The sequence below is a fragment of the Candidatus Nitrotoga fabula genome, from assembly GCF_905221025.1.
Taxonomy (GTDB): Bacteria; Pseudomonadota; Gammaproteobacteria; order Burkholderiales; family Gallionellaceae; genus Nitrotoga; species Nitrotoga fabula.
The window spans coordinates 57,672-111,876 of the sequence record NZ_CAJNBL010000007.1 but is presented as its reverse complement, the minus strand read 5'-3'; the positions used below and the strand labels follow the sequence as shown (position 1 = coordinate 111,876).

The 54,205-nt window shown below is 56.5% G+C and carries 48 protein-coding genes (1 of these 48 running past the window's edge); 28 read left to right on the top strand and 20 right to left on the bottom strand.

All coding sequences use genetic code 11. The features are described 5' to 3' along the window. The 7 genes from KJA68_RS03080 to KJA68_RS03050 form a co-directional block, all read left to right on the top strand. A partial coding sequence (locus KJA68_RS03080) for a hypothetical protein (RefSeq protein ID WP_213035463.1) occupies positions 1-286 on the top strand: 286 nt, incomplete at its 5' end. Between the two features lie 396 nt (positions 287-682). Then, entirely contained in the window at positions 683-2,377 is a 1,695-nt protein-coding gene (locus KJA68_RS03075; RefSeq protein ID WP_213035462.1) for a hypothetical protein, read from the top strand. A 369-nt stretch (positions 2,378-2,746) separates the two neighbouring features. After that, positions 2,747-3,697, top strand: coding sequence for a peptidylprolyl isomerase (locus KJA68_RS03070; protein ID WP_213035461.1), 951 nt, complete (start codon positions 2,747-2,749; stop codon positions 3,695-3,697). 18 nt (positions 3,698-3,715) lie between these two features. Then, positions 3,716-4,504, top strand: a complete 789-nt coding sequence (locus KJA68_RS03065) for an ABC transporter permease (protein WP_213035460.1) — start codon at positions 3,716-3,718, stop codon at positions 4,502-4,504. 78 nt (positions 4,505-4,582) lie between these two features. After that, the gene (locus KJA68_RS03060) at positions 4,583-5,809 is read left to right on the top strand and encodes an ABC transporter ATP-binding protein (protein ID WP_213035459.1); all 1,227 of its coding nucleotides are present in this window, start codon (positions 4,583-4,585) and stop codon (positions 5,807-5,809) included. Positions 5,810-6,017: 208 nt separating this feature from the next. Further along, positions 6,018-6,974 (top strand): radical SAM/SPASM domain-containing protein, encoded by a 957-nt coding sequence (locus KJA68_RS03055; RefSeq protein ID WP_213035458.1) that lies wholly within the window; start codon positions 6,018-6,020, stop codon positions 6,972-6,974. Positions 6,975-7,164: 190 nt separating this feature from the next. After that, the gene (locus tag KJA68_RS03050) at positions 7,165-7,764 is read left to right on the top strand and encodes a TIGR02466 family protein (RefSeq protein WP_213035457.1); all 600 of its coding nucleotides are present in this window, start codon (positions 7,165-7,167) and stop codon (positions 7,762-7,764) included. 40 nt (positions 7,765-7,804) lie between these two features. Here the strand turns inward: KJA68_RS03050 and KJA68_RS03045 are convergent, their stop codons facing one another. Next, the gene (locus tag KJA68_RS03045) at positions 7,805-8,704 is read right to left on the bottom strand and encodes an SDR family oxidoreductase (protein WP_213035456.1); all 900 of its coding nucleotides are present in this window, start codon (positions 8,702-8,704) and stop codon (positions 7,805-7,807) included. A 55-nt stretch (positions 8,705-8,759) separates the two neighbouring features. Here KJA68_RS03045 and KJA68_RS03040 point away from each other — a divergent pair, with 55 nt between their 5' ends. Then, entirely contained in the window at positions 8,760-9,770 is a 1,011-nt protein-coding gene (locus KJA68_RS03040) for a CDP-6-deoxy-delta-3,4-glucoseen reductase (protein WP_213035455.1), read from the top strand. Positions 9,771-9,782: 12 nt separating this feature from the next. Here the strand turns inward: KJA68_RS03040 and msbA are convergent, their stop codons facing one another. From msbA to KJA68_RS03000, 8 genes are all read right to left on the bottom strand, one after another. Then, a complete protein-coding gene (gene msbA, locus KJA68_RS03035; protein ID WP_213035454.1) occupies positions 9,783-11,537 on the bottom strand; it encodes a lipid A export permease/ATP-binding protein MsbA in 1,755 nt (584 codons plus the stop codon). Between the two features lie 55 nt (positions 11,538-11,592). Next, positions 11,593-11,910 carry a hypothetical protein gene (locus KJA68_RS03030; protein WP_213035453.1) on the bottom strand — a complete coding sequence of 106 codons (318 nt, stop codon included), beginning with the start codon at positions 11,908-11,910 and terminating at the stop codon, positions 11,593-11,595. Between the two features lie 335 nt (positions 11,911-12,245). Next, a complete protein-coding gene (locus KJA68_RS03025) occupies positions 12,246-13,295 on the bottom strand; it encodes a ribonucleotide-diphosphate reductase subunit beta (protein WP_246487044.1) in 1,050 nt (349 codons plus the stop codon). After that, entirely contained in the window at positions 13,292-16,045 is a 2,754-nt protein-coding gene (locus tag KJA68_RS03020; protein WP_213035451.1) for a ribonucleoside-diphosphate reductase subunit alpha, read from the bottom strand. Before KJA68_RS03020 ends, KJA68_RS03025 begins: the two co-directional genes overlap by 4 nt. Positions 16,046-16,242: 197 nt before the next feature. Beyond that, entirely contained in the window at positions 16,243-16,755 is a 513-nt protein-coding gene (gene ampD / locus KJA68_RS03015) for a 1,6-anhydro-N-acetylmuramyl-L-alanine amidase AmpD (protein ID WP_320412100.1), read from the bottom strand. Positions 16,756-16,845: 90 nt separating this feature from the next. Then, positions 16,846-17,079 (bottom strand): PP0621 family protein, encoded by a 234-nt coding sequence (locus tag KJA68_RS03010; RefSeq protein ID WP_213035449.1) that lies wholly within the window; start codon positions 17,077-17,079, stop codon positions 16,846-16,848. Beyond that, entirely contained in the window at positions 17,076-17,300 is a 225-nt protein-coding gene (locus KJA68_RS03005; RefSeq protein ID WP_213035448.1) for a hypothetical protein, read from the bottom strand. The genes KJA68_RS03010 and KJA68_RS03005 overlap by 4 nt, the downstream gene beginning before the upstream one ends. Positions 17,301-17,544: 244 nt before the next feature. Further along, complete coding sequence (locus KJA68_RS03000; RefSeq protein ID WP_213035447.1) at positions 17,545-17,979, bottom strand: DciA family protein; 435 nt, start codon at positions 17,977-17,979, stop codon at positions 17,545-17,547. A gap of 203 nt (positions 17,980-18,182) precedes the next feature. On the opposite strand from KJA68_RS03000, the gene KJA68_RS02995 reads away from it, so the two are divergent. From KJA68_RS02995 to argJ, 4 genes are all read left to right on the top strand, one after another. After that, positions 18,183-18,368 carry a hypothetical protein gene (locus KJA68_RS02995; protein WP_213035446.1) on the top strand — a complete coding sequence of 62 codons (186 nt, stop codon included), beginning with the start codon at positions 18,183-18,185 and terminating at the stop codon, positions 18,366-18,368. 56 nt (positions 18,369-18,424) lie between these two features. Continuing rightward, positions 18,425-21,142: a preprotein translocase subunit SecA gene (gene secA, locus KJA68_RS02990; RefSeq protein ID WP_213035445.1), complete on the top strand. Its 2,718-nt coding sequence runs from the start codon at positions 18,425-18,427 to the stop codon at positions 21,140-21,142. A gap of 26 nt (positions 21,143-21,168) precedes the next feature. Continuing rightward, positions 21,169-21,666, top strand: a complete 498-nt coding sequence (locus tag KJA68_RS02985) for a Crp/Fnr family transcriptional regulator (protein WP_213035444.1) — start codon at positions 21,169-21,171, stop codon at positions 21,664-21,666. 112 nt (positions 21,667-21,778) lie between these two features. Next, complete coding sequence (gene argJ / locus KJA68_RS02980; RefSeq protein ID WP_213035443.1) at positions 21,779-23,008, top strand: bifunctional glutamate N-acetyltransferase/amino-acid acetyltransferase ArgJ; 1,230 nt, start codon at positions 21,779-21,781, stop codon at positions 23,006-23,008. 51 nt (positions 23,009-23,059) lie between these two features. On the opposite strand, the gene KJA68_RS02975 is transcribed toward argJ, so the two are convergent. The 4 genes from KJA68_RS02975 to KJA68_RS02960 form a co-directional block, all read right to left on the bottom strand. Beyond that, the gene (locus KJA68_RS02975; RefSeq protein ID WP_213035442.1) at positions 23,060-23,821 is read right to left on the bottom strand and encodes a BPSS1780 family membrane protein; all 762 of its coding nucleotides are present in this window, start codon (positions 23,819-23,821) and stop codon (positions 23,060-23,062) included. Positions 23,822-23,832: 11 nt separating this feature from the next. Next, positions 23,833-24,780: a homoserine kinase gene (locus KJA68_RS02970; RefSeq protein ID WP_213035441.1), complete on the bottom strand. Its 948-nt coding sequence runs from the start codon at positions 24,778-24,780 to the stop codon at positions 23,833-23,835. Positions 24,781-24,795: 15 nt separating this feature from the next. Next, on the bottom strand, positions 24,796-25,221 hold the full coding sequence (locus KJA68_RS02965) for a DUF2782 domain-containing protein (protein WP_246487043.1): 426 nt from the start codon (positions 25,219-25,221) through the stop codon (positions 24,796-24,798). Between the two features lie 80 nt (positions 25,222-25,301). Further along, positions 25,302-26,018: an LOG family protein gene (locus tag KJA68_RS02960; RefSeq protein ID WP_213035440.1), complete on the bottom strand. Its 717-nt coding sequence runs from the start codon at positions 26,016-26,018 to the stop codon at positions 25,302-25,304. Positions 26,019-26,043: 25 nt separating this feature from the next. On the opposite strand from KJA68_RS02960, the gene polA reads away from it, so the two are divergent. Beyond that, positions 26,044-28,761 carry a DNA polymerase I gene (polA, locus tag KJA68_RS02955; RefSeq protein WP_213035439.1) on the top strand — a complete coding sequence of 906 codons (2,718 nt, stop codon included), beginning with the start codon at positions 26,044-26,046 and terminating at the stop codon, positions 28,759-28,761. Positions 28,762-28,810: 49 nt separating this feature from the next. Here polA and KJA68_RS02950 read toward each other — a convergent pair whose 3' ends face one another. Continuing rightward, positions 28,811-29,548 carry a hypothetical protein gene (locus KJA68_RS02950; RefSeq protein ID WP_213035438.1) on the bottom strand — a complete coding sequence of 246 codons (738 nt, stop codon included), beginning with the start codon at positions 29,546-29,548 and terminating at the stop codon, positions 28,811-28,813. 232 nt (positions 29,549-29,780) lie between these two features. On the opposite strand from KJA68_RS02950, the gene ilvA reads away from it, so the two are divergent. The 9 genes from ilvA (at position 29,781) to rng (ending at position 39,810) form a co-directional block, all read left to right on the top strand. Next, positions 29,781-31,298 carry a threonine ammonia-lyase, biosynthetic gene (ilvA, locus tag KJA68_RS02945; protein ID WP_420887622.1) on the top strand — a complete coding sequence of 506 codons (1,518 nt, stop codon included), beginning with the start codon at positions 29,781-29,783 and terminating at the stop codon, positions 31,296-31,298. Positions 31,299-31,539: 241 nt separating this feature from the next. Next, the gene (locus KJA68_RS02940; protein ID WP_213035436.1) at positions 31,540-32,148 is read left to right on the top strand and encodes a 5-formyltetrahydrofolate cyclo-ligase; all 609 of its coding nucleotides are present in this window, start codon (positions 31,540-31,542) and stop codon (positions 32,146-32,148) included. Positions 32,149-32,240: 92 nt separating this feature from the next. After that, positions 32,241-34,904 carry a pyruvate dehydrogenase (acetyl-transferring), homodimeric type gene (gene aceE, locus KJA68_RS02935; protein ID WP_213035435.1) on the top strand — a complete coding sequence of 888 codons (2,664 nt, stop codon included), beginning with the start codon at positions 32,241-32,243 and terminating at the stop codon, positions 34,902-34,904. A 17-nt stretch (positions 34,905-34,921) separates the two neighbouring features. Continuing rightward, positions 34,922-36,220 (top strand): dihydrolipoyllysine-residue acetyltransferase, encoded by a 1,299-nt coding sequence (aceF, locus tag KJA68_RS02930; protein WP_213035434.1) that lies wholly within the window; start codon positions 34,922-34,924, stop codon positions 36,218-36,220. A gap of 3 nt (positions 36,221-36,223) precedes the next feature. Then, positions 36,224-36,880 (top strand): nicotinate-nucleotide adenylyltransferase, encoded by a 657-nt coding sequence (gene nadD, locus KJA68_RS02925; protein WP_213035433.1) that lies wholly within the window; start codon positions 36,224-36,226, stop codon positions 36,878-36,880. 1 nt (position 36,881) lies between these two features. Further along, positions 36,882-37,241, top strand: coding sequence for a ribosome silencing factor (gene rsfS, locus KJA68_RS02920; protein ID WP_213035432.1), 360 nt, complete (start codon positions 36,882-36,884; stop codon positions 37,239-37,241). After that, the gene (gene rlmH, locus KJA68_RS02915) at positions 37,238-37,708 is read left to right on the top strand and encodes a 23S rRNA (pseudouridine(1915)-N(3))-methyltransferase RlmH (protein WP_213035431.1); all 471 of its coding nucleotides are present in this window, start codon (positions 37,238-37,240) and stop codon (positions 37,706-37,708) included. Before rsfS ends, rlmH begins: the two co-directional genes overlap by 4 nt. Before the next feature lie 33 nt (positions 37,709-37,741). Then, positions 37,742-38,359, top strand: a complete 618-nt coding sequence (locus KJA68_RS02910; RefSeq protein ID WP_213035430.1) for a Maf family protein — start codon at positions 37,742-37,744, stop codon at positions 38,357-38,359. Continuing rightward, positions 38,356-39,810 (top strand): ribonuclease G, encoded by a 1,455-nt coding sequence (gene rng / locus KJA68_RS02905; RefSeq protein ID WP_213035429.1) that lies wholly within the window; start codon positions 38,356-38,358, stop codon positions 39,808-39,810. Before KJA68_RS02910 ends, rng begins: the two co-directional genes overlap by 4 nt. Positions 39,811-39,963: 153 nt before the next feature. Here rng and KJA68_RS02900 read toward each other — a convergent pair whose 3' ends face one another. Beyond that, positions 39,964-40,542: a HupE/UreJ family protein gene (locus KJA68_RS02900; protein ID WP_213035428.1), complete on the bottom strand. Its 579-nt coding sequence runs from the start codon at positions 40,540-40,542 to the stop codon at positions 39,964-39,966. Between the two features lie 287 nt (positions 40,543-40,829). Between KJA68_RS02900 and acsA the strand changes: the two genes are divergently transcribed. Genes acsA through KJA68_RS02875 form a run of 5 tightly spaced genes read left to right on the top strand, consistent with a single transcriptional unit; the run spans position 40,830 to position 46,029 of the window. Next, the gene (acsA, locus tag KJA68_RS02895; protein WP_213035427.1) at positions 40,830-42,596 is read left to right on the top strand and encodes an acetate--CoA ligase; all 1,767 of its coding nucleotides are present in this window, start codon (positions 40,830-40,832) and stop codon (positions 42,594-42,596) included. After that, on the top strand, positions 42,593-43,582 hold the full coding sequence (pdhA, locus tag KJA68_RS02890) for a pyruvate dehydrogenase (acetyl-transferring) E1 component subunit alpha (protein ID WP_246487042.1): 990 nt from the start codon (positions 42,593-42,595) through the stop codon (positions 43,580-43,582). Before acsA ends, pdhA begins: the two co-directional genes overlap by 4 nt. Next, a complete protein-coding gene (locus KJA68_RS02885) occupies positions 43,579-44,574 on the top strand; it encodes an alpha-ketoacid dehydrogenase subunit beta (protein ID WP_213035426.1) in 996 nt (331 codons plus the stop codon). Before pdhA ends, KJA68_RS02885 begins: the two co-directional genes overlap by 4 nt. Positions 44,575-44,581: 7 nt before the next feature. Further along, on the top strand, positions 44,582-45,769 hold the full coding sequence (locus tag KJA68_RS02880) for a dihydrolipoamide acetyltransferase family protein (protein ID WP_246487041.1): 1,188 nt from the start codon (positions 44,582-44,584) through the stop codon (positions 45,767-45,769). Further along, on the top strand, positions 45,766-46,029 hold the full coding sequence (locus KJA68_RS02875; protein WP_213035424.1) for an acyl carrier protein: 264 nt from the start codon (positions 45,766-45,768) through the stop codon (positions 46,027-46,029). The genes KJA68_RS02880 and KJA68_RS02875 overlap by 4 nt, the downstream gene beginning before the upstream one ends. A 131-nt stretch (positions 46,030-46,160) precedes the next feature. On the opposite strand, the gene KJA68_RS02870 is transcribed toward KJA68_RS02875, so the two are convergent. Continuing rightward, a complete protein-coding gene (locus KJA68_RS02870; RefSeq protein ID WP_213035423.1) occupies positions 46,161-47,666 on the bottom strand; it encodes a cryptochrome/photolyase family protein in 1,506 nt (501 codons plus the stop codon). 290 nt (positions 47,667-47,956) lie between these two features. Between KJA68_RS02870 and KJA68_RS02865 the strand changes: the two genes are divergently transcribed. After that, positions 47,957-49,186, top strand: coding sequence for an NnrS family protein (locus KJA68_RS02865; protein ID WP_213035422.1), 1,230 nt, complete (start codon positions 47,957-47,959; stop codon positions 49,184-49,186). Between the two features lie 209 nt (positions 49,187-49,395). On the opposite strand, the gene KJA68_RS02860 is transcribed toward KJA68_RS02865, so the two are convergent. The 4 genes from KJA68_RS02860 to KJA68_RS02845 form a co-directional block, all read right to left on the bottom strand. Beyond that, complete coding sequence (locus KJA68_RS02860) at positions 49,396-50,361, bottom strand: glycoside hydrolase family 26 protein (protein WP_213035421.1); 966 nt, start codon at positions 50,359-50,361, stop codon at positions 49,396-49,398. Beyond that, positions 50,362-51,972, bottom strand: coding sequence for a glycosyltransferase family 2 protein (locus tag KJA68_RS02855; protein WP_213035420.1), 1,611 nt, complete (start codon positions 51,970-51,972; stop codon positions 50,362-50,364). 84 nt (positions 51,973-52,056) lie between these two features. Continuing rightward, positions 52,057-53,025, bottom strand: coding sequence for a UDP-glucose 4-epimerase GalE (gene galE / locus KJA68_RS02850; protein ID WP_213035419.1), 969 nt, complete (start codon positions 53,023-53,025; stop codon positions 52,057-52,059). 125 nt (positions 53,026-53,150) lie between these two features. Beyond that, on the bottom strand, positions 53,151-54,205 hold the 3' portion of the coding sequence (locus KJA68_RS02845) for a nucleotide sugar dehydrogenase (RefSeq protein ID WP_213035418.1). It continues 115 nt past the right edge of the window; the window shows 1,055 of its 1,170 coding nt (coding positions 116-1,170); its start codon lies off the right edge, out of view; it ends in the stop codon at positions 53,151-53,153.

The window sequence follows — 54,205 nt, the reverse complement described above, 5'->3', positions numbered from 1 at the left end:
GAAGGATTCGGTGAATGCGGTGAATGCGCTGCTGATGCACCGCGCCGTGATCAACGAGTTCGTGCTGGACAACGTAACCCTGTCCGGAACCGACTGGGTGGTAACGATGCCGACCAAGCGCTACTCTGTGCCGATCCAGGATCCGAACAACAGCAACCACGACGGCCACCATGCACTGCCTCCGTTCACATCCACCTTCTGGGAAAACGGTGCGAAGCACAAGTATGAGACCTGCATTTCTGGTGAGGTGAATCAGAAATATGAGTCCTGCCATTACGCATATTAAGGCGTAGGCAAGCTCGCCGGAACCGCAGATTGCATGCGGTTTTGCTGGATTGGCGGAAGCGAAGCCGGAAACCGGGGTGCGGAGAAATCTGCACCCCGGTTTGTTTTGTATCATTTATGCAACTGGATGAAAAATGATTGACAAGCCGTTGCAACCGGCGTAAATACTGAGAACTGCTTTGCAGCAGCCGTGAAAAAGCAATGAAAAGCAATCACATTGACACGATGCACGGCGGCGGGGAGGCAGGTTGGCGGGACGTACGCTGCGTGCGCAGGAAGTACGTGGGCGAGTAAGGAGGGCAGAAGCGGCATGTTCCGCCCGGTCTGTCTTGAGAAGAGCAGGGGTTTGAGGCAGAATCCTGATGCAGGAAAAAAATCAATTACAAGGAAACCGAAAATGAACAACTTCAAGAGAAAGTCAATGTGCCTGGCGCTGGCAGCAGGCATCAGCGCTTCCGGCATGGCGCTGGCGGATTATGATAATTCCCTGGGCGGTGTGTATGTGAACAGTGACGGTACCGGCCAGGTGCTGCTGTATCCGTACTACACCACGCGCGCAGGCATGGACACCTATTTGTCCGTGATCAACACTACCCCTGATGTCAAGGCGGTGAAGGTTCGCTTCCTGGAATCGAGGAACAGCCGCGAAGTGCTGGACTTCAACCTGTATCTGTCCCCGTATGACATGTGGACCGCGGCCGTGGTCGATACCGGCAGCGGCGCCAAGGTGGTGACTGCCGACAAGTCCTGCACCACGCCAGCCATTCCGGCGGGCGGCCAGGCATTCGTGAACTATGCCTACACCGGCACGGTGGATAACGAAGACAAGATCCCCGGTGCGCCCGGCATCAACATCGGCGGCCGCGATGGTGAGACCCAGTCCCTGGACCGCACGCGCGAAGGGTACTTTGAAATCATCGAAATGGGCGTGATCGATGACGCAGACTACCGGGAATATATCACCCACGTCGATGGTGTGCCGGATGACTGCTCCAAGCTGCAGGGGCTGAAAAACGGGGATGAATATGAGAAGCTTCACATTGACCGGCCGAGGGGCGGTCTGTCCGGAAGCGCGTCTTTGATCAGCCCGGCGTTCGGCACCGATTTCAGTTATGATCCGGTGGCGCTGGACAACTTTGCCAACCACGAAATCTGGCACGAGGCCGGCTCGATCGAGCCTGACCTGCGCCACGGGATCGACCAGAGCGTGGTGTTCTACGATCAGCGTGTAGTGCGCAGCACGTGGAAGAACACCGGCGGATACGGTGATTCTGATGCGGACAAGGATTCGGTGAACGCCGTGAACGCAGTGCTGATGCACAACAGCGTGATCAACGAGTTCGTGCTGGATAACGTAACCCTGTCCGGGACCGACTGGGTGGTGACGATGCCAACCAAGCGCTACTCGGTGCCGATCCAGGATCCGAACAATGATTCCCACGACAGCAATGTAGCGTTCCCACCGTTCTCCTCCACTTTCTGGGAAAACGGCGCGTGCGAACCGGTGGATATTGCATACTGGGATCGCGAGGAACGGCAGCACGTAGTTGGCGGCTTCTCGCCTCCCCCGCCCGGCGTGAACAATGCGCTGTGCTGGGAAGCCAACGTGGTCACCTTCAACAACAGCAACATCCTGAGCTCGGCGCATTCGGTGAACATCGCGGTGCAGGACTTCCAGAACGGCTGGGTGCGCATGACCTTTGACGAGGATCTGCACAACCAGACTTCCAGCGAGGGGCATTTCTATCACGGTCTGCCGTTGATCGGCTTCATGGTGCAGGATTTCGTGAACAACAATGCCGCGCCGAACGTGATGGCCACCTACGGCGGCAGCTTCCAGCACAAGTTCACCACCTTGATTGATGGTGAGATTCCTCCTCCCTGCGGCAATCCTGAGGGCTGCGAACCACCCCCACCGCCTCCCCCAGGTGAATTACAATGTCTGTGGCCGCAGGTTCGGTTGGATATGCCTGGGGATACTCCAGACGTTTGCGTGCACATGAACGTTTGCGTCCAGGATGAAAATCCAGGTGGATACAAGGGTGATGCCGTGAAAGATGGTAAATATGGTGTTTGCGAAGTGGTCAAATAACGGGCTATCTTCCAGTTGATCTCCGGTCGCACGCAGAACGGTGCGGCCAAACCAAAGTGGTGCGAGAAGTTTTCGCACCACTTTTTTTTCGCCATGCGCGTGGCCACAGGCGCCAGTATTCGTGTTATGCGCAGGACGCAGGTATAATCCGCCCGGCAGGGGGCGCATCCGGCTGCCTGAACCCATCAGGATTTTTCGCTTTGTGGAACCATTCCGGCGGGCAGGTTGTCTATTGCCACGTGGCCGGATGTCCATGCGGCAGAACCGGGTGGGGCAACCCGGTCGCACAGGTGGTTTCTTCGTTGCCTTTCCTATGTCGGGGAAGGGAAATAATTTGATTCAGTTCCATAAATATAGAGGTGAAAAATAATGAGTCTGTTCGTATGGAAGAAGTATGCGGCGCTGGCAGCGATGGCCTGCTGCGCCGCTCCGGTTCTTGCTGCCGGAAGCGCCGGGGTGGACCCCGCGCAGGTGATTGCGGAATCCAGCCAGATGAAAATCACGGCGCAGGATCTCGAGACCGATCTGCAGCGCATCCCGGCGCAGTATCGCGCTGAGGTGCTGGCCAACCGGCAGCGGTTGTCCAAGATCCTGGAAAACCTGGTGATCAACAAGACGCTGGCTGCCCAGGCGCGCAGCGCCGGGATTGACAAGGAAGCAGACATGACGCGGCAGATCCAGAATGCAGCCGAGAAAATGCTGGCGCAGGAGCAGCTGAACCGCGTGGTCAACGCGGTACCGCTGCCGGATTTCACCCAGACCGCTCGCGAGCAGTATCAGCTGAATACGGACAAATACACCGAGCAACCAACAGTGCACGCTTCGCATATCCTGATCGACACCAAATCGCGCAGCGCGGAAGAAGCGCTGGAGCTGGCGCGCAAGGTGCGCGAACAGGCGGTGGCCGGAAGCAAAAAATTCGACGAGCTGGCGCTGGAATATTCGGATGACCCGAGCGCAAAATCGAACAAGGGCGATCTCGGCTTCTTTGAGGCGAAGAGAATGGTCAAGCCGTTTGCGGATACCGCTTTTGCCATGAACACGCCGGGCGAAATCAGCGAGCCGGTGAAGACCCAGTTTGGCTATCACCTGATCCAGTTCCATGAAAGCAAGCCGCGGACGGTGCGCACGTTCGATGAGGTCAAGGACAAAATCATCCAGGGAGAGCGCGAGAAATTCCAGAACGAGCAACGCAAAAAACTGCTCAGCGACATCCTGAGTGATCCTTCGCTCAAGCTGAACGAAGAGGCAGCCGACCGCTTTCTGAGCCGGATGCCCATTGCGGCCGACCCGAAAGCGTCATCTGCAGGCAAGCACTGAGGCGCCAGGCCGTAATTCATGGCGATCCGGAAACTGTGGCCCTACCGCTGGCTGCTGCTGAACTTCCTGTCGCGCGAGATCAAGGGCCGTTACATCGGCAGCGTCAGCGGCGCGTTCTGGGCGCTGCTGCACCCGCTGGCGCTGCTGGCGGTGTATGCGCTGGTGTTCACGGTGATTTTCCGCGTGAAGTTCCCGGAGCTGGCAGGGCACAGTTTCATCCTGTTCGTGGCGGTGGCCCTGTGGCCGTGGCTGTCGTTCCAGGAAGGGGCGCAGCGCGGCGCACTGGCGGTGCAGAACGGAAGCGGGCTGGTCAAGAAGGTGGCGTTTCCGCACGAGCTGCTGGTGCATGCATCGGTGCTTTCGACGTATGTCGTCCATGTCGGCGGCTTCCTGCTGGTGCTGGCGGTGCTGGCGCTCAGCGGCAGCGATCTGCATCTGCTGTCGCTGCCGCTGGTGCTGCTGCTGTTGTGCATGCAGTTTCTGTTCACCAGCGGCCTGTCGCTGATACTGGCAGCGCTGCAGGTGCTGCTCAAGGACGTGGAGCATCTGCTGGCTCCGCTGTTCATGATCTGGTTTTACGCCACGCCGGTGCTGTATCCGGCCAGCCTGGTGCCGCCGCAGATCCAGCAGGTCATGGCGTGGAACCCGTTTTCCTATTTCATCAGTCGCATCCGCGATTTGCTGATGACCGGCAACAGCCAGATCGGCTGGCAGGATGCCGTGATGCTGGCGGCCTGCCTGGCTGTTTTTACGGCCGGCCGCTGGTTTTTCAACCGGCTGTCGCCGTATTTCGAGGATTTTCTGTAATGCGTCCCTGGCGCGGGCCGGCAGCAGGGTGCATCGCCCCCGGACCGGTTTTCCGATGAAACCATTTTCAACACCAATATGCAGCCTGCCCCGCTGATCCGCCTGTGCCAGATCGGCAAGGACTACCCCAGCGTTTCCACCAGCGGGAACCGTCTGCGCATGATTGCCTCGCTGCTGTTCCGGCGTGGCGAGATTCCGCATTTTTGCGCGCTGCAGGGGGTGAGCCTGGAGCTGAAGGCCGGGGAGTCGCTGGGGCTGATCGGGGAAAACGGCGCCGGGAAATCGACGCTGCTGAAGATCATCGCAGGGGTGGTCAAGCCCTCCACCGGCCAGATCGAGGTGAACGGCCGCATCGGGGCGTTGCTGGAGCTGGGCAGCGGGTTCCATCCCGAATACAGCGGCCTCGAGAACATTCATCTGGCTGCCGCGCTGATGGGGATGAGCCATTCCGAAATCGACCGCAAGCTGGAGGATATCGTGCAGTTTGCCGACATCGGCTCGCATATCCACGAGCCGATCAAGCATTATTCGTCCGGTATGGTGGTGCGGCTGGGATTTGCGGTGGCAACCGCGATGCGCCCGGATATCCTGATTACCGACGAGGTGCTGGCGGTGGGGGACGAGTCGTTCCAGAAAAAATGCATCCGCTGGATCGAAGGCTACCTGGCGCAGGGGGGAACGCTGCTGCTGTGCTCGCACAGCATGTACCACATCCAGACGCTGTGCCAGAAGGCGGTGTGGATCCATGGCGGGCGGATGCACATGTACGGCAACAGTTTTGATGTGACGCGGGAATACCTGACCTATCACGAGGAAAAGAACTGCAAGGCCGAGCATCAGGAACACCGGGTGCACCCCGAGGGAATCTACCAGATCCGCAGCTTGTGGCTGGAGGATGATGCCGGCACGGAAATCGCCGAGCTGGAAATGGGCGGGGTGTTGCGCATCTGCGGGGTGGCCCACTCCCCCGACGAGCGACCGCCGGTGATCCTGTTCGGTGTTGCACGGGTGGACGGAACCTCCATCTACGGGACGCACTCCAATGAAACGGCGTATGTCCCCGGCCGCATCGCCCCGGCAACCTATGGTTTCTGCGTGCGCCTGCCCAGGCTGCCGCTGCTGCCGGGGAAATATACGATCCGCGCGCATGCCATGGACCCGGAAGGGCTGCGGTTGTTTGACACGGTGAACACGACGCTGCGGGTGACCGGGCAGACCCGCGATTACAGCCTGTGCCGCCTGGAGCACGAGTGGCTGCCTGCGCGCCCCGATTTTGCCGAACGGGAACGCGGGGTGCAGGAATGAAGGAATCGGGAGGACGGGGGTAGGGCTGAGCGGGGATATTGGTACGTGTCCCTGCCCATGTTAAAATTATTTTTTGCCTTTTCCCTGCGGAGGGGCAGCCTTTCCCGGCATTTCCGGTGGACTTGGCGGCAGGGGTGGCTCCATCCCGTTCACAACGCGTATTCCAGCCACGGCATGGAAACCCGCCGGAATTTTTACAAGGAACACTATGCAACCGAAGCACCTGTACTCCGTCCATTTCGATATCGTCCACGGCTGCCAGCTGAAATGCGTGGGCTGCCCGAACTCGACGCTGGAGCCCGACATCTACCGCATTACGGTGGAGGATTTCGCGCGCTGCCTGGGCAACATGGACGTGGAACGCATCCATTCGCTGCGCCTGTTCAATTATGGCGAGCCGCTGCTGCACAAGCAGCTTTCCGCCATCGTGGCGCAGATTCCCCGCCAGCGCTGGAAGGTTTCGGCGGTGGAGCTCAGTACCAATGCGCAGAAGGTGTACTGGGATGATTTCGAGGAAATGGTCAAGCTTGAGGTGGTCAACAAGCTGTTTGTCAGCTGCGACGGGGACGGCACGCCGGAAAGCTACGAGCGCCTGCGGCCGCCATCGAAGTGGGAGCGGTTGATCGAGTTTCTGGAACGTGCCGCCCGGTTGCGCGACCGCTGGGCGCCGGCGATGCAGCTGCTGACGCGGACGGTGATCCAGTCCGAGGAAGACGCACGCCGCTGGGAATCGGTGCTGCGTCCGCGCGGCTGGAACCCGGAGTTCCGCCGCTGGATGGCGCTGCCGCAGGCGCAGGAGAACCGTACCGGGCGTGCGCTCAGCGTTCCGCAGGGGTCCTGCACTTTCGTGGCGGATGCCAGTGAATTCGACTCGCATCCGTGGTTTGGCGAAATCAACCAGCTGTATGTCGATGCCGACGGCACGGTGGTGCCCTGCTGCATGCACCCGCAGGCAGGGGTGCTGGGCAACCTGATGACGCAGAAATACAGCGAAATCCTGAATGGCGAGGCGCGTCGCAATTTCAGGCGGCAGCAGGCGGAAAACCGTGCGGCGATGGCGGTTTGCGGCAAGTGCGATGTAGGGCCGGTTGGCAGCGAGGGACCGTCGTTCTGGAGCCCGATCACCTACTGGAGCGCCAACAAGAGCGAGCTTCCGCAAAAATGATCGCGCCTGCCGGCGCGGGTGGCCGGTTTTTCCGGGGCCGCCGTTCCGCCGCGCGATCCTGAAAAAATCTGCGGGATGGAGTGTCCGCTGCGCAGCAGGCCAAGTATAATGCGGCTGGCACGATCCGGCCGGACCGATGCTGGTCATGCCCGTTTTTTCATGATTTTTTGCGCTGCGGAGAGGGATCACGATGAACCTGGACACTTACTTTTCCACGCCTGTGTGGTGGGACAAGCTGAATATCGATGTGGATGCCATGGTTGCCTTCTGCCACCGGCTCCGGCAGTCCGACCCGCAGGGCAATCAGCTGAGCAATGCCGGCGGGTGGCAATCCAGGGAGTTTTATTACGGCGATCATCCGGAAACCCTGCCCCTGCTGAACGAAATTCTGCGCCGCTCCAGGCAGTGCCTGAAGGATTTTGGCTATGATGGCACAAAATTTGAAACCTATTTTGACAACATCTGGGTGAACATCAACCAGATGAGCCACTATAACCGGATCCACATCCACTGCGCATCGTTCCTGTCCGGGGCCTATTATCTGACCGATTCCGATGCGCAAATCGAGTTTTACCGGAATTTTCAGGAGCAGTATACGATCGAGTCGCTGGCGCCGGTGCTGGAGCTGAATGCGATTAATGCGCCGAAGATTTCCTATCCGGCGCAGAAAAATCATCTGGTGATGTTTCCGTCCTGGGTGCCGCATTCGGTCGAGCCGAATCCGGAAGACCGGGAAAGAATCTCGATCTCGTTCAATATCCGCATCCGGAAAAAGGGAACGCCCCTGTAACGCAGCGGCTGCGCGCTGTGCAACGCGACATGGACCGGAATTATCCAGGTTGTAAATGCCTTTCCGCAGCCCGGTCGCGCAGGGTTTGCAGCGCATCTGCCACGGTCGGGTAGCGCAGCAGGACTTTCAGCTCGCGCTTCATGCGCTGGTTGGACAGGCGTCGTGATTCGTTCATGAAGGAAAGCAGGCCATTCGGCAGGATTTGTTGCGCCTGCCAGCGCGATACACGCGGCACATGCGGCAGGTTCAGGGCATCGGCCACGCAGTCGAAATAGTCGGTCATTTTCAGTCTGCTGTCATCGCTGGTGTGATACACCCGGTTTGGCTTGCCGTGGCGCAGGGCGGCAGCCACGACGCGTGCCAGATCGTCCGCGTGGATGTGGTTGGTATGGCTGTCTTCCGCCGCCATGATTCCCGGGGTGCGCTGCTGCAGGCGCTGCAGGGGCAGCCTTTCTTCCGCGTCGTAGATGCCCGGCACGCGCAGGATGACGGCCTGTACGCCGCAGCGCTTTGCCCAGGCGCGGATTTGTTTTTCGGCATCCACGCGGCGCTGCGCGCGCGGGGTCTGCGCATGCAGGGGTCGGGTTTCTGCAACCCAGTCTCCGCCGCAATCGCCATAGACCCCGCTGGTGCTGATGTACACGATGGTTTCCGGCAGGGTGCCCCGCGACAGGGCGGCCAGCAGGTTGCGGGTGCGGGGGTCGTTTGTTCCGGAATTCGGCGGGGGCGCAAAATGCAGCACGGTATGCGCCACTCCGGTGATGCGGGCCAGGCTGGGAGGGTGATCCAGATCCGCTTGCAGCGGCGTGATACCGGCCCTGCGCAGCTCGGGAAACCGTTCCGGGTTGCGCGCCAGTCCAAGCAGGCGATACCGCCCCCGCAACAATGGAGCCACCCGCAAGGCGATATCGCCGCAGCCGACAATCAAGATTCGTTTCATAACAGAATTATGCGTTAAAATTACTTTTTTTGCTCATGGTGCAGACGATATTTTCATGGCATTCAACGTTATTATCCAGCCCAGCGGCCACAGCTTCTCCATGGAGGCGGACGAAACCATCCTCGAAGCGGGGTTGAGGCACGGTTTTGTTTTGCCCTACAGCTGCCGTGAAGGGGTATGCGGAACCTGCAAGGGCAGGCTGCTGCAAGGTACTGTGGATTATGGCAAGTATGATGAAACGTATCTTACCGGGGCCGAGAAGGCAGAGGGGCTGGCGCTGTTCTGCACGGCCAGGCCGACTTCCGACCTGATCATCGAGTGCCGGGAAGTGAGCGCCGTCAAGGACATTCCGGTGCGTACCATGCCCTGCCGTGTGCAGAAGCTGGAACGCTTCGACGATGTGATGGTGCTGTACCTCAAGCTGCCTGCGAACGAGCGCCTGATGTTCCTGGCCGGGCAGTATATCGATATTCTGATCAAGGGCGGCAAGCCGCGCAGCTTTTCGCTTGCGAACGCCCCGCATGATGACGAGTTCCTGCAGCTGCACGTGCGCAATATTGCCGGCGGGGAGTTCACCAACCTGGTTTTCACGAAAATGAAGGAGCGTGACATTCTGCGCTTCAAGGGGCCGCTGGGTTCGTTCTTCCTGCGCGAGGACAGCACCAAGCCGGTGGTGTTTGTTGCCAGCGGAACCGGTTTCGCCCCGATCAAGTCGATCATCGAGCATGCGCTGCACACCGGGATTCAGCGTCCGATGCACTTTTACTGGGGCGCGAACACCCTGAGTGGCCTGTACATGCTGGAGAAGGCGCGGGATTGGGAAACGCACGGCATACGCTTTACCCCGGTGCTGTCGGAAGCGCTGGCAACAGATGAATGGCAGGGCAGGACGGGCTATGTGCATGAGGCGGTGCTTGCGGACTATCCCGATCTTTCGGGTCATCAGGTCTATGTGTGCGGTGCGCCGGTAGTCGTGGAGGCGGCGCACCGTGATTTTACTTCCCTGCGCGGGTTGCCGCAGGAGGAATTTTTCTCCGACGCCTTTACACCGGCCAGCAAAACCTGATTTCTGCGGTTTTCAGCGGGGCGGTTCGGGCGACTGGCCGCGCATGAACTGATTGTGCTGCAATTGTGCGTACATTCCGCCTGCGGCCAGCAGTTCCTGGTGTGTTCCGCTTTCCGCGATTTCGCCCTTGTGCAGTACGATGATACGGTCGGCTTTTTCGATGGTGGACAGGCGGTGGGCGATGATCAGCGTGGTCCGCCCCTGCATCAGGGTTTCCAGGGCGGCCTGCACGTGGCGCTCGGATTCGCTGTCCAGCGCGGAGGTGGCTTCATCCAGGATCAGGATCGGGGCGTTTTTGAGGATGGCGCGTGCAATGGCAATGCGCTGGCGCTGGCCGCCGGACAGGCGTACCCCTTTTTCTCCGACCAGGGTTTGCATGCCCTGCGGCATTTCGCGGATAAACTCCAGGGCATGTGCGGCCTGCGCCGCAGCAAGGATTTCCTGTTCCGGTATTGCGCGCTCCTGCCCGTAGGCGATGTTTGCGGCAACGGTGTCATTGAATAGCACCACTTCCTGGCTGACCAGGGCGATATTGGTGCGCAGGCTGGACAGGGAGAGCGTTTCCAGGTCATGCCCGTCGAGGGTGACGCGCCCGCTGCAGGGAGAATAAAAACGCGGCACGAGGTTGATCAGGGTGGTTTTCCCGCCGCCGGAAGCGCCGACCAGTGCGAGCGTCTGCCCGGCCGGGATATCCAGGCTGAGGTTGCGCAGGGTCAGCTTTCCATCGTCCCGGTAGGAAAAGCTGACCTGTTCGAATTTCAGGTGGCCGGACGCGCGGGCGATGGACAGCCGACCGGCATCCTTTTCCCCCGGGGTGTCCAGCAGCGCGAATACGCTTTCCGCAGCGGCCAGGCCGCGCTGCAAGTGCTCGCTTACGCTGGCGAGCCGTTTCAGCGGTGACGTCAGCATCAGCATGGCGGCGATGAAGGACAGAAACCCGCCTACCGTGGTGGCATCGCTGCGCGCCTGTTCGGTGGCGAGATAAACGATGCCCGCGAGTGCAATGCCCGCGATCATCTGCACGATGGGCATGTTGGCCGCAGCGGCTGCGGTCTGTTTCATGGCATGACGGCGCACCCAGTTGGCCTGGCCGGCGAAGCGCCGGCTTTCATACGTTTGCCCGCCGAACAGCTTGACCACCTTGTGCGCGGTTATGCTTTCTTCAATGACCTGGGTGATGTCGCCCATCGCCTGTTGCGAGTTGCGGCTGGTGGCCCGCAACCGGCGGCTGATGATCCGCATGAAATAGACAATGACGGGTGCCATGATCAGGCTGAGCAGGGTCAGTTTCCAGTTCAGGTAGAACAGCCATCCGAGCAGGCCGACGATCATCAGTGAATCACGGATGCCGATGGTGACGACCGTGGTTGCGGCAGCGGTAACCTGGGTTACGTCAAAGGTCAGTTTCGAAATCAGGCCGCCTGTCGGATGGTCGTCATAAAAGCGGGTGGGCAGGGTCAGCAGCCGTTCGAACATTGCATTGCGCAGATCCATGACGACCTTGTTGCCAACCCAGCTGATGGTGTAGGTGGCAATAAAAGTCGTCATTCCGCGGAAAAAGAAGATCAGCAGGATGTAAGCTGGAATCAGGCGGATGACGGCCTCATCCTTGTGGATGAAGGTGCCGTCCAGCACGGTTTTGAACAGGACGGGCAACAGTGCCTCGGTGACCGCAGCTCCCATCATGCCCAGAATGGAAATGGCAAAGACGCGCCAGTAGGGCCGGACATGGCGAAGCAGTCGTAAATAAAGCTGTGAACTGGTCATAATGGGGGTCAAGGTTGTACGCGCGGGGGCGGAGCTGGGTTCGTGATGGCCGGTTCTACACGGCTTTGCCGCCTGTCAGGGGTGGGGCAGTCAGGGTCGCACCGGTCCCGGAATGGATCGGAGAACCCCGGAAACCGGCCGGAAAATCCCTGGAGTTTACCCGGTTCCCGTTCTCCGGGTGGCAGATGTCATCGGCACAGGTCAGAATCTGCCGCCGAACTGTGGGTAAACAAGAGAAGAGCAGCCAGTTTCGCCTGCGCCCGGGGCAAAGGTTCATGGATGGTAAATGGCCGGCCCGGTAGGGGCGGGCGGGGCAGGATTCCGACCCTGCACGGGTAATTACTTGTTCCAGTCCGGGGAGGAAAAAGGCCATTTTTTTCCAGGGCTGAGCGGCGAAAAAGGGGGCGGCACCGAGCCGGAAGACGTGGCCGGTTTCTTTTCCCGGGGGGCTTTTTTGATTGCTGTTGGTGCCGATACGGATTGCGGTTGGGTTGCAGCTGCGTTCTTTTGTGTTGCCGGAGCGGCTTTTACGGCTGCGGGTTTTTTCGTTGCGCGGGTTTTCCTGGTTGCGGGCGCTGTGGCTGTCGCCGGTTTCGCATTCTGGACTGCGGTCATTCCAACTCTCCTTCAGGTGCCAAGTTCAAACAAATACATCCCGGCCTCTATGCCGTTCCCCGGCGTGTGCCAAGGCGGCCTGCCGGAACCCGGTCAATCCCAGCTGAGAGCGCCCCCGGTCTGGTATTCCGTCACCCGGGTTTCAAAGAAGTTTTTCTCTTTCTTCAGGTCGATGAGTTCTGCCATCCACGGGAACGGATTGACCGCTCCGGGGAACAGGATGTCCAGCCCGATCTGCTGGCAGCGGCGATTTGCGACAAACCGCAGGTATTCCTTGAACATCGGGGCATTCATGCCCAGGATTCCGCGCGGCATGGTGTCTTCGGCATAGCGGTATTCCAGGTCCACGCCTTTCTGGATCAGGCCGCGAATTTCCGCGCGAAAGTCCGCCGTCCACAGGTGCGGGTTTTCCAGCTTGATCTGGTTGATCACATCCACGCCGAAATTCAGGTGCATCGATTCATCGCGCATGATGTACTGGTACTGCTCCGCCGCCCCGGTCATTTTGTTCTGCCTGCCCAGCGCGAGGATCTGCGTAAAGCCGACATAGAAGAACAGCCCTTCCATGATGCAGGCAAACACGATCAGGCTGCGCAGCAGCTGCCGGTCTGCCTCCGGCGTTCCGGTCTTGAATTCCGGATTGGTCAGGGTGTCGATGAACGGAATCAGAAATTCATCCTTGTCGCGGATGCTCGGCACCTCGTGGTACATGTTGAAGATCTCGCCGTCTTCCAGGCCAAGGCTTTCCACGATGTACTGATACGCATGCGTATGGATCGCCTCCTCGAATGCCTGGCGCAGCAGGTACTGGCGGCATTCCGGATTGGTGATATGCCGGTAGGTGCCAAGCACGATATTGTTCGCTGCCAGGCTGTCTGCAGTGACGAAGAAGCCCAGGTTGCGTTTGACCATGCGCCGCTCGTCTTCGGTCAGTCCGTTGGGGTTTTTCCACAATGCGACATCGGCCGACATGTTGATTTCCTGCGGCATCCAGTGGTTCGCGCAGGCGGCAAGGTATTTTTCCCATGCCCATTTGTACTTGAACGGCACCAGCTGGTTTACGTCCGCCTGGCAGTTGATGATGCGCTTGTCTTCCACGCGTATGCGTCCGGAAGAACTGGAAGCAATGGTGTAATCGCTCATTGGCAGGACTCGCATTCAGGATTGTCGATGGCGCACATCGGTACGGCATTCAGTTCACCCGCGCGCGAGGTGGATTTTTCCGTCGAGGTGGCACCCATGGTGCGCAGGTAATAGGTGGTCTTCAGGCCGCGCAGCCAGGCCAGCTTGTAGGTTTCGTCCAGTTTGCGCCCGGATGCGCCGGCCATGTAGATGTTCAGGGACTGTGACTGGTCGATCCATTTCTGGCGGCGGGATGCGGCTTCAATGATCCAGTGCGGCTCGATCTCGAATGCCGTCGCATACAGGTTGCGCAGTTCGTCCGGGATGCGGTCGATTTTGGCGAGGCTGCCGTTAAAGTACTTCAGGTCGGCGATCATGACTTCGTCCCACAGTCCCATGCGCTTGAGGTCGTTCACCAGGTATTCGTTGATGATGGTGAATTCACCAGACAGATTCGATTTGACGAACAGGTTCTGGTAGGTAGGCTCGATGCAGGCCGATACGTTGATGATATTGGATATGGTTGCGGTGGGTGCGATGGCGATGCAGTTGGAGTTGCGCATGCCATGCTGGCGGATGCGCCCGCGCAGATGATCCCAGTCCAGGGTGGAGGACAGGTCCACCTCGACGTGCCCCCCGCGTGCCTGGCGCAGCAGTTCCAGCGTATCCTGCGGCAGGATGCCGCGATCCCACAGGCTGCCGGAATAACTCTCATAGCGGCCGCGTTCCTCGGCCAGCTCGGTGGACGCCAGATAGGCGTAGTAGCATACGGCTTCCATGGAGCGGTCGGCAAACTCGATGGCCCGGTCCGAGGCATAGGGAATCCGCAACTGGTGCAGGCAGTCCTGGAAACCCATGATGCCGAGCCCGACCGGACGGTGCCGCAGGTTGGAGTTGCGCGCCTTGTCCACGGCGTAATAGTTGATGTCAATCACGTTGTCCAGCATGCGCATGGCCGTGGTGATGGTGTGTTTGAGCTTGTCGTGGTCGATTCCTCCGTCGGCTTTCATGTGCGCGCGGAGGTTGACCGACCCCAGATTGCACACCGCGATTTCCGAATCCGATGTGTTCAGCGTGATTTCGGTGCACAGGTTGGAGCTGTGCACCACGCCGACATGCTGCTGGGGCGAGCGGATGTTGCACGGGTCCTTGAAGGTGATCCACGGGTGGCCGGTCTCGAACAGCATGGACAGCATCTTGCGCCACAGGCTGGTCGCCGGAATTTTTTTGTACAGGGAGATTTCACCGCTTGCCGCCTTGGCTTCGCAGGCAAGGTAGGCGGCTTCGAACTCCGCGCCGAATTTTTCGTGCAGTTCGGGGCAGCTGGATGGCGAGAACAGCGTCCATTCGCCGTTTTCCAGAACGCGCTTCATGAACAGATCGGGAATCCAGTTTGCGGTGTTCATGTCATGGGTGCGCCGTCGGTCATCGCCGGTGTTTTTGCGCAGCTCGAGGAATTCCTCGATGTCGAGGTGCCAGGTTTCCAGGTAGGCGCAAACCGCTCCCTTGCGCTTGCCGCCCTGGTTGACCGCCACGGCGGTGTCATTGGCTACCTTCAGGAACGGCACCACGCCCTGCGATTTGCCGTTGGTGCCCTTGATGTGCGCACCCATGGAACGCACGGGAGTCCAGTCATTGCCGAGGCCGCCGGAGAATTTGGCGAGCAGGGCGTTTTCCTTGATGGCTTCAAAAATGCCGGCAAGGTCATCCGGGACAGTGGTCAGATAGCAGGAAGAGAGCTGCGAGCGGATCGCTCCTGAGTTGAACAGGGTGGGGGTGGAGCTCATGAAGTCGAAGCTGGACAGCAGATGATAGAACTCGACAGCACGGCGGTTGCGGTCTTTTTCGCGGAGCGCCAGTCCCATCGCCACGCGCATGAAAAATGCCTGCGGCAGTTCGATCCGCTTTTCGTTTACATGCAGGAAGTAGCGGTCATACAGGGTTTGCAGGCCAAGGTAGCTGAACTGCAGGTCACGGCTCGCCTGAAGCTCCTGCGCCAGGCGGGGCAGGTCAAAATTCGCCAGATCCGGGTCCAGCAGCTCTGCATCGATGCCGCGCCGGATGAAAGAGGGGAAATAGCCGGCATAGCGCTGTTCGAGGTTGGCATCCTCGCCGAGGACTTCGCAGCAGATGTTGTTCAGCAGCAGGCGCGCGGTTACAAAACTGTAGGCAGGGTCGTGCTCGATCATTGCCCGGGCGGCAAGGATCAGGCACTTGCGCACTTCTTCCACGGCCACGCCGTCATACAGGTCGCGCAGCGTCAGTTTGAGGATGGCGCCGGGGTTGACGGCATCGCCCAGCCCGGTGCAGGCGGCAGTGATGCGTTCCATCAGCCATGCTTCGTCCAGGGGGCGCAACACGCCCTGGTGGTTGACATGCAGCGCCGGGGCAGGCTCTGCTTTTTCCTTGGCCTTGGCGCGCTCGCGGGCGCGTTCTTCGCGGTACAGCACGTAGGCGCGGGCCACGTCATGCTCGCCGGAGCGCATCAGGGCCAGCTCGACCTGATCCTGGATGTCTTCGATGTGCAGCGTGCCGCCATGCGGGTGATGGCGCAGCAGTGCCCGGACCACGGTTTCGGTCAGGCGGTTGACCAGTTCGCGCACGCTGGCGGAAGCTTCTCCCTTGACCGCGATAAAGGCCTTGGTAATGGCAACGGCGATTTTGTGCGCTTCAAAGCCGACCACCGAGCCGTTGCGGCGGATGACTTTGTGATGGTCGAGCGGCATCCCGGAAGACACTTTGAATTTCATATCGTCGCTCGCGGTATCCATTCTCTCCCCCAATCTTTATATATTGTTTTTATAAACAACAACCCAGCACGTTGAATTTAAAGGCAAAAATGCTTGTGCGCAACCTGTTGTTTCTATTGAAAAATCTTTGAAAACTCAAATGCAGCACATAAATGCTGAAGACTAATATATTTGCTGGGTATTTTACCCCATGCCGGGGCAAGTGGGAAGCCCTATGGCTACGGCATGGATTCCATACCCCGCAGGAAGCGTGGCCAGTCGAAAGCCGGTCCGGGATCGGTTTTGCGTCCCGGTGCAATGTCGGAGTGTCCCACGAGGTCGCGAAGCGGGTAGGCGCGCCGCAGCACGCGCGTCAGGCGGATGAGCACGGCGTACTGGCGGTCGCTGAACGGCAGGGAATCGGTGCCTTCGAGCTCGATGCCGATGGAAAAATCGTTGCAGGCAGCGCGTCCTTGCCAGGCGGATACTCCGGCATGCCAGGCGCGCCTGGAGCAGGGTACGAACTGGATGGTCTCGCCGCTGCGCCGTATCAGGAAATGAGCGGAGACCCGCAGCCCCTTGAGTCCGGAAAAATACGGATGCGTGCGGGTATCCAGGGTGTTGGTGAACAGTTGTGTGATCGCCTGTCCACCGAATTGTCCGGGTGGTAGGCTGATGTTGTGGATCACCAGCAGGCTGACGGAGGTGCCGGGGGGGCGGCGATCACAGTTGGGTGACGGAATGCGGCGCATGCCGCTGACCCATCCGGTGTTCCGTACTTTCATGGCAGGGGCGCTCCTGCCGGAAATGGCAGAGACGGGCGTGCGTTTTTCATCCGGGGGTCAGGAGGGTTCCGTCTTGTCCATGTGGGCAAGACGGTGCGCATCGCTGCAGAAGTGCTGCTGGCCTGCGGTAATGCTCTCGCCCTTGGGCAGGTGCACGCCGCAATGGGCGCAGCGCACCATGTTTTCGCTGGGCGCTGGAGGGGGTTCCGGTTCCGGAGGTTTTTTGCGGAAGCGCGTGATCAGCAGGAAGATGGCCAGAAACAGCAGGACGAGGGTGATTACGCGATTCATTCCGACAGGCTCCACCGAAACCATTCATGATAGGTAATTGCCAGGTAGGCAATCACCAGTGTGAACAAAAGCAGTCCGCCCGCCTTGGTTCTCCGGGATATTTTGCGGGCGGCCTCGGGGGTTTCCCGGGTCATGCGCGGGGTACGCCGGCGGTACTTGAACATCAGGTAGAGGACTACCATGAGAACAATGACAATCAATATGCGCAATATGCGACTCATTCCGCCTTACTCCACCGCAACCGCTCATGAATAGAAATTAAAAAGGGCAACCTCCGCCCGGGAAAGCGAAAGGATTCTTCGTCCGCTGGGAAGCGGCCAGGAGTGTTCTGGGGGTTTCCAGCATTTTTCCGGCATTTCCAGGTGCAGGAAGGATGTACCCGCAGGCGGTATTGTGCCATAGCTTGCCGTTCCGAGTCAGGTGTGGTGATCGGCATCCGGCGGAACCCGGAGTCGGGCTGGAATTTCATTTGCGCTTGCCTCCTGCCGGATTGTCCGCCACCAGCCGCAGCAGCGCGGTTTTCAGGGGGGAATCCTGCAGTTTCAGGGTGAAATCGGACAGCTCCTGCCGTCCGGCGGCGCTGAGCGCGCCGGCCCGGTGCCGGGGCGGGGAGGGCGCCACGGTAATCTGCACTTTGACGCGGATGCCGGAAATCCTGTAGCCCATGTGCTGGAACTGTTCGGTCAGGCCGGGGGCCATTTGCCGCAACTTGGCCGCCACCGATGCGTTGTCTGATGCGATGACCAGCGTTTGCTGGTCTATTTTTAGCACATGGCTGGCGTGCGCCAGGGGGGTGATGCTGCGGAAATCCCGTTGCATTGACTGGAGCTGTTCCGCCAGATGCGACAGCTGGCGCAGTTCCCCGGTATTGTGGAAATAGGAATTGAGTCGGTTTGGCACGGTATCCGGTGAATTCAGGTAGAGCAGAAACAGGATGCAGAAATGAAACCCGGAATGGTATGCGGAAGCGCACGGTTTGCAAAGTGCCGGTTCGGTGTATCTCCGGGAGCATGGCATCCCATGCTCTTCCCCGCGCTGGTGGGTGTATTCGGATTAACCGGAGCAGTGTGGTAAGATGGCAATATATTGAGCATATGCAATTCATGATTGACGCTGGGTTTATGGTGCGCGTTTTGCCCTGTGTTGTCCAGTCATGCCTTGTGGATGGCATGGTGGCGGTGCGCATGCCGGGGAAAGCTTGTCCGGACGCAGGAACCGTGGTTCCTGCCCGCCCTGTGCAAAACAGGGGGAAGCGTTCGACAGGATACCCGGGTGAGGTACAGGGGTAAGGCGTTGCGCTCTTTTTTGCTTGCAGACCGGAATTGAAACCTGAAAAAATTACAAGATGATTTCTAAATTATTAAAAAATATTTTTGGCAGTCGCAACGATCGTCTCCTCAAGCAATACCGCCAGATGGTGGCAAAAATCAACTCCCTTGAATCCGGGGTGGAAAAACTTACGGACGAGGAGTTGCGTGCCAGAACGGAAAGCTTCAGGCAGCGTTATGCCGCGGGTGAGACCCTGAACGATTTGTTGCCCGAGGCTTTTGCCGTGGTGCGTGAAGGTGGGAAGCGCGTTCTGCAAATGCGTCACTTTGATGAGCAGCTGATCGGCGGCATGACCCTGCACTACGGCAAGATTGCGGAAATGCGCACGGGCGAGGGAAAAACCCTGATGGCAACCCTGCCGGCCTACCTGAATGCAATTTCCGGCCAGGGCGTGCATGTGGTGACGGTAAACGATTATCTGGCGTCTCGCGATGCAGAGTGGATGGGGCGGCTGTACCGTTTTCTCGGCTTGTCGGTCGGGGTGATCCTGTCGCAGATGGATCATGCCGAAAAGCAGGCGGCGTATGCTGCGGATATCACCTACGGCACCAATAATGAATTCGGTTTCGATTACCTGCGCGACAATATGGCTACCCACGCAGGCGAGCGGTTCCAGCGCAAGCTGAACTTTGCCATCGTGGACGAGGTGGATTCTATCCTGATCGATGAAGCGCGCACCCCTCTGATTATTTCCGGCCAGGCGGAAGACAATGTGGACATCTATGTCCATATGGACCGGCTGGTGCCGCATCTGATCCGTCAGCAGGAGGAGAATGGCCCGGGTGACTATTCGGTGGACGAGAAGAGCCGCCAGGTTTTGCTGACGGAAAGCGGGCACGAGCATGCCGAACAACTGCTGGCACAGGCCGGGCTGCTGCCTGCAGGCGGCAGCCTGTACGATCCTGCCAACATCATGCTGATCCACCATCTGTATGCCGCGCTGCGCGCGCATACGCTGTTCATCCGTGACCAGCACTATGTGGTGCAGGGCGCAGAGGTGGTCATCGTGGATGAGTTCACCGGCCGAATGATGTCCGGAAGGCGCTGGTCTGATGGTCTGCACCAGGCGGTGGAGGCCAAGGAAGGGGTGGCGATCCAGAAAGAGAATCAGACGCTTGCTTCCATCACGTTCCAGAATTATTTCCGCCTGTACGGCAAGCTGGCCGGCATGACCGGTACTGCAGACACCGAAGCGTTCGAGTTTCAGCATATCTACAATCTGGAAACCGTGATTATCCCGCCGCACCGGCCTACGGTACGCAAGGATATGATGGACAAGGTCTATCTCACCGCAAATGAGAAATACCGGGCCGCCATTCAGGATATCAAGGATTGTTACAGCCGCAGCCAGCCAGTACTGGTCGGCACGACTTCGATTGAAACGTCGGAATTGCTGTCCAGCCTGCTGGATAAGGAAAAGTTGCCGCACCAGGTATTAAATGCCAAGCAGCATGCACGTGAGGCTGAAATCATTGCGCAGGCCGGAAGTCCGAAAATGATCACGATTGCAACGAATATGGCCGGTCGTGGAACGGATATTGTGCTGGGCGGAAACATAGAAAAGCAAATCGATGCGATTCGTATGGATGCCAGCCTGGATCAGGCCGTGCGCGAGCAGCGCATCGCCCAGTTGCGCGCGGAATGGCAGGGGATACATGATCAGGTGGTCAAAAGCGGCGGACTGCATATCATTGGAACGGAACGCCACGAATCGCGACGGGTCGATAATCAGTTGCGCGGCCGCGCGGGACGCCAGGGTGACCCGGGTTCCAGCCGTTTTTACCTGTCGCTGGAAGACCCGCTGCTGCGGATTTTTGCTTCCGAACGGGTAGCGGCGATCATGAACCGTTTCAAGCTGCCGGAAGGTGAGGCGATTGAGCATGTCTGGGTTACTCGTGCGATCGAGAATGCGCAACGCAAGGTCGAAGCACGGAATTTCGATATGCGTAAGCAGATTCTGGAATATGACGATGTGGCGAATGAGCAGCGCAAGGTAATTTACCAGCAGCGCAATGATCTGCTGGAGACCACGGATATTACCGATACCATTGATGCCATGCGCGATGGGGTCATCGAGGAGATGATCCATTCGTTCATCCCGCCGCAGAGCATGGAAGAGCAGTGGGATGTACCGGGTCTGGAAGCGGCACTGGCTTCCGAATTCCAGTTGCCCTTGCCGCTCGGGGAATGGCTGGAGCAGGACAAGCAGCTGGATGAAACCGCCTTGCGCGAGCGCGTGCTGCAGGCTGCACGGCAGCTGTATCGGGAAAAGGTGGAGCAGGTCGATGCGGAAATGATGCACGGGTATGAGCGGGTGATCATGCTGCATAGTGTGGACGTGCACTGGCGCGAACACCTTTCGGCCCTGGATCACTTGCGCCAGGGGATTCACCTGCGGGGCTATGCGCAGAAAAACCCCAAGCAGGAGTATAAGCGCGAGGCGTTCGAGCTGTTTTCCAGCATGCTGGATGCGATCAAGCTGGATGTTACGCGGACATTGATGAACGTACGCATCCGCACCGAGGAGGATATCGAGGCGGTAGAAGAACCTCATGCACCGGAAAATGTGCAGTATCATCATGCCGGTTATGATGAGGCTCTGGCTGCCGGGGAGGGTGATGCAGATGCAGAGCAGAAGCCGTTCGTACGCGTGGAGCGGAAAGCGGGGCGGAATGACCCATGCCCGTGCGGTTCGGGAAAAAAATACAAACAATGCCACGGCAAGTTAACTTGACTGATTTTTGAATAGGGGAGACCGCGATGATGACCGAGGACCTGATATTGGAGACCCTGCGCAATTCCACGTTGACCGAAGAATTGCGCGACGCCGAGATCGAACTGCTGGCGGGGGTGGTGAAAGTGCAGGAATACAAGGCGGGCGAATTCCTGCTCCAGCCGGGCAACAGCAGCCTCAGGAATACCCTGATGATCCTGGCGGCCGGTAAAGTGGAGGCAACGGCTTCCCTGGAGGGGGAAAAAGCCACGCTGCATTTGCTGCAGCCAGGGGATCTGGCGGGCATCATCACTTTTGTCGGCGGGACTGCGGCGCAGATCAGCGCTACTGTAGTTGCCAAGTCGGACAGCAAAATGCTGTTGCTGGAACGTTCCAGCCTCGAATCTTTTCTCAGCACGAACCCGGCCATTGTGTACTATGTGATGCGCGGCATCGTGCGTCACGTGCACGGTATCGTGCGGCGCATGAACATGCAGTCGCTGGAAATGAGCAACTATATACACCAGCAGGGCGGGCGTTACTAGCAGCCCGGCTTGCCGGGTTCCGTGCGGCCCTGCCTGCCGGACAACCATGCACATCTTTCCGGCTGGGTACGAACCGGTCCGGTTGTTTAATTGTTAACCTGTAAAAACAGAAATGCCAGTTCATCTCCTTCCTCCCGCTGCAGCCGATCTTAAACCTGTCAAGGGTCTGTTACTGGGGACGGCGGAAGCTGGTATCAAGAAGCCTGGGCGCCAGGATCTGCTGCTGATGCATCTGTCCAGGCAGGCGACGGTGGCGGGGGTGTTTACGCAAAACCGTTTTTGCGCTGCACCGGTACTGGTTGCGCGCGAGCATCTGGCTGCGGGCAAGGGGGTGCGTGCGCTGGTGGTGAATACCGGCAATGCAAATGCCGGTACCGGGGAGCAGGGGCTGGCGGACGCGCGGGCAACTTGCGCGGAAGTGGCAAAACTGCTGGATTGCGAGACAGAGCAGGTGCTGCCGTTCTCTACGGGCGTGATCATGGAGGCGTTGCCGGTATCGAAGCTGGTTGCAGGCCTGCCAGACTGTGTGGCCGCCCTGCGCGAGGATAACTGGCTCAACGCAGCGCAGGCCATCATGACTACGGATATCGTTGCCAAGGGGGTATCCAGGCAGATTACCCTGGACGGGACAGTGGTTACCGTTACCGGGATTGCCAAGGGTTCCGGCATGATCCATCCCAATATGGCAACCATGCTGGGTTATATTGCCACGGATGCGGTGATCCCGCAGCCCCTGCTGCAACAGCTGGTAACGCATGCCTGTGATGCTTCTTTCAATTGTATCAGCGTGGACGGGGATACCTCCACCAATGATGCACTGATGCTGATTGCGACCGGAACGAGCAAGGCGCAGCCTATCCTGGATGAGAAAAGCCAGGCATTCCTGCAATTGCAGGCTGCCATCAGGGAAGTGGCCATCTTGCTGGCGCAGGCGATCGTGCGGGACGGTGAGGGGGCGACCAAATTCATCACGGTGCAGGTGGAAGGTGGAAGGAATGTGGCGGAATGCAAGCAGATCGCCTATGCCGTAGCGCGCTCGCCACTGGTCAAGACTGCATTTTTTGCATCGGATCCCAATCTTGGGCGTATCCTCGCAGCCATTGGTTATGCCGGCGTACAGGACCTGGATGTGCAGCGCGTACGGTTATATCTGGATGAGGTACTGGTGGCGGAACAGGGTGGACGCGCGGCCAGTTATCTGGAGGAAGAAGGACAGCGCGTGATGCAGCACAGCGATATTGTCATTCGGGTCGTGCTGGATCGCGGGGAGGCCTCTGCCCAGGTATGGACTTGCGATTTTTCATACGATTATGTGAAGATCAATGCCAGCTACCGCAGCTAGGCGCGGGAGGCCGACCGTGGAGATCCGGGGCAATCCGCCAGCTTGATCGGGTTACGGGTCCTGCGGGGCCCGTCCGGACTGGTTCGCGCGGGCCAGTTCGTCCGGGGTTGGAAACAGGTTGCGGTACATGGCATACATGGAGCTGATCATGACCGGCAGGAGTATCAGCCAGCCCAGCATCATGGGCATGGATGCGATCATCATGAACAGTGCCATCATTATGCTGTAGCTGAGCAGCGGGAGAAAGTTGCGCAGACAGGCACGCAGGCTGGTTTTCAGTGCCTCGACCGGAGGTATCCTGTCGAAAACGACCAGCATCGGGGCAAGCTGCATCGCCAGCAGCAGCAGGCTGAACAGGGTCATGCCCAGTACCATTGCTATGCCGGCTCCCTCTGCGGCCTCCATCAGTATGTTCGGGTTGTTTACAGGACTTTGATTGATCAGGACGTTTACCAGGGAGTCGCCGCCGGTAAGCATGATGACTCCCAGGATCAGCATCTGGCCTATGAGGTTGATGCCGCCCAGCGTGACCAGTTGCGCCGTGCTGTGATGAAACCCGGCAAATAAATGTGAAAGCTCCAGTTCTTCGTCGTTTTCAAGTGCGCGGCAGCCACGCATATAGCCAGCAAGCAGGATCGGGAACAGCAGGGTGGCGAGCGGATCGCCGACTACCGGGAGGGTGGAGAGGGCGATCAGCCCGGTTACACCGATTAGGGACAGCACGACCCACAATACCGGACTTTTTTTGAATAACCAGAACCCTTGCTTGATCCATAGCCAGCCGTTTGCAATTCCTACTTTTCGTGATTCCATGGAATGTCTCGCTATAGCCAGAATGGGTTGCGGTTTGCAGGATCGATGTGCTGCTGCAATATGGATTTGAACTGATTCGGGTTGTGTGCGTTTACCAGTTCGTTATCGCGCGGCAGGTGCAGGTCATAGAGGCGCGAGAGCCAGAAGCGCAGCGCAGCCGCGCGCAGGGCGAGTGGCCATGCCTGGCGCTCTTCTTCCTGGAATGGTCGCACCGCATGGTAGGTTCGCAGCAAGGCATGGGTTTTGGTCTCATCCAGAAGATAGTCTGCGCCCAGACACCAGTCATTGACGGTGATGGCGACATCGTACAGGAGGCTGTCGTTGCAGGCGAAGTAGAAATCGATCAGGCCGCCGATGTGGCTGTTGTCAAATAGTACATTGTCCCGGAACAGATCGGCGTGGATGATGCCCTGGGGTAGCGCTGCGAGGGTATGCTGCTGGTGGAACGCAATTTCGCTTTGCAGCAGGTCTGCATCCTGCGGTGACAGGAATGGAATTACCTGTTGCATTGCATCGGTCCGCCAGGTGGCAGCATGGGAGTTCGCCATGGCTGCGGGAAAGCTTTGTGCAGCGATGTGCAGTCTTCCGAGCATGTCGCCGATGGCTGCGCAGTGGGCCGGTTCGGGGTGTTGAAGCGATTTCCCTGGAAGGCAGTTGACAATGCAGGCAGGTTTGCCGTTCAGTCTGCTGAGGATCTGGTTGTGCCGGTTTGCTACCGGGCAGGGGCAGGGAATGCCGTGGCTGGCCAGATGAGCCATCAGGCCGAGATAGAATGGCAGCTCGCTGGCGGTCAGCTTTTCGAACAGTGTCAGAACAAAACGGCCGTTGCTGGTTGTAACAAAGTAGTTGGTGTTTTCAATGCCGGATGCAACTCCCTGCATTGCCAGCAGCTGGCCTAGCGGGTAATCCTCCAGCCATGAGCTCAGCTCCGATTCGGTGATGCGGGTAAAAACTGCCATGTTTGGGAACTCGTGTCAGAATCTATGGATGACCCAACGCGGGGGGCGAAAATTCGGATCCAGGTGTTCATAATGAGTGAATTTGCCATCACCGAGGTCATCGATCAGGTAATAGGCAGGTCCAACCTTGGGAGTGATCTTGATCATGTAGAGTTTCCCGCCCGCACGGTATTCTTCCACGCTCGGCGTAACCGCTTTCCGGGTGATGGCGGGAGCTTCTGTCCCCAGAGCCGGGCCATCATGATCTCCCGGGAGAAGGGCGGCCGGCTGGGTCGAGGGTGGCTGCTGCCATTTCTCTTCTCTGGGATCGAATGCAGGGGGCGGCGGCAGTGGCTGCAGGCCGGGCAGCTGCTGCTGGGCAGCCGAGGCGGAGCAGAGGAGCAGGCTGCCCAGGGACAGGGAGACCAGCAGTCGCATCAAACTTTTCGGGTGATTTTCCATGATTGCATTTTAGCCGATAAGAAAGAAAAAGGCTTGACCAAACGCACAATTTCCTGAATCTGCTCCTGCGTCCGGACGGATCAAAGGTTGAGCTGCATTTCACGTTCCGCGTCGGAAAGTTCAAAGCCGCGCGTTTCGTAGTGGCTGAAGATTGCGCTGACGATCGCTTCCGGTTGGTCGATCAGCTGGATCATGTCCATGTCTTCCGGATTGATCATGCCTTCCGCGAGCAGGGTATTCCGGAGCCAGTCGAGCATGCCTCCCCAAAATTCAGCGCCTACAAGAATAATGGGAATGCGCCGCGATTTGCCCGTTTGTACCAGGGTGAGCGCTTCCATCAGTTCATCCAGCGTGCCGAAGCCTCCGGGCATCACGACATAGGCACTGGCAAATTTTACAAACATGACCTTGCGCACGAAAAAATGCTGGAAGGTCTGGGTGATGTTCTGGTAGGGGTTGTTGTGCTGCTCGTGCGGCAATTGGATGTTCAGGCCGACACTGGGCGATTTGCCGTAGAATGCGCCCTTGTTGGCGGCTTCCATGATTCCCGGTCCCCCGCCGGAGATGACGGAAAAACCAGCATCGGAGAGCAGCCGGGCAATTTCTTCGGTTTTTTTGTAATATGGCTGGTTGGGCCTGGTGCGGGCACTGCCGAAGATGCTGACGGCGGGCTGGATGATGCCCAGCCTGTCCGTGGCCGACACGAATTCGGACATATAACCAAATATTCGCCAAGCCTCTTTTGAGTTCCACATGTCCGGTACATTGGAGGGAGGCAGTTTGGGCTTATAGCTCATGATTTAAAAGAGTCCTTTTACAAAAATGAACACATTGCTGCTGGTTGATGGCTCGTCTTATCTTTATCGCGCATTCCATGCAATGCCTGATCTGCGTAGTCCGCATGGTGACCCGACGGGTGCGATCTACGGCGTGCTGAACATGTTGCGCAGCCTGCGTGCGGGATATCCGGCGGATTATAGCGCCTGTATATTTGATGCCAAAGGAAAAACCTTCCGTGACGACTGGTATGCCGATTACAAGGCGCACCGTCCGGAAATGCCGGAGAACCTGGCGGTGCAGATTGCTCCGTTGCACCAGCTGATTGCTGCTTCTGGCTGGAATATCCTGATGATGGAAGGGGTGGAGGCGGATGATGTGATTGGTACGCTGGCCTGCCAGGCGGCATCGGCCGGCGCGCGATGCATTATCTCCACGGGGGATAAGGACCTGACCCAGCTGGTCAACAGCCGGATCCAGCTGGTCAATACCATGAGCAGTGAAACGCTGGACGAGGCAGGTGTGCTGGCAAAATTTGGCTTGCCGCCGGCAAGCATGGTGGATTATCTGACCCTGGTTGGAGATGCGGTGGATAATGTTCCGGGTGTGCCCAAGGTGGGTCCCAAGACCGCGCTCAAGTGGCTCAAACAATACGGAACCCTGGATAACTTGATGTCGCATGCACATGAAATTTCCGGTGTGGTCGGCAACAACCTGCGCGATGCGCTGGAATGGCTGCCGCAGGCGCGCAGGCTGCTTACCGTAAAGTGTGATGTTGCATTGCCGATGCGGTATGACGAACTGGTGCCGCCCCCGCAGGATGCCGCGCAACTCCGCACCCTGTTCGAACGTTTTGGCTTTAAAACCTGGCTGCGCGAATTGTCTGCTCCGTCCACGGCGCTTCCGGAACCAGGGGACGGGGCGGGTGAAGGCATGATGGGAGAGAATGCGCCAGCATCAGTGGAATATGAAACGATCCTGACGGAAGCCCGGTTTGAGATCTGGCTGGATAAAATCCAGCGGGCAGAATGGGTGAGCCTGCATACCGTGGCTGCAGGGTCGAGCATGATGAATGCGCAAATCGTGGGTATCTCGTTTGCCGTCGGGCCTCAGGATGCAGCCTACCTGCCGCTGGCACACCGCTATCCCGGGGCGGCAGACCAGATCGGACGTGAATATGCGCTTGCAAGGCTCAAGCCGTGGCTGGAAAGCGCGCAGTATAAAAAGGTGGGACACGATCTCAAATATGATCAGCATGTCTATGCAAACCATGCCATTCACCTCGCAGGCATTGCCGGGGATACGCTGCTGCAATCGTATGTGCTGGAAAGCCACAGGTCACATGAGTTTGACAATCTTGCGCTCCGCCATCTCGGGGCAAAGATTGTCAGTCATGCCGAAATCGTGGGCAAGGGAGCCAGGCAGATTGGCTTTGATCAGGTGGATCTGGCAGCCACTGCGCGTTATGCGGCGATCCATGCGGACACGGCGCTGCAATTGCACCAGATGCTGATTGCTGAGATCAGGACCCAGGGCAGGCTGGAAGAAGTATATTTTAATATTGAGCTGCCGGCGCGTCAGGTGTTGTATGTCATGGAGCGCAACGGGGTGCTGATGGACAGCGCAAGGCTGGCGCGACAGAGCCGTGAGCTGGGCGAAAAGCTGATGAATCTTGAGGCGCAGGCTCATGGCGCGGCAGGCCAGCCTTTCAATCTCAACTCCCCAAAGCAGATTCAGGAAATCCTGTTTGATAAACTTGGCCTGCCCGTCAGGAAAAAGACGCCAGGCGGGACCCCTTCCACGGATGAAGAGGTCCTGCAGGAGCTGGCGCTGGATTATCCTCTGCCCAAACTGCTGCTGGAATACCGTGGCCTGGCAAAACTGAAATCCACCTATACCGACAAACTGCCGCTCATGGTGAATCGGGAAACCGGGCGGGTGCACACCAGCTATTCGCAGGCCGTGGCCGTGACCGGACGGCTGGCTTCCAGCGATCCCAACCTGCAGAACATACCGGTGCGTACAGCAGAAGGGCGCCGTATCCGGGAAGCGTTTATTGCGCCTCCGGGGAGTCGCATTGTTTCCGCAGATTATTCGCAAATCGAGCTGCGGATCATGGCGCACTTGTCCGAAGACCAGAATCTGCTCAGGGCATTCGCGAACGGCGAGGATATTCACCGGGCTACCGCAGCAGAAGTATTCTGCACGCCTGCGGATGCGGTGAGCAACGAGCAGCGGCGCTATGCCAAGGTGATCAACTTTGGCCTGATTTATGGCATGTCCGCGTTCGGTCTGGCTTCCCAGTTGAATCTCGATCGCAGCGCCGCGCAGCAGTATATTGACGTTTATTTCATGCGTCACCCAGGGGTGGCGGGTTACATGCAGCGGACGCGACAGCAGGCCAGGCAGCAGGGTTATGTCGAAACCGTGTTCGGACGCAGGCTCTGGCTGCCGGAAATCAATGGTGGCAATGCCATGCGCCGGCAGGCTGCCGAGCGTGCCGCGATCAATGCGCCGATGCAGGGTTCGGCAGCAGACTTGATCAAGCTGGCAATGATCGCGGTGCAAAACTGGCTGGAGAATAACGGAATGAATTCCCGCCTGATCATGCAAGTCCATGACGAGCTGGTGCTGGAGGTGCCGGACAGTGAGGTGGCGCTGGTAAAGGAGAAGCTGCCCGGGCTGATGTGCAATGTGGCCAGCCTCAAGATTCCGCTTGAGGTGGGGCTGGGCGAGGGAGAAAACTGGGAAGCGGCCCATTGATCCGCTTCGCATGGAAGAATATTCAGGAGATCGGACGAACCCGGTCTGGTTAGAAGGGTAGCAGGACAGCCGTAGGGATAGATTGCACAACGCGGGTAATATGCCTCTGCATTTTTTCCGACAGCAGGATTGCGTACAGATCCAGGCTGCCGATCATTTTTCCGAATTCACGTTCAAAGCTGAGGTTGCGCTCGTGATCATTGATTTCATTGGTTAGCAGGGTAAGCTGGCCGTTGCTGTCGCGTTTGTTGGAGAGCTGCCAGACGACGATCTCGATGTTGCGCGCGGCGTTAAAGATGTTTTGCGGATCTATGGAGTCGGTGATATAGAAATCGGTTTTTCCTCCGTGCGCCTTGATCAACATGGTTTGCAGGCCTACGATCAGAGAGAGTACCCGGTCACCCTGAAAGTCGGGATGGAATGCCTGCTGGATTGCATGGGAGCCCTGCGCTTCGTTGATTTCCGGGAAACGCCAGCCATGCTGATTTGCAAATACCGCTGCCGCGGTTTCTTCCGGACCTGCCATGGCGCTTTTCTTCAGTTCGTTCGGGTTACGCTTGTAGAGTTTGACCATCAGTGCCTGCAGAATCTGGGTATTCTCGCGCACCTCCAAGTCGGTCAGACGGTCCAGGTCGGTTTTGCCAAGCTGACTGATGAAATTGCGGTCGGTATGCTCCGGAATGTGCTTGCCGTTTATTGCAGGTCTGTCAGTGGAGCACGCTGCAAGCAGGAAAATTGCGCTGCTTGCGGCGAGTTTCATGCAGCATGGATGGAATGGTAAGGGCATGCTGTTTTGCAGTTACTGTTTGTATAATATTGCCCGGACGGAGCGTCGCATCATGATCGCATTTACAGTGTTCGCATACAGAGTAAACAGAAGAAGTATAAATGAATCCCTGCATGGAAGCATTTTGTATTGCGATGTCCTACCGAAAAGTCCGGTAATTCCGAATTTTTTTCGAATTAGATGCAATTCCTGCTAATCTTGCACCTTAATCGGCATTATTTATTTTTAACTCATGTCAGTCATGCAAAGTTATTTAAACCGGATTCTCACTGCCCGCGTATATGACGTGGCGATTGAAAGCCCTCTGGATCCTGCCCCAAATCTATCCTTGCGCACCGGCAATCATGTGCTGCTGAAGCGCGAAGACATGCAGCCGGTATTTTCCTTTAAGCTGCGCGGTGCGTATAACAAGATGTCACATTTGACCGCTGCACAGCTCGAGCGCGGTGTGATTGCCGCCTCGGCGGGTAATCATGCCCAGGGAGTGGCTTTGTCCGCGCAGAAGATGGGCTGCAAGGCAACTATTGTCATGCCGGTAACCACCCCCCAGATCAAAGTGGATGCGGTTACCAGCCGCGGGGCAGAGGCGATATTGCATGGCGATTCCTATTCTGACGCCTACACTTATGCGCTGGAGTTAAAGCAGCAACAAAAGCTTACTTTTGTCCACCCTTATGATGATCCAGATGTTATTGCCGGGCAGGGGACGATCGGCATGGAAATTTTGCGTCAGCATAGTCATCCTATCCATGCGATTTTTGCCCCGATCGGGGGAGGCGGGTTGATTTCGGGTGTAGCCGCTTATGTCAAGGCAGTGCGTCCGGAGATCCGGGTGATCGGGGTGCAGCCCGTGGAATCGGATGCCATGAGCCGCTCAGTCCAGGCAGGCCGGCGCGTCAGGCTTGAGCATGTCGGTCTGTTTGCCGATGGGGTGGCGGTAAAACAGGTTGGCCAGGAAACTTTCCGCCTGTGTTGCGACCTGGTGGATGAAATCGTGCTGGTTGATACAGATGCCATTTGCGCGGCAATCAAGGATGTGTTCGAGGATACGCGCACCAGTCTCGAGCCCGCCGGGGCGCTTGCAATTGCCGGTGCCAAGTTGTATGCCGATCGCGAAAAAATAAAAGGCCAGACGCTGGTAGCCATTGCCAGTGGCGCCAATATGAACTTTGACCGCTTGCGTTTTATTGCGGAGCGTGCCGAACTTGGCGAGAAACGCGAGGCGATTCTGGCAGTGAGCATCCCGGAAACGCCCGGGAGTTTCCGCAAATTCTGTACTTTGCTGGGGCAGCGCAATATTACCGAATTCAATTATCGTTATGCGAACCCCATGGAGGCGCATGTCTTTGTCGGGGTCCAGGTAAAAAATCAGCAGGAAACCGGCAAGTTGCTGGCGACGCTGGCCAGGCATACTCTGTCTGCGGTGGATTTCACCGATAACGAGATAGCCAAGCTGCATGTGCGCCACCTGGTAGGGGGCCGTGCCCCCGGCTTGCAGGACGAAATCCTGTTTCGTTTCGAATTTCCGGAACGTCCCGGCGCTCTGATGAATTTCCTGAACAGCATGAACCATAGCTGGAATATCAGTTTGTTCCATTACCGCAACCATGGTGCGGATTACGGCCGGGTGCTGATTGGCATGCAGGTGCCGCATCAGGACAAGAAGCCGCTGCGGATTTTTCTTGACAATCTGGGCTATCGTTACTGGGATGAAAGCGATAATCCCGCGTATAGATTATTTTTGAATTAATTCCCTGTCCATACAAAATATCCAGTCGCTTCAGGATTGATCCTGCTCCGGGCGATCTGCTGTTTTTTCCGCATATCAGGATATTTTTGCGTACCCGTCCGGTGCAGGAAAAAGGATCCGGCTGTCAGCAGTGGCGGAATTTGCAGTCATCTGCTGACAATATTTTCATCCATGAAGCGGGTTCCGGGCGGGATGCGGACAATATGGAACACGGGAATATCAGGGCACGGGAATGCTGCAAATGACAACTCAGGTTAGGAAGCAGGCGATCAGACAACGTATAATTATAGACCGCGAGCGATTGGGCGCGGATGAAAGGGCAATCAAAAGTCATCAGATATCGAAGCGGATCGCCAGCCTGGAAGCTTATCGCAAGGCCGGGACAGTGCTGGCATACATGAGTTTTGGAGCGGAGTATTCCACCAGGGAACTGGTGCGGCAGGCGTTGCGGGAGGATAAGCGGGTGCTGCTTCCACGAGTGAATGTGGCCACGAAAGAGCTGGATCTATACCAGGTGAGCAACTTGCAGCATGATCTGGCTCCTGGCCAGTGGAATATACCGGAGCCCCTGGTAGAACGCTGCCCCAGAATAGATTTATTGCGGGATCTGGATTTTATTTTGTTGCCGGGAGTGGCATTCGGGCGGGACGGTGTGCGGCTGGGGTATGGTGGTGGCTTTTATGACAAGCTGCTGGCACGGATTGCGGTTACTTGGCAGGATCATTTTCCTGCGCTGGTTGCAGGGGCTTTTTCCATGCAGCTGATCGAGGGAATCCCGCAGGAACAAACGGATTATAAGGTGGAATGGATTGTTACGGAGAATGAGGTCATTCCATGTGCAGCCCATTAAAGATGGATAAGATGTGCCCGGGAATGTCCGCAAAATAAAATTCCTGGTACGTAAAGTTGCCGATCAACAATGTGTAATTAGAGAGTGTAGATATGTCAGAAGATTTGCCTGATTACGATTCACAGGAAACACAGGAGTGGCTGGATGCACTGGATTCGGTACTGGAGAATGCAGGCGCAGAGCGGGCCCATTTTCTGATCAGCCAGCTGGTTCGCAAAGCGCACCTGGCGGGTGTGAATCTGCCGCAAAGCACAATTACCCCTTATCTGAATACCATACCGTTTGATAAGGAGCAGCGTTCCGCCGGCAATCATGAGCTGGAGCACCGCATTCGCGCCCTGACGCGATGGAATGCCATGGTGATCGTGCTGAATGCGAACCGGGAGTCTTCTGAACTGGGGGGGCATATTGCCACCTTTGCGTCGGCAGCCACGCTGTATGACGTGGGTTTTAATCATTTTTTTCACGGAAAGACCGAAAATCACGGTGGCGATCTGGTTTATTTTCAGGGGCATGCATCGCCAGGGATTTATGCGCGGGCGTTTCTTGAGGGACGTCTCAGCGAGGAGCAGTTATACCGTTTTCGCCAGGAAGTAAATGGAGGTGGGCTTTCTTCGTATCCTCACCCGTGGCTGATGCCGGATTTCTGGCAGTTTCCCACGGTGTCGATGGGGTTAGGGCCGCTCATGGCCATTTATCAGGCGCGTTTTATGCGTTATCTGGAATACCGTGGGATTGTCAGGACCGAGGGGCGCAAGGTGTGGGCTTTTCTCGGGGATGGTGAGACGGACGAACCTGAATCGCTAGGTGCCATTTCAATGGCTGCGCGCGAGAAACTTGATAATCTGATTTTTGTTGTGAACTGCAATCTGCAGCGGCTGGACGGCCCGGTCCGCGGGAACGGAAAGATTATCCAGGAGCTGGAAGGGGTATTCAGCGGTGCAGGCTGGAACGTCATCAAGGTTGTGTGGGGCGGAAAATGGGACCGGCTGTTTGCGAAGGACAAGAGCGGAATTCTATTGAAGCGCATGGAAGAGGTGGTGGACGGCGAATATCAGACCTATAAGTCGAAGAATGGTGCCTATGTGCGCCAGCATTTTTTCGGCAAATATCCGGAATTGCTGGAGCTGGTCGCAGATATGTCGGATGACGAAATCTGGCATCTGGATCGCGGGGGCCATGATCCGCATAAAGTTTTTGCTGCCTATGCTGCCGCTGCAAGCCACAGTGGACAGCCTACCGTTATTCTGGCCAAGACCGTTAAGGGTTACGGCATGGGTGAGGCTGGTGAAGCGCAGAATATTACACATCAGCAAAAAAAGGTCGGGGAAGAGGCATTGCGCAAATTTCGCGACCGCTTCAATATCCCCGTGACCAATGAGCAGATCGGCAAGTTGCCATTCTGCCGCCCTCCTGCGGATAGCCTGGAAATGATCTACCTGCGTGAGCGCAGCCAGGCCATGGGTACGTTACCCGTGCGTAGAATAGAGGCGGAACCATTATCTGTACCTGGGCTGGAGACTTTTGATGTTTTGCTCAAGGGCACGGAAGGACGCGAGATTTCCACCACTATGGCTTTTGTGCGTATGCTGGGCATCCTGGTGAAGGATAAAAATATCGGCAAGCGGATCGTGCCTATTGTGCCGGATGAATCGCGTACTTTTGGTATGGAGGGGTTGTTTCGCCAATTCAGCATTTTTTCCCAGGTGGGGCAGCTGTATACCCCCCAGGATGCCGATCAGCTCATGTTCTACAAGGAAGACAAGGCCGGGCAGATTTTGCAGGAAGGGATCAATGAAGCTGGCGCGATGTCGTCGTGGATTGCTGCTGCCACTGCTTATGCCAATCATGGCGTAGCGATGGTCCCGTTCTATATCTATTATTCCATGTTCGGTTTTCAGCGTGTGGGTGATCTGATCTGGGCGGCAGGAGACCAGCGGGCACGAGGATTCTTGCTGGGGGGTACGGCAGGGCGCACTACTCTAAACGGAGAGGGTCTCCAGCATCAGGATGGACACAGCCATCTGACGGCTGCAACCATTCCGAACTGTGTGTCCTATGATCCTGCTTTTGCCTACGAGCTGGCGGTGATTGTTCATGACGGCATGCGCCGTATGTATCAGAAGCAGGAGGACGTTTTTTATTATCTTACTGTGATGAACGAGAATTACGCGCACCCGGCCATGCCGGAAGGAGCAGAGACTGGAATCATCAGGGGTATGTATCTGTTTCAGGAGGGCAAGGACCAGTCTGCCGCAGCGCCTAAGGTGCAGCTTCTGGGTAGCGGAACGATTCTGCGCGAGGTGATAGCTGCCGCTGCATTGCTGGCGCAAGATTTTGGTGTGGATTCCGATGTGTGGAGTGTAACCAGTTTCAATGAGCTGCGTCGTGAAGGACTGGATTGCGAGCGCTGGAACATGCTGCACCCCGAGGCTACGCCGCGTGTAAGTTACGTGGAGCAGTGCCTGGGCAGGCGCAAGGGACCTGTAATCGCCGCTACAGATTATCTCAAGAGCTATGCCGACCAGATCCGTGCTTTCCTCCCCGGCCATTACAGGGTACTGGGGACGGATGGTTTCGGGCGTTCCGATACGCGTATCAATCTGCGCTGTTTTTTCGAGGTAGATCGCTATCATGTGGTGCTTGCCGCACTGAAAGCGCTGGCTGACGAAGGCCAGATTGCCTTGAGCGAGGTCAGCAAAGCGATTCAACGGTACAATATCAATCCCGACAAACCGAATCCGACTACGGTCTGAGTGGGCAGGAGACAGGCGTGGCAGAAATCAGACAGGTATTGATGCCGGACATTGGGGATTACAAGAATGTTCCGGTAATAGAAATCATGGTAAAGGCCGGTGATGTGGTCGAGGCGGAGCAACCCCTGCTGGCCCTGGAAACGGACAAGGCAACAATGGATGTCCCCGCACCATTTGCAGGGGTAGTCCATAAGGTTTATGTCAGTGCAGGGGATAAGATATCGGAGGGATCCCTGATCCTGTCGATCGAAACCGATGTGGCAGCAACGCCTCCCGTGTCAGCCCCGCCCGCCGCGGCGGCTCTGGAAAATGCGCAGCAGGCGGGCAGCCCGGTGGCTGCGGCACCCGCCGAAACACCTGCAGCAGATCCTCTACCTGTTGTGCCAGCCGATATCCAGGTCATTCAGACAGGGAAGGTGCATGCCAGTCCATCCGTGAGGCGTTTTGCGCGGGAACTGGGGGTCGATCTTGCGCGGGTGAAGGGGAGCGGAGAAAAAGGCCGCATTACTAAAAATGACGTGCAGGGTTTTGTGAAGGCAACGCTTGTACAATCGCAGCGTGGAACAGGTTCGGCAGGGTTGCCGATCGCCGCAATGCCGGAAATCGATTTTTCCAGATTTGGAGCGATCGAGAGCAGGCCGCTATCACGCATCAAGAAGCTTTCGGGAGCCAACCTGCATCGCAACTGGGTCACTATTCCGCATATTACCCAGCATGATGAAGCCGATATCACCGAGATGGAGGTATTTCGTAAGGAGCTGGGTGAGGAGTATTCGAAACAGGGAGTAAAAATTACTCCGCTAGCCTTTATTCTCAAGGCGGTAGTGACGGCTCTGCAGCAATATCCCGACTTCAATTCATCACTGGATAGCAGCGGTGAGAACCTGATATTAAAAAAATATTATCATATCGGCGTGGCTGTGGATACGCCGGATGGTTTGGTGGTTCCTGTGTTGCGAGACGTCGATCAGAAGGGGGTGGTGCAGCTGGCGCGGGATTTGGCTGAAATCAGCGGCAGGGCCCGGGAGAAGAAACTGCCTGCAACAGCCATGCAAGGAGGCTGCTTTTCAGTATCCAGCCTCGGCGGCATCGGGGGGACCGCGTTCACCCCGATCATCAATGCTCCGGAGGTTGCCATTCTTGGGGTATCCAGAGCCAGTATAAAACCGATCTACAAGGAAGGCGAGTTTGTGCCGCGCCTCATGCTGCCGTTATCGCTCTCATATGACCATCGCGTTATTGATGGTGCAGCGGCGGCGCATTTCATGAGCTACCTTGGCAAGGTGCTGTCGGATGTCCGCCGGCTGGTACTGTAACCTGTGAGCCCGGTTCCGATCGGAATTCTGGGGGGTACGTTTGATCCGATTCATAATGGACATCTGCGCCTCGCACAAGAAGCATTGGAGCAATGCAGCCTGGGAGTGATCCGCTTTGTTCCGGGCGGGACTCCTCCGCACCGTAATACCCCGCGCGCCAGCGCTGAACAGCGTCTTGACATGGTTCGCCTCGCATTGCATGGTAATCAGTCATTCGAACTGGATGATCGTGAGATTTTTCGCATCGATCCATGCTATACCGTTGATACGCTTTCCGCGCTGCGGGCCGAGTTGGGCGCTATGCAGCCATTGTGTCTGCTGATGGGGGGGGATGCTTTTCTGACGCTGGATTCATGGCATCAGTGGAAACAATTATTCGAGTTGTCCCACATTGTGGTTGTGCAGCGCGGCGGACAGCCTTTGGGTAATGCTGTAAACGGGGCTAGTGTACCGTTGCGGGAAGAGTACCAGGCACGACTTGCTCTTGCGCCCCGTATCCTGCATGAATCACCCGCCGGCGCGGTTCTGGTTGTGGATATGCCTGTCCTGGAAATTTCAGCCACGGATATCCGCAAGCGATGTGCGGAAAGAAGGAGTATCCGTTATCTCGTGCCGGATTCCGTAGCGGATTATATTAAATTTCACCATTTTTATACCTGATATGCTAACGATCGAAGAAAAAGTTTTGGCCGTAGTTGCCGCCCTGGAAGATATCAAGGCAAATGATATTTGCGTGCTGGATACCAGCAAAAAAAGTCCGATGTTCGAGCGCATGGTGATTGCCAGTGCCAATTCACCCCGCCAGACCAGGGCACTTGCCGATCATGTATCCAAGCAGCTCAAATCACGTGGTGAGCAGATACTCAGCGTGGAGGGTGAGGAAAGCGGGGAGTGGGTGCTGGTCGATCTTGGGGATGTGGTAGTGCATGTTATGCAGCCCGCAGTGCGTTCTTACTATCAGCTGGAAGATCTGTGGAGCATGAGGCATTTACCGCCAAATGCGACCAATGAGGTAAAATGAAATTCCGGTTGGTGGCAGTTGGGCACAAGATGCCTGGCTGGATTGACGCAGGCTTCTCCGGGTATGCAAAGCGTATGCCTCGCGAGGCTAGAATCGAGCTGATCGAAATTAAACCGGAGCCGCGTACTACCGGAAAGACCGTGGCGCAGATGATGGAGTCGGAAGGCCAGCGAATCTTGTCTGTCCTGCCGCAGAATGCCTTCTGCATTGCACTGGATGAGCGCGGAACCCATTTTTCCACCCGCCAGCTTGCGCAGCAAATGCAGGACTGGATGGGCAAAGGGTGTGACGTGGTTTTCATTATCGGGGGAGCAGACGGCTTGCATGATTCGGTAAAAACCAGAGCGCAACAGCAGATGGCGCTGTCTGCCCTGACGTTGCCACATGGCCTGGTCCGGATCCTGCTGGCCGAGCAGTTGTACCGATCCTACAGTCTGCTGCGTGGTCATCCGTATCATCGCGAGTAATGCGGACTTCTTGAACAGAATTTTCCAGGAGCCATGACCAGTCATCCGCAAATCTATCTTTCCTCGCAAAGCCCGCGTCGCAGGGAATTGCTGAAGCAAATCGGGGTCAGTTTTGAAACACTGTTGCTGCATTCCTCCCCGGGCCTGAATATGGAGGTAGATGAATCCCCTCGCACCGGAGAAGCCCCCGAGATCTACGTGCAAAGGATTTGCCAGGATAAGGTGAATGCCGGAAGAAAGGTGCTGCGTATCCGTAATCTACCCCCCCTCCCGGTTTTGGCTGCGGATACTTGTGTCAGTCTGGATGGAAAAATTATCGGTAAACCACAAGATAGTGAGCAGGCTGTAGCGATATTGCGTACGCTTTCCGGCTGCCAGCACCAGGTATTAAGTGCGGTTGCGGTTTCTTTTGAAGGACGAACGGAAATGCGGCTGTCTGCCAGCAAGGTTACCTTCGCAAGGCTGAGCGAGGAACGTATCAGGCGTTATGTCTTCACCAGCGAACCGCTGGACAAGGCCGGAGCGTATGCCATTCAGGGTTACGCTGCGGCATTCATACAACACATAGATGGCAGCTACTCAGGCGTAATGGGCTTGCCCCTGTTCGAAACGGCAGAGCTGCTGCAACAATTCGGTTACCCCATTCTGTGAATGAAGAGATTCTTATTAATGTTACCCCGCAGGAAACCCGTGTTGCAGTAATGCAGCAGGGAATAGTGCAGCAGCTTCACATCGAGCGTGGCAGCCACCTCGGGATTGTCAACAATGTGTACCTGGGACGTGTCAAACGTGTGCTGCCCGGTATGCAATCCGCTTTTGTCGACATTGGGCTGGAACGTTCCGCTTTTCTGCATGTTGCGGATATATGGGAGAATCGCAATTGTGGCGATTCCGCCAGGCCGATTGAGAAAATGCTGCATGAGGGACAGAACCTGCTGGTGCAGGTTATCAAGGATAGCATAGGCAGCAAAGGGGCCAGGCTTTCCACGCAGATCAGCATTGCCGGACGTTTGCTGGTGTTTTTGCCACAGGAGTCCCATATCGGTGTATCGCAACGCATCGAGAATGAGGCCGACCGCGAGTTGCTGCGCAGCCGGTTACAGCAATTGTTGCCGCTAAAAGGAAGCGGCGGCTATATTGTGCGTACCATGGCCGAGACCGCAACGGAAAAAGAGTTGCGTGCCGACATGGAGTACCTCAATAAGCTATGGGTCAAGCTTCAGGATCAGGCGAAGGCCGGTTCCGCTCCCTGCCTGCTGTACCAGGAGCTGAATATCAGCCTGTGTGTATTGCGTGATTTTGTGAATGACAGTACGACGCGCATCCTGGTCGATTCTGGCGAAACCTACCAGCGCATGAATTTGTTTGCGCAGGATTTTATTCCCGGCATGGTGTCCCGGCTGGAACATTATTCCGGGGGGCGTCCCCTGTTCGATCTGTACCGGGTGGAAGAGGAAATTGAGCGGGCCTTGTCCCGTCGTGTGAATCTCAAATCAGGCGGTTATATCATCATCGACCAGACGGAAGCACTGACCACGGTTGACGTCAATACCGGCGGTTTCGTCGGGTCCCGGAATTTTGACGATACGATTTTCAAGACCAATCTGGATGCAGCACAGGTCATTGCCCGTCAGTTGCGCCTGCGGAATCTGGGCGGCATCATCATTTGTGATTTCATCGACATGAATAGCCAGGAGCACCGTGATGCGGTGCTGGAAGAGCTCAAGAAATCTTTGGCTTGCGATCCTACACGGATTACCGTCAACGGATTTTCCCCCCTTGGCCTGGTTGAAATGACACGCAAGCGCACTCGGGAAAGTCTTGCACAAATATTATGCGAACCTTGCCCCACATGCGGTGGACGTGGTGAGGTCAAGACCGCGCAAACCATTTGTTATGAAATTGTGCGCGAAATAATGCGCGAAGCCCGCCAGTTTGACGTGCGGGAATATCGTATTCTGGCTTCGCAACGGGTCGTGGATTTGTTTCTCGACGAAGAGTCGCAATGTCTGGCCCAGCTTTCCGAGTTCATTGGCAAGCCCGTGTCGCTGCAGGTCGAGACTTTATACAGCCAGGAGCAATATGACATCATCCTGGCTTGATTTTGCCACTCTCGCATTCCCATAATTCGATAGCGCGAAGCAAAATCACCTGTGATCCGGCCGGTGGCTGGGAGCCGAAGTGCCTGGCATGCGATGTAACTTCCAACCTCCGTGGGGCGCAGAATCTGCCCGCTCTTGGTGCCGGAGCAGAGGTCAGGCAGAGGATAGCAACCATATGCCGCTTGCGGTAATGACAGCTCCTAGCATACGCGTCAGAAGCAGAAATCGCGGTCGGGCGGCGATGCCGATCAGGATGCCGGAAAAATGCAGTGCTGCGGTTGCTGTAAGGAAACCCAGGGCGTATGTACCTGTATTAATATCCCCGAGTATTTCCAGTCCATGTGCGTAGCCATGAAAAAAGCCGAACAGTCCCGTAACGGCTACACTGAATTTTGCTGCAACCTGTAGTGAAAGCATGGTGAACATTCCAAGCAGAAGCACGGAAGCAGCGATGCCTGATTCCATCAGTGGCAGCAGTGGATAGGCCATGGCAACCATTGCACCGAGCGCCATTACCACCATGAATGTGCCGGGCAGCAGCCATAACTGGCGGTTTCCATTTTGAACTGCCCAAAGACCTACGGCCATCATGGCGAGAAGATGGTCCATTCCGCTGAACGGATGTATCAGGCCTGTCATTAATCCGGAAACTTCATGGCCGGGATGAGCGGAAGCAGTACCGTTGACGCCCAGCAGAATTAAAAAAATGAGAAATTTTGCACCTGGTCCCATCAGTATATTTTTCTTTCAGTCCAAGTCTTGATTGTAGCGGAAGCAACCGTGAATTCCAGCCTTATCTTAGGGAAATGGATCCAAACAGAATCAAAAATTCCTGTCGGAGACCAGTAGTACCGGTCCGTGCACTTGCCCGCAGGTGATTGTGGAATGGAGCGAGCCACTGGTTCCATGATGGTTGACGTTTGTCAGGCCAGTGGCTAGACTGGGTCGAAGTGCAGCTTGAAATAATCACCCCTTAACCAACACTTAATCCGTTGTCGATCAATGGAAATTTGCATGGTATGAAAAACCATATCATTAGCAAGGAGCCACTTAATTTGAGTCTTCCGCCCGTTATGGCGGATTACGCGCAAATGCGTGCCGGCTTTTCGTGGGAAATGGCTGCCCGGAACATGGCAGGTTTACCGGGTGGCAAGGGGATCAACATTGCCTTTGAAGCGGTTGACCGTCATGCCCAGGGATCTTTGTCGAAGAAAATAGCGTTGCGTTGGCTGGGTAAATCGGGCGAAACACGGGATCTCAGCTTTCGCGATCTCGCCGAGCAAACCAGTCGTTTTGCAAATGTGCTTGCCGGTCTTGGAGTGCAGCCGGGGGAGCGGGTATTCGTGCTTGCCGGCCGTATTCCAGAACTTTATATTGCCGTGCTTGGTGCGCTCAAGCAGCGTTGCGTGGCAAGCCCCCTGTTTTCCGCATTTGGCCCGGAACCGATTCATACGCGCATTGCGCTTGGCGGGGGGAGTGTGCTGGTAACCACTGCAAACCTGTACCGGAAAAAAGTTGCCGATATTCGCATGCGGTTGCCTCACTTGCGTCATGTCCTGCTGGTTCATGACGATGCAGACCCGATGGATATTCCCAGAACGCTGGACCTTGCCAGCCTGATGCGTGCGGCAAGCCCTGCGTTTGTCATTGGTCCTACATCCGGAGAAGATCCGGCGTTGCTGCATTTTACCAGCGGTACCACGGGCAAGCCTAAAGGCGCGGTACATGTGCATGGAGCGGTCATTGCCCACGATGTAACTGGAAAGGTCGCACTGGATTTTCATTCTGACGACGTGTTCTGGTGTACGGCTGATCCTGGCTGGGTGACCGGTACATCCTACGGGATCATCTCGCCGCTGACCAACGGAATCAGCAGTGTTGTCGACGAGGGGGATTTTGATGCGGAGCGGTGGTACCGCATACTTGCGGAGCAGGACATCAGTGTCTGGTATACCGCGCCGACTGCCGTCCGTATGATGATGAAGGGGGGAACGGGTCAAGTGCGCCAGCATGCTTTCCCGAAACTGCGATTCATCGCAAGTGTTGGCGAACCGCTGAATCCGCAGGCCGTCTGGTGGGGTATGGAGGCTTTCGGGCTGCCAATCCATGATAACTGGTGGCAAACCGAGACTGGCGGCATCATGATTGCAAATTATGCGGCGATGGATATTAAACCAGGTTCGATGGGCAAACCACTGCCGGGTATTGAAGCTGCGATCGTGAAACACTGCGGCGCAAATGCCATTGAGGTTGTAACCGAGCCGGGAACAGAAGGCGAACTTGCCCTGAAACGGGGCTGGCCTTCAATGTTCCGTGGCTACCTGAATGAAGACGAGCGTTACCGCAATTGTTTTTCCGGGGAGTGGTATTTAACCGGGGACCTTGCCAGATGTGATGAAGACGGTTATTTCTGGTTCGTTGGCCGTGCTGATGATGTGATCAAGTCATCGGGCCATTTGATCGGTCCTTTCGAGGTGGAAAGTGCATTGATGGAGCATGCGGCGGTTGCCGAGGCCGCTGTCATTGGCAAACCCGATCCGGTGCAGCTGGAAACAGTCAAGGCTTTTGTCGCGCTGAATCCGGGTCATGTCGCGAATGAGACTTTGCGGCGAGAATTGCTTGGTTTTGCGCGTAAACGGCTAGGAGCGGCGGTCGCTCCCAAAGAAATCGAATTTATGGATAACCTGCCCAAAACGCGTAGTGGAAAAATCATGCGCAGACTGCTCAAGTCGCGCGAGCTGGGTTTGCCTGAAGGTGATACTTCGACGCTGGAGGGCAGTGCATGATGCTATCCCATTCAGAACGGGCACGTAATTTACTTCACGGAATGTTGCGTATACGCCGTTTCGAAGAAAAATCCGCTGAACTCTACAGTGCAGGCAAAATTCGCGGCTTTTTGCATTTATATGTTGGGGAGGAGGCAGTCGCTACTGGGGTGATGCAGGCATTGCGACCGGAAGATGCGATTTTTGCCACTTACCGCGAACATGGCCACGCGCTGGCGCGCGGTCTTACCGCCGCGAGCATCATGGCGGAAATGTTTGGTAAAGCCGAGGGGTGCTCGCGAGGACGCGGGGGTTCCATGCACCTGTTTGACGTTGCGTCGAAATTTTACGGGGGCAGCGCGATCGTTGGCGGAGGATTGCCTTTGGCGGTGGGGTATGCGCTTGCGCAGAAGATGCAGCAGCGTCCCGGCCTGGTGGCATGTTTTTTTGGCGAAGGAGCCATTGCCGAGGGAGAATTTCACGAATCACTGAATCTCGCGGCATTGTGGAAGGTGCCGGTATTATTCCTGTGTGAGAATAATTACTATGCCATGGGCACAGCGCTGGAACGCTCTGAAGCGGAGGTTGATCTGGTCGGAAAAGCAGCGGGTTACCGGGTACAGGGAGAGAGCGTGGACGGTATGGATGTGCTCGCGGTTCTGGAAGCAACGCAACAGGCTGTGCAGTTTGTACGGGAACATAATGTCCCGTATTTCCTTGAGTTTCGCACGTACCGTTTTCGGGCGCATTCCATGTTTGATCCAGAATTATACCGCAGCAAGGCAGAAGTCGAGCAGTGGAAACAGCGCTGTCCGATCGCCGGTTTCAGCGCATGCGCCCTGCGCGAGGGGTGGCTCACGCCGGAGGCGATTCATGTAATCGAGGATGAAGTCGCGCAGGAGATTGCCCATGCGGTAGAATTTGCCGAGGCCGGCACCTGGGAGCCCACGGAAATGCTTTCCAGGGATGTCTATACCGAGCGGAAAGGAACCGGAACGGTACCATGATGGAAGACAGGATCCGCACTACCTATCGCAAAGCGCTGAACATGGCGTTGCGCGAAGCCATGCAGCGCGACCAGCGGGTATTCCTGATGGGGGAGGATGTAGGCCGCTATGGCGGTTCGTTTGCCGTTAGCAAGGGACTCCTGGACGAGTTTGGCGAAGAACGCGTTCGCGACACACCATTGTCCGAATCTGGGTTTGTTGGCGCGGGCATTGGCGCGGCACTGAATGGCATGCTGCCCATCGTCGAAATCATGACCTGCAATTTCAGCCTGCTTGCGCTCGATCAGATACTGAATAATGCGGCGACCTTGCGTTATATGTCGGGCGGGCAGCTCAGCGTTCCGCTGGTGATCCGGATGGCCAGTGGTGCAGGCTTGCAGCTTGCCGGACAGCATTCCCACAGTTTTGAAGGATGGTATGCGAATATTCCCGGTATCCGGGTCGTGACGCCAGCGACGCTGGAAGATGCACGCGGCATGTTGTGGACGGCTCTGATGGATCCGGATCCCGTCATTATTTTTGAAAATATGCCGCTGTATAACCTGGAGGGCGAGCTTGCGGCCGATGCTGGGCCTGTCGATATCGACCGCGCGCTAGTGCGCCGGTCGGGAGAGGAGATTACGCTGGTGACGTACGGCGGCAGCCTGCATAAAACCCTGCAAGCTGCGGAGCGTCTGGGAGATGAGGGGGTCAGTGCCGAAGTGATTGATTTGCGTACCCTGCGGCCGCTCGATATGGCAACGGTTTTAAGTTCGCTGGAGAAAACACATCGCCTGGTGGTGGTTGACGAAGGGTGGAAGAGTGGCAGTCTGGCTGCTGAAGTCATGGCTCGCGTGATGGAGCAGGCATTTTACGAACTGGATGCGCCGATTGAACGGGTATGCAGCGTTGAAGTGCCAATGCCCTATGCGCGGCACCTGGAGCAGGCTGCGATTCCCCAGGTCGATGCGATCTGCGCAGCGGCACTACGCACGGTGAAGCGGCATGTATGAGTTCCGGATGCCTTCATTAGGGGCGGACATGGAGGCTGGAACGCTTGTCGAGTGGCTGGTTAGGCCGGGCGACGAGGTAAAGCGCGGGCAGGTGGTTGCCGTGGTCGAAACCCAGAAAGGCGCCGTGGACGTGGAGATATGGGAAACCGGAACGGTGGACCAGATCCTGGTTGAATCGGGCAGGAAGGTGCCAGTTGGAGAGCTTCTCGCGTTGTTGCGCACTGCCGGCGAGCCCGTGGCCGGAGCGCAGGATATTTCCGGATTGCAGGAAGCGGCGGGTGTGGAGGCGGCATCTGTTTTATCTGGAGCCAGCCCGTCCCGCGCTGGTATTCCCCCTGTTTCCAGAATATCTCCTGTCCGTCCGCGAGTATCGCCTTCCGCGCGCAAGCTTGCAGAAGAACTGGGCGTGGAGATTGCATCGCTGTCAGTAGCAGAGACGGGGGCAGAGATTTCCCGTGCCGACATTGAACGTGCCGCCCAGGCTGCAATGAAGGCTCAACCGGCCATTCAGCCCGCTTCCTCGGACTGGCAATCACAGATGCGCAAGGCCATTGCTGCGGCGATGGCCCGTTCCAAGCGCGAGATTCCTCACTACTATCTTGCTACTGACATCGACATGAGCGCGGTAAGCGCATGGCTTTCATCCGAGAACCTGAAGCGGAATGTGACGCGACGGCTGCTGCCAGTCATTCCGTGCATGAAGGCGCTGGCGCTTGCTTTGCGCGAAGTGCCGGAACTCAATGGATTCTGGATCGACGGCGCTTTCCGGTCATCTGCGGCAGTCCATCTTGGCATGGCGATTTCCATGCGTGGCGGCGGCCTGGTTGCCCCTGCCATTCATGATGCGGACAAGAAAAGTCTCGACCAGCTGATGGCAGATCTGCGCGACCTGATCACCCGCGTGCGCGGCGGACGGTTGCGCAGTTCGGAGATGAACGATCCTACCGTGACCTTCACGAATCTCGGTGAACAGGGTGTTGACGGGGTGTTTGGCGTGATTTATCCGCCGCAGGTTGCAATCATCGGCCTTGGAAAAACAAGCGAAAAGCCTTGGGTCGATCAAGGTGCGGTCGTGGCACGCAAGGTGGCCACGGCTACCCTCGCAGCCGATCATCGTGCCAGCGATGGGCATAGTGGCGGATTGTTCCTTGCTACCCTGGGAAAGCTGTTGCAGGAACCGGAGCGACTACGATGACGCCACGAAGCCGCGAGGAAATCCGGCAGGCGATTGTGGATGCCCTGGGCGGCATTGCGCCGGAGATCGATCCCGGTAGTATTGCGGCAGACCTGCCCCTTCGCGAACAGATCGACATGGATTCGTTTGATTTCCTTAATCTGATTATCCGGGTGCATGAAATCCTTGGCATTGATATTCCTGAACAGGATTATGCCAAGCTCGTCACATTGAACGGTGCGGTGGAATATCTGGCGCGTCGATGCGCTGCGCAGCAATAAATTTTGCGCAACAGACAGATATACCGGAATATCCCTGGCGGGAGTAGTTGCTGCGCTGTTGGACTGGAAAGCAGAGTGGGATGCCAGAGAATCTGCACAGGCTTCAGGTCTCTGGTGCACAGAGGCTGTTTTTAAACTGATGGATCGTGAACCGTGGTTTTTCGGACTACCGCATAGCGGGCGAGGGTTTTCCGGCGTGCCTGGTCATGCATGACAATTGGCGCCGGATAATTTTTGTTGTAAATGACGCCGGCTTTTACCCGCTCTGCTTCGGAAAGCAGCCAGGGGGCATGGATGTGTCTGGCATCAAGCTGTGCCAGTTGCGGCAGGTAGCGCCGTATGAATTTGCCTTCCGCATCAAATTTCTCGGATTGCCTGACGGGATTGAATATCCGGAAATAAGGCTGGGCATCACAACCGGACGAAGCGGCCCACTGCCAGCCTCCATTGTTGGCAGCCAGGTCAAAATCGTTGAGTTTCAGCGCAAAATACCGCTCCCCGCGCCGCCAGTCTATGCCCAGATGTTTGATCAGGAAGGATGCCGTTACCATGCGCAGACGATTGTGCATATAGCCGGTCTGATTCAGCTGGAGCATGGCTGCATCGATCAGCGGGTATCCGGTGCGCCCTTCGCACCAGGCAAGAAATGTATTGTCCGCTTCGGGGCCGGATTCCCAGCGGATACGGTCGTATTCCGGCCGGAATGCATGCTGCGTGACATGAGGATAGTGGTACAGGATCATAAAATAGAAGTCGCGCCAGATCAGTTCCGACAGCCAGGACATGGCGCCTTCGCCGCCCTCGCCTGATGCGATCGCCTGCATGGCACGGCGTGTCAGTTCACGAATGGAAATTGTCCCGAAGCGGAGATGCACTGAAAGATAGGATGGGCCTTTAATTGCAGGGAAATCACGTCTGTCCCGGTAATTTTTCATGCGCGGCAGGAAATCGTCCAGCAATGTCTGCGCACCTTGCATCCCGGGTGACATGTTGAGCCCGGATAAGTCGGTGGTTTCAAATCCCAGCTCCTTCAGCGAGGGAATCGGTGAGATGCGGCCGGGGGCAGCAAGCACGCCTGGCATAGACTGGATATCCCATGGATTTAGGGAGGATAGATCCCAATATTCTGCCGCAGGCTGAAATTTGTTCAGCCAGGCATTTTTATATGGGGTATAAATGGAATACGGTTTGCCGGACAGGGTCAGTATTTCGTCTTTTTCCCAGATTACCTGATCTTTGTAGCTATGCCAGGCGCAGCCGCCGGACTTGAGCTGTTGGGCAACCGAGGCGTCGCGCGCAATTGCATCCGGCTCGTAATCATGATTCACGAATACCGCATCAATGCAGAGTTCCCGCGCAAGTTCCGGTATGGCTGCAACCGGGTTGGCGTGGCGCACGATCAGGGCGCCGCCATGTTTTTTCAGTGCGGCATCAAGCGACAGGAGGCTGGAATGAATGAATTCCACCCTGCGGTCTGCCCGCGCCCCGCAAGCCAGCAGCCGATCCAGGATGTGGCTGTCAAAAATGAACACACAAAAAACCAGGCGGCTGGCTTCGAGCGCTTGGTGCAAAGCGGCATGGTCATCGCAGCGTAAATCGCGGCGAAACCAGACGAGCGACTTGTCATAATGAGGCATAGGCTAGCGTCAAAGGTCAGCGGGAACGAAATACGGGGTTCCCCCGTTATCATGCCTTCAAGCCGGAAGAATCGCAAATCCGAATAGCTATGCCGGCAAAAAACCGCCTCCCTGTGATATTTGAACTTTCGGCAACCGAAATTCCCTGACATCGCATGAATTTGGCGAGCGGCTCCAGAATTAAAGTTATACTGCGCTGCCAGATAAAAACTGGATCCTTCCTTGCCGTTTTAATATGCGCCCGTTCAATGATCGTGTCTTCGGATTGCAGTAACCTGTAGATTTTTATCATGCTGATTTCAAAAAGATGGCAGATCTTTACGGCAGCGCCTCATCGCGTGATGTTCTTTGGAGGCGCATTGCAGGCGGTTGCTGCCATGGTGTGGCTGCTGGCAGAACTGGGGTCAAGGCATGTTCTTTCATGGCAGGCAGTCGCATGGAAAATTGCGCCAGGTGTGGCACACCCCTGGCTGATGATCTACGGCCTGTTTCCAATGTTTATGTTCGGTTTCCTGATGACCACCTACCCGCGTTGGATGAAAGGCAGGGAAATTGCCCCGCGTCAATATGTGCCCGCCTTTGCATTGTTGATGCTGGGGTTAGTCGGTTTTTATGCCGGGTTGCTATTCAGCCATGCCGTATTGATCATCTCCGTCATATGTACGCTATCCGGATGGGGAGTGGCACAAAATGCGCTGTTGCGTGTATTGATCGATACCCCGCGCCAGGACAAGCGGCACCCGCAAATCATTTTCATCGCTTTGTGTCTGGGCTGGTGCGGGCTCCTGGCCTATCTTGCCTGGCTGTGGGGCGGGGATGCTTCGTGGTTGCGCCTCTCTGTCCAGGGCGGACTGTGGCTGTTCCTGCTGCCGGTGTTTTCCAGCATCGCGCATCGCATGATCCCGTTTTTTACTGCCAGTGCGCTGAAGCAGCAGCCGATTGCAAGTCCAGAATGGGCCTGGTGGGTCATGCTGGCGGCCAGTGCCGGGCATGGGATGCTGGAAGTGAATGGCGCATCTGTCTGGCTCTGGCTGTGCGATTTTCCCTTGGCGTTCGTGGCGCTTTTTCTGGCGAATAGATGGGGATTCCGCCGCAGTCTGCAAGTTCCGTTACTGGCCGTTCTGCACCTTGGATTTGCATGGCTTGGGATTGCCATGCTGCTGTTTGCTTTGCAAAGCTTCGCTTCGCTCCTCAGTCACGGCAATACCATGATCTGGGGACTCGCTCCGTTACATGCGCTAACGATAGGCTGCTTCGCTACCCTGCTGATCGGCATGGCCACGCGTGTAACCCTGGGTCATGCCGGAATGCCGATGAAAGTGGGGCGTTCAGTCTATGTTCTGTTCGTGGGGTTGCAGCTCGCTGCTTTGCTGCGGGTGCTGGCAGACATGCTGTTTATAGCCGTCAGCCCCTGGCTGCATTTTGTTGCCGGGATAGTCTGGCTGGCGTGTTTCGTTACGTGGGCCGTACGTTATCTGACTGTCTACTGGCGGCCACGATCCGATGGCCAGCCTGGCTGAGTTGCGCCAGCCAGCAGCCAAAGGGAATCCACAGTATGGTTTGGCAGCATTTTATGGTTTGCGAAGCGTAGGCGCTGTTGTGATTGCGCACTGCAGGAGACTTTTTCAGCAAATTGCAGGGATTTTTGCAGAGTGCAATAGGGGTTCAAGGCTATAACCGCCATTCCTGTCCCGAGTGCGCATCATCTGGAGCCGGGAAATCATGAACGCTATTCAAAAGTTTTGCTGGATATCCTCCAGTCGGGGATGTAACTCAGGTTTTTCCATACTCCGGGGTGGTCTTTCGCATTAAAATAAACCGCGGTCTTGAGCAGGGGGTATTGATCTGCATTCCGGAAAAGTTCGCGTAGCCACGATTCCTGGAAGGCCGGTTCGCCGGATACGCCGAGTTCTGCGATCATTACTGGGCGACCATAAAGGGCCGCCCGTTCATATTTCGGGTTAAAAACCTCTGAAAACGAGGGTTGATGTCCATAAGATGGGTCGTTCAAGGTTGGGATTGAATATACCGACAGGCCAACGTAGTCTACATATGCTTCGGTTGGCCAGTAGTGAACCATGCGTGGATCTCCGGCCGGGGACCAGACGTAATATGCCTCGACAACCCATTTCCGGCAGGAACGGACAAAATGCTGATAGGCGGAGATGTATTTTTCGGGAAGCTGCCCGGACCAGGGATACCTTTTCTGGTTGGTTTCCATTTCATGGCCCCAGCGTATGAAAAGCGGCGCGTTCAAGTGGCCGAGACTTTTACAGGTTTTTTCGATTTCCTGGTCATATCCTCCTGTACGTATCTGGTCCAGGTATTCTTCCGGAGAGGAGGATCTGGCATCGGAGGATGGTTCAATCGTAATCATCAGCCAGCGATTGCGGTCCTTGGCGTACTGGTGAATTTTTTCAATATATGCCGGATCAATGTACAGCCAGGAAACAAAAATATGCTCGATGCCGATACCTTTGGCGTCACGGAAAGTATTTTCTTTCCCCGATGCAAATGCAGGGTCGTAGACTCCATACTGAATTGTGGAGTGCTTGACCTGTGAAATGGGGGGAGCCCATACTTCCTGCGCGCCATATAGAATCCCCTGGATGCCCGGTTTTCCCTTGAGAAAGATGCCAAGGGCCGGCAGGGTCAATGCACAAATTACCAGAATGTAAGCGATCCACCTGTTCATTTATATTTTTTCCTCGATCAGGGGATTTAGATCCTCGTCAGGGTCGGTGGCTGGCGCTGGAAAAACGACCATCGAGAAGATCAGTGCGTAGATCAATGCATTGAGCAGGCTGAAGATGATATAACCTGATATCCCGGGTGCCTGTTCCATTACAAATACCGGAGCGAGTGCAAATAGCGAGAAAGCGAGATAAGGCAGGGAAAAACGGAGCGGAATGGCAGGATCTGTCCCTGGAACCCCGGGTTTGGGAGTGATTTTGAAGGCTGCGCGCCGGCCCTTGAAATGATCCCAGACTGCGATGATGCATCCGAGCAGGGACCATGGCCATCTAACAAACAAAAACAGTATGCTTTCCCAGGAAATTACTTTCGCAGAAAGGGGTCGCGCAAGTTTTAGTCTGGTCAGGTAGAAGTTGAACAGCAGCATTGGTAAAACCATGAGTGAAGCACGCCAAAGGAAATCCAGATAAATTACTTTTACCCATGGGGTGGAGGTGTACAGGGCGATGGCCGGAAGCAACAGAAACACGAACATGGAACAGGAAAACAGAGGATACCAAAGCTGGCTGAATGCAAATTGAAATTTTTGTCTCCAGCTCAAGCCGCGCCAATATTTGGGGGTGTATTCAAGCAGTATGGTAGTCAGGCTGCGGGCCCATTGAAATTCCTGGATGGCGAAATCAGAAAAATTCTGTGGGCCGAAGCCGCGGGCGATGGCATGAATCGCATGCACTCCCCGCCAGCCTGCAGAATTCATCAGCAGCGTGGTTGAGTGGTCTTCCGCCAGTTCCGGCCCCAGCCCCCCAATCTGTTTTAATGCCTTGGTGCGCACCGCATAGTGGGATCCAATACACAAAGGAGAAAATCGGTTGGTATGTCCGTTTTGCTGAAGCCCGTGCAGGTGTGCTTCCGCATACAGCCGGGCACGTGCCGCCCAGCTTTCCCCTGCGTTCAGGTCACAGATGCTTGGAGCGGATACGTAACCCACGCCCGGGTCCACAAAAGGCCGCAGCATTTCTTCGAGGTATCCTTTTTGGGGAATGTGATCGGCATCCATCTGGATCACGAAGTCATAATGATCGTAGCCGAATTTGTCATAGAAATAGGCAAGATTCCCTTCCTTGCAGCGCGTTCTTCTTGGCCAGTCCGGCTGATGATATTCGGCAACATTTTTACGGGTGCTGATTCTGATTCCATGGCGGCGGCACCAGGCAACGGTTTCCGGATCCGGGTCTTCGTCGGCAAGCCAGGTATCATGCGGGTAACGCTGGCGCAACATGCCTTCGATGGTTTTTTTTACCAGGGAGAACGGTTCCGAAGGAACCTTGGTCACCACCATTGCGACGCGCCAGCCGTCAGGGATTGCCAGCTCAGGGTTGGGAACGCGCGCGCGCAGAATAAAAAACAGGAAATAGGCAGGGAGGATCGTAATCCAGAAAAGTGCAAGTGTAATTGTCCAGAAGCGGGCAGGGGTTACCACATGGGCGGGATTGAACCACCAGTTGTAGAAAAAGAAAACCGTAGCCAGCCAGAATGCCGCCAGACCGATCAGAACGGAACGCTGGGTTGCAGAAAAGGGGCTGACCAGATATGGAGCGGGTGCATTAATCATGTATGTTCAATATGCAATTTTCGGGTGGAATGAAATCCCGGCGGCACGATGTTGATGAAGGGCTGTACAACATCACGAATTGAATCAGCCCTGGTTTTTATGCCACGCAATAGCGGTGGCTAATGTGTCCCTGATATCCAGGTACCGGGGAACCCAGTTCAATTGCTGTTTTGCCCGGGATGCGTCTGCTACCAGGCAGGCCGGATCGCCCTCCCTTCTCGGTGCATTGCAGGTTTTTACCGGCAACCCGAGCGCTTCCAGGGACAGGACAATTTCTTTTACCGAGTTTCCGTGTCCGGTACCCAGATTGATGCAATCCGAGGCCCCGCCAGATAACAGGTATTCAACCGCCAGAACGTGAGCCCGGCTCAAATCTTCCACGTGAATGTAATCCCGTATCGCGGTTCCATCCGGTGTGGCAAAATCCGTGCCGAATATCTTGAGTTCCGGGCCTCCCAGGGCAGACTGAATGGCCAGCGGGATTAGATGGGTTTCCGGGATATGCTTTTCTCCGATTTCCCCATCCCGGTCTGCTCCCGCTGCATTGAAGTATCTCAGGCAAACCTGGTTGATCTCATGCCGGTCGGAGAGATCACGCAGGATCTGTTCAATCATCATTTTGCTCTGCCCGTAGGGATTGATGGGTCTCTGCGTGCATTTCTCATGAATCGGCACGGTTTCGGGTATGCCATAAGTTGCGCAGGTGCTTGAAAAGACCAGGTATCGGAGACCGGCATTCCGCATCGCCTCCAGCAGGGAAAGTGTGCCACCTACGTTGTTTCTGTAATATTTGAACGGATTGGCTACCGATTCGCCTACATAGGCGCTGGCGGCGAAATGTATGACGGCCAGCGGCCTATGATCCAGCATGGTTTGGGTCAGTCTGGCAGTGTCATGCAAGTCACCTGTTACCAGCGGCCCCCATTTTACAAATTCCCTGTGCCCGGTGGACAGGTTGTCGTATGCAACGGGCTCATAGCCAGACAAAGCCAGTAATTTACAGGTATGGGAGCCGATATATCCCGCACCGCCGGTTACCAATATTTTTCTCATGTAATCAGTATCTGACAATAATCAATCCAATTGTTTTTGCCCAATCCGCGGATATTTCCCGGTGGCGGGAAGCTTCTGGCGGTAGGGTGGCGTGGTCATGCATGACGTCAGGCATTGCGGCAGGTTTACAGGTCACTGCCGAAGATGTCACGGGTGTAAACCTTGTGGGCTACATCTGCCAGAGAGTTGCACATGCGGTTGCTGATGATGACATCAACATTCTGTTTGAAGAGCGTAAGATCATTTTCTACCGGGGAATCGAAAAATTCGGACTCGTCGAGCGCAGGCTCGTGGATGAAGACTTCAATGCCCCTGGACTTGAGGCGCGTAATGATCCCCTGGATGCTGGAGCTGCGGAAATTGTCGGAACCGCTTTTCATGATCAGACGGAAGACGCCCACGACCTTGGGGTTGCGCTTGATAATGTCGTCAGTAATAAAATCCATGCGGGTTGCATTAGATTCGACAATCGCGTGTATCAGGTTTTGCGGGATGTCATGATAGTTGGCAAGCAATTGTCTGGTATCCTTGGGCAGGCAGTAGCCCCCATATCCAAAGGATGGGTTGTTGTAATGTGCGCCAATCCGCGGATCGAGGCTGATCCCCTCGATGATCTGCCTGCTGTCCAGGCCGTGGCTGGCTGCATAGGTATCCAGTTCGTTGAAGAATGCGACGCGCATGGCGAGGTAGGCATTGGCAAATAGTTTGATGGCCTCTGCTTCTGTCGCGCCGGTAAACAGAACGGGCACATCCGGTTTGACGGCCCCTTCCCTGAGCAGATCCGCAAAAATCCGGGCGCGCTGGGAACGTTCTCCAACGACGATGCGAGATGGGTGCAGGTTGTCGTGCAGGGCGCGTCCTTCACGCAGGAATTCGGGGGAAAAGATGAGGTTTTCGCAACCGAGGGTCTTGCGGGTCTTGAGGGTGTAGCCGACGGGTATTGTAGATTTGATGACCATGACGGCCTGAGGGTTGATCGCCATTACGTCGCGGATGACGGATTCAATGGATCGGGTATTGAAGTAACGGGTGTCCGGGTCGTAGTCGGTGGGGGTGGCGATGATGACATAGTCTGCTTCTTCATACGCTTCGCGCTTATCCAGAGTGGCGCGGAAATTCAGCGGCTGGTTCCTGAGATAGTCTGCCAGTTCAGCATCCTCGATAGGCGATTCCTTACAGT

Excerpts from the sequence above, each read along its gene's own strand:
- galE (WP_213035419.1), bottom strand. The coding sequence starts at position 53,025 with ATGAGAAAAATATTGGTAACCGGCGGTGCGGGATATATCGGCTCCCAT.
- KJA68_RS03040 (WP_213035455.1), top strand. The coding sequence starts at position 8,760 with ATGGCATTCAACGTTATTATCCAGCCCAGCGGCCACAGCTTCTCCATG.
- polA (WP_213035439.1), top strand. The coding sequence starts at position 26,044 with ATGAACACATTGCTGCTGGTTGATGGCTCGTCTTATCTTTATCGCGCA.
- KJA68_RS03055 (WP_213035458.1), top strand. The coding sequence starts at position 6,018 with ATGCAACCGAAGCACCTGTACTCCGTCCATTTCGATATCGTCCACGGC.
- KJA68_RS03025 (WP_246487044.1), bottom strand. The coding sequence starts at position 13,295 with ATGAGCGATTACACCATTGCTTCCAGTTCTTCCGGACGCATACGCGTG.
- secA (WP_213035445.1), top strand. The coding sequence starts at position 18,425 with ATGATTTCTAAATTATTAAAAAATATTTTTGGCAGTCGCAACGATCGT.
- rlmH (WP_213035431.1), top strand. The coding sequence starts at position 37,238 with ATGAAATTCCGGTTGGTGGCAGTTGGGCACAAGATGCCTGGCTGGATT.
- KJA68_RS02875 (WP_213035424.1), top strand. The coding sequence starts at position 45,766 with ATGACGCCACGAAGCCGCGAGGAAATCCGGCAGGCGATTGTGGATGCC.
- KJA68_RS02965 (WP_246487043.1), bottom strand. The coding sequence starts at position 25,221 with ATGGAAAATCACCCGAAAAGTTTGATGCGACTGCTGGTCTCCCTGTCC.
- ilvA (WP_420887622.1), top strand. The coding sequence starts at position 29,781 with ATGTCAGTCATGCAAAGTTATTTAAACCGGATTCTCACTGCCCGCGTA.
- KJA68_RS02865 (WP_213035422.1), top strand. The coding sequence starts at position 47,957 with ATGCTGATTTCAAAAAGATGGCAGATCTTTACGGCAGCGCCTCATCGC.
- KJA68_RS02970 (WP_213035441.1), bottom strand. The coding sequence starts at position 24,780 with ATGGCAGTTTTTACCCGCATCACCGAATCGGAGCTGAGCTCATGGCTG.
- KJA68_RS02860 (WP_213035421.1), bottom strand. The coding sequence starts at position 50,361 with ATGAACAGGTGGATCGCTTACATTCTGGTAATTTGTGCATTGACCCTG.
- aceE (WP_213035435.1), top strand. The coding sequence starts at position 32,241 with ATGTCAGAAGATTTGCCTGATTACGATTCACAGGAAACACAGGAGTGG.
- KJA68_RS03070 (WP_213035461.1), top strand. The coding sequence starts at position 2,747 with ATGAGTCTGTTCGTATGGAAGAAGTATGCGGCGCTGGCAGCGATGGCC.
- KJA68_RS03050 (WP_213035457.1), top strand. The coding sequence starts at position 7,165 with ATGAACCTGGACACTTACTTTTCCACGCCTGTGTGGTGGGACAAGCTG.
- KJA68_RS03010 (WP_213035449.1), bottom strand. The coding sequence starts at position 17,079 with ATGAATCGCGTAATCACCCTCGTCCTGCTGTTTCTGGCCATCTTCCTG.
- KJA68_RS03005 (WP_213035448.1), bottom strand. The coding sequence starts at position 17,300 with ATGAGTCGCATATTGCGCATATTGATTGTCATTGTTCTCATGGTAGTC.
- KJA68_RS02960 (WP_213035440.1), bottom strand. The coding sequence starts at position 26,018 with ATGAGCTATAAGCCCAAACTGCCTCCCTCCAATGTACCGGACATGTGG.
- ampD (WP_320412100.1), bottom strand. The coding sequence starts at position 16,755 with ATGCGCCGCATTCCGTCACCCAACTGTGATCGCCGCCCCCCCGGCACC.
- acsA (WP_213035427.1), top strand. The coding sequence starts at position 40,830 with ATGAAAAACCATATCATTAGCAAGGAGCCACTTAATTTGAGTCTTCCG.
- KJA68_RS03075 (WP_213035462.1), top strand. The coding sequence starts at position 683 with ATGAACAACTTCAAGAGAAAGTCAATGTGCCTGGCGCTGGCAGCAGGC.
- KJA68_RS03060 (WP_213035459.1), top strand. The coding sequence starts at position 4,583 with ATGCAGCCTGCCCCGCTGATCCGCCTGTGCCAGATCGGCAAGGACTAC.
- KJA68_RS02900 (WP_213035428.1), bottom strand. The coding sequence starts at position 40,542 with ATGGGACCAGGTGCAAAATTTCTCATTTTTTTAATTCTGCTGGGCGTC.
- KJA68_RS03030 (WP_213035453.1), bottom strand. The coding sequence starts at position 11,910 with ATGGCCTTTTTCCTCCCCGGACTGGAACAAGTAATTACCCGTGCAGGG.
- pdhA (WP_246487042.1), top strand. The coding sequence starts at position 42,593 with ATGATGCTATCCCATTCAGAACGGGCACGTAATTTACTTCACGGAATG.
- KJA68_RS03045 (WP_213035456.1), bottom strand. The coding sequence starts at position 8,704 with ATGAAACGAATCTTGATTGTCGGCTGCGGCGATATCGCCTTGCGGGTG.
- KJA68_RS02985 (WP_213035444.1), top strand. The coding sequence starts at position 21,169 with ATGATGACCGAGGACCTGATATTGGAGACCCTGCGCAATTCCACGTTG.
- KJA68_RS03020 (WP_213035451.1), bottom strand. The coding sequence starts at position 16,045 with ATGGATACCGCGAGCGACGATATGAAATTCAAAGTGTCTTCCGGGATG.
- KJA68_RS03065 (WP_213035460.1), top strand. The coding sequence starts at position 3,716 with ATGGCGATCCGGAAACTGTGGCCCTACCGCTGGCTGCTGCTGAACTTC.
- rsfS (WP_213035432.1), top strand. The coding sequence starts at position 36,882 with ATGCTAACGATCGAAGAAAAAGTTTTGGCCGTAGTTGCCGCCCTGGAA.
- KJA68_RS02950 (WP_213035438.1), bottom strand. The coding sequence starts at position 29,548 with ATGCCCTTACCATTCCATCCATGCTGCATGAAACTCGCCGCAAGCAGC.
- KJA68_RS02885 (WP_213035426.1), top strand. The coding sequence starts at position 43,579 with ATGATGGAAGACAGGATCCGCACTACCTATCGCAAAGCGCTGAACATG.
- KJA68_RS02870 (WP_213035423.1), bottom strand. The coding sequence starts at position 47,666 with ATGCCTCATTATGACAAGTCGCTCGTCTGGTTTCGCCGCGATTTACGC.
- argJ (WP_213035443.1), top strand. The coding sequence starts at position 21,779 with ATGCCAGTTCATCTCCTTCCTCCCGCTGCAGCCGATCTTAAACCTGTC.
- KJA68_RS02880 (WP_246487041.1), top strand. The coding sequence starts at position 44,582 with ATGCCTTCATTAGGGGCGGACATGGAGGCTGGAACGCTTGTCGAGTGG.
- KJA68_RS02855 (WP_213035420.1), bottom strand. The coding sequence starts at position 51,972 with ATGATTAATGCACCCGCTCCATATCTGGTCAGCCCCTTTTCTGCAACC.
- KJA68_RS02940 (WP_213035436.1), top strand. The coding sequence starts at position 31,540 with ATGACAACTCAGGTTAGGAAGCAGGCGATCAGACAACGTATAATTATA.
- msbA (WP_213035454.1), bottom strand. The coding sequence starts at position 11,537 with ATGACCAGTTCACAGCTTTATTTACGACTGCTTCGCCATGTCCGGCCC.
- KJA68_RS02995 (WP_213035446.1), top strand. The coding sequence starts at position 18,183 with ATGATTGACGCTGGGTTTATGGTGCGCGTTTTGCCCTGTGTTGTCCAG.
- KJA68_RS02975 (WP_213035442.1), bottom strand. The coding sequence starts at position 23,821 with ATGGAATCACGAAAAGTAGGAATTGCAAACGGCTGGCTATGGATCAAG.
- KJA68_RS02910 (WP_213035430.1), top strand. The coding sequence starts at position 37,742 with ATGACCAGTCATCCGCAAATCTATCTTTCCTCGCAAAGCCCGCGTCGC.